Origin of the sequence: Paenibacillus phytohabitans (genome assembly GCF_013141775.1) — a bacterium.
GTDB classification, from domain to species: Bacteria; Bacillota; Bacilli; order Paenibacillales; family Paenibacillaceae; genus Paenibacillus_AQ; species Paenibacillus_AQ phytohabitans.
In genome coordinates this window covers 230,686-288,356 of record NZ_WHOB01000021.1, presented here as the reverse complement: position 1 = coordinate 288,356, position 57,671 = coordinate 230,686, and the positions used below count along the sequence as shown (strand labels likewise).

General features: G+C 51.8%; 50 protein-coding genes and 1 pseudogene (1 of these 51 running past the window's edge). 8 read left to right on the top strand and 43 right to left on the bottom strand.

The window, feature by feature from the left end:
• Nucleotides 1-85: 85 nt before the first annotated feature.
• The 6 genes from GC101_RS09345 to GC101_RS09320 all read right to left on the bottom strand — a co-directional run bounded on the left by GC101_RS09345 (nt 86) and on the right by GC101_RS09320 (nt 7,311).
• The gene (locus GC101_RS09345; protein WP_343049635.1) at nt 86-1,807 is read right to left on the bottom strand and encodes a hypothetical protein; all 1,722 of its coding nucleotides are present in this window, start codon (nt 1,805-1,807) and stop codon (nt 86-88) included.
• A 25-nt stretch (nt 1,808-1,832) separates the two neighbouring features.
• Nucleotides 1,833-2,705: a carbohydrate ABC transporter permease gene (locus tag GC101_RS09340; protein ID WP_171717011.1), complete on the bottom strand. Its 873-nt coding sequence runs from the start codon at nt 2,703-2,705 to the stop codon at nt 1,833-1,835.
• Nucleotides 2,706-2,741: 36 nt separating this feature from the next.
• Nucleotides 2,742-3,644 carry an ABC transporter permease subunit gene (locus GC101_RS09335; protein WP_171717010.1) on the bottom strand — a complete coding sequence of 301 codons (903 nt, stop codon included), beginning with the start codon at nt 3,642-3,644 and terminating at the stop codon, nt 2,742-2,744.
• Between the two features lie 100 nt (nt 3,645-3,744).
• On the bottom strand, nt 3,745-5,352 hold the full coding sequence (locus GC101_RS09330) for an extracellular solute-binding protein (protein ID WP_171717009.1): 1,608 nt from the start codon (nt 5,350-5,352) through the stop codon (nt 3,745-3,747).
• A 447-nt stretch (nt 5,353-5,799) separates the two neighbouring features.
• Entirely contained in the window at nt 5,800-6,561 is a 762-nt protein-coding gene (locus tag GC101_RS09325) for a metallophosphoesterase (RefSeq protein WP_216626527.1), read from the bottom strand.
• Between the two features lie 168 nt (nt 6,562-6,729).
• Nucleotides 6,730-7,311: a TetR/AcrR family transcriptional regulator gene (locus tag GC101_RS09320; RefSeq protein WP_171717007.1), complete on the bottom strand. Its 582-nt coding sequence runs from the start codon at nt 7,309-7,311 to the stop codon at nt 6,730-6,732.
• Between the two features lie 234 nt (nt 7,312-7,545).
• Here GC101_RS09320 and GC101_RS09315 point away from each other — a divergent pair, with 234 nt between their 5' ends.
• Nucleotides 7,546-9,036, top strand: a complete 1,491-nt coding sequence (locus GC101_RS09315) for a DHA2 family efflux MFS transporter permease subunit (RefSeq protein WP_425497138.1) — start codon at nt 7,546-7,548, stop codon at nt 9,034-9,036.
• Nucleotides 9,037-9,169: 133 nt separating this feature from the next.
• Nucleotides 9,170-9,460 carry a hypothetical protein gene (locus GC101_RS09310; RefSeq protein WP_171717006.1) on the top strand — a complete coding sequence of 97 codons (291 nt, stop codon included), beginning with the start codon at nt 9,170-9,172 and terminating at the stop codon, nt 9,458-9,460.
• A gap of 40 nt (nt 9,461-9,500) precedes the next feature.
• On the opposite strand, the gene GC101_RS09305 is transcribed toward GC101_RS09310, so the two are convergent.
• The 4 genes from GC101_RS09305 to GC101_RS09290 form a co-directional block, all read right to left on the bottom strand.
• Nucleotides 9,501-9,848: a hypothetical protein gene (locus GC101_RS09305; protein WP_171717005.1), complete on the bottom strand. Its 348-nt coding sequence runs from the start codon at nt 9,846-9,848 to the stop codon at nt 9,501-9,503.
• Entirely contained in the window at nt 9,845-10,999 is a 1,155-nt protein-coding gene (locus tag GC101_RS09300; protein WP_171717004.1) for an ABC transporter permease, read from the bottom strand. The genes GC101_RS09305 and GC101_RS09300 overlap by 4 nt, the downstream gene beginning before the upstream one ends.
• Nucleotides 10,996-11,922: an ABC transporter ATP-binding protein gene (locus GC101_RS09295; protein WP_171717003.1), complete on the bottom strand. Its 927-nt coding sequence runs from the start codon at nt 11,920-11,922 to the stop codon at nt 10,996-10,998. Before GC101_RS09295 ends, GC101_RS09300 begins: the two co-directional genes overlap by 4 nt.
• 178 nt (nt 11,923-12,100) lie before the next feature.
• A complete protein-coding gene (locus GC101_RS09290; RefSeq protein ID WP_171717002.1) occupies nt 12,101-14,479 on the bottom strand; it encodes an ABC transporter ATP-binding protein/permease in 2,379 nt (792 codons plus the stop codon).
• A 249-nt stretch (nt 14,480-14,728) separates the two neighbouring features.
• Between GC101_RS09290 and GC101_RS09285 the strand changes: the two genes are divergently transcribed.
• Together GC101_RS09285 and GC101_RS09280 are read left to right on the top strand one after the other, a co-directional pair.
• Nucleotides 14,729-15,403 (top strand): response regulator transcription factor, encoded by a 675-nt coding sequence (locus tag GC101_RS09285; RefSeq protein ID WP_171717001.1) that lies wholly within the window; start codon nt 14,729-14,731, stop codon nt 15,401-15,403.
• Nucleotides 15,400-16,443: a HAMP domain-containing sensor histidine kinase gene (locus GC101_RS09280; RefSeq protein ID WP_171717000.1), complete on the top strand. Its 1,044-nt coding sequence runs from the start codon at nt 15,400-15,402 to the stop codon at nt 16,441-16,443. Before GC101_RS09285 ends, GC101_RS09280 begins: the two co-directional genes overlap by 4 nt.
• A gap of 615 nt (nt 16,444-17,058) precedes the next feature.
• Here GC101_RS09280 and GC101_RS09275 read toward each other — a convergent pair.
• The 14 genes and pseudogenes from GC101_RS09275 to GC101_RS09215 form a co-directional block, all read right to left on the bottom strand.
• The gene (locus GC101_RS09275) at nt 17,059-17,739 is read right to left on the bottom strand and encodes a hypothetical protein (protein WP_171716999.1); all 681 of its coding nucleotides are present in this window, start codon (nt 17,737-17,739) and stop codon (nt 17,059-17,061) included.
• A gap of 176 nt (nt 17,740-17,915) precedes the next feature.
• On the bottom strand, nt 17,916-18,308 hold the full coding sequence (locus GC101_RS09270; RefSeq protein ID WP_171716998.1) for a DUF4073 domain-containing protein: 393 nt from the start codon (nt 18,306-18,308) through the stop codon (nt 17,916-17,918).
• Nucleotides 18,309-18,612: 304 nt separating this feature from the next.
• Nucleotides 18,613-19,695: a Gfo/Idh/MocA family protein gene (locus tag GC101_RS09265; protein ID WP_171716997.1), complete on the bottom strand. Its 1,083-nt coding sequence runs from the start codon at nt 19,693-19,695 to the stop codon at nt 18,613-18,615.
• A gap of 16 nt (nt 19,696-19,711) precedes the next feature.
• Nucleotides 19,712-20,494 carry a Gfo/Idh/MocA family protein gene (locus tag GC101_RS09260; protein ID WP_246354253.1) on the bottom strand — a complete coding sequence of 261 codons (783 nt, stop codon included), beginning with the start codon at nt 20,492-20,494 and terminating at the stop codon, nt 19,712-19,714.
• 18 nt (nt 20,495-20,512) lie between these two features.
• A pseudogene (locus tag GC101_RS36020) lies at nt 20,513-20,814 on the bottom strand (Gfo/Idh/MocA family protein); the annotation flags it as partial.
• A 46-nt stretch (nt 20,815-20,860) separates the two neighbouring features.
• Nucleotides 20,861-22,465, bottom strand: coding sequence for a response regulator (locus tag GC101_RS09255; protein WP_171716996.1), 1,605 nt, complete (start codon nt 22,463-22,465; stop codon nt 20,861-20,863).
• A 96-nt stretch (nt 22,466-22,561) separates the two neighbouring features.
• Complete coding sequence (locus GC101_RS09250; protein WP_171716995.1) at nt 22,562-24,316, bottom strand: sensor histidine kinase; 1,755 nt, start codon at nt 24,314-24,316, stop codon at nt 22,562-22,564.
• A gap of 101 nt (nt 24,317-24,417) precedes the next feature.
• Nucleotides 24,418-25,263, bottom strand: a complete 846-nt coding sequence (locus tag GC101_RS09245) for a carbohydrate ABC transporter permease (RefSeq protein ID WP_171716994.1) — start codon at nt 25,261-25,263, stop codon at nt 24,418-24,420.
• Entirely contained in the window at nt 25,260-26,222 is a 963-nt protein-coding gene (locus GC101_RS09240; protein WP_171716993.1) for a carbohydrate ABC transporter permease, read from the bottom strand. The genes GC101_RS09245 and GC101_RS09240 overlap by 4 nt, the downstream gene beginning before the upstream one ends.
• Nucleotides 26,223-26,429: 207 nt before the next feature.
• Entirely contained in the window at nt 26,430-27,767 is a 1,338-nt protein-coding gene (locus GC101_RS09235; protein ID WP_171716992.1) for an ABC transporter substrate-binding protein, read from the bottom strand.
• 200 nt (nt 27,768-27,967) lie between these two features.
• On the bottom strand, nt 27,968-29,131 hold the full coding sequence (locus GC101_RS09230; RefSeq protein WP_171716991.1) for a hypothetical protein: 1,164 nt from the start codon (nt 29,129-29,131) through the stop codon (nt 27,968-27,970).
• The gene (locus GC101_RS09225) at nt 29,113-29,670 is read right to left on the bottom strand and encodes an RNA polymerase sigma factor (protein ID WP_342423934.1); all 558 of its coding nucleotides are present in this window, start codon (nt 29,668-29,670) and stop codon (nt 29,113-29,115) included. The genes GC101_RS09230 and GC101_RS09225 overlap by 19 nt, the downstream gene beginning before the upstream one ends.
• 617 nt (nt 29,671-30,287) lie before the next feature.
• Nucleotides 30,288-30,995 carry a DNA alkylation repair protein gene (locus tag GC101_RS09220; protein ID WP_171716989.1) on the bottom strand — a complete coding sequence of 236 codons (708 nt, stop codon included), beginning with the start codon at nt 30,993-30,995 and terminating at the stop codon, nt 30,288-30,290.
• 107 nt (nt 30,996-31,102) lie between these two features.
• The gene (locus GC101_RS09215; protein WP_171717060.1) at nt 31,103-32,008 is read right to left on the bottom strand and encodes an ArsR/SmtB family transcription factor; all 906 of its coding nucleotides are present in this window, start codon (nt 32,006-32,008) and stop codon (nt 31,103-31,105) included.
• A 166-nt stretch (nt 32,009-32,174) separates the two neighbouring features.
• Between GC101_RS09215 and GC101_RS09210 the strand changes: the two genes are divergently transcribed.
• The gene (locus tag GC101_RS09210; RefSeq protein WP_171716988.1) at nt 32,175-33,665 is read left to right on the top strand and encodes a glycoside hydrolase family 43 protein; all 1,491 of its coding nucleotides are present in this window, start codon (nt 32,175-32,177) and stop codon (nt 33,663-33,665) included.
• A 158-nt stretch (nt 33,666-33,823) separates the two neighbouring features.
• On the opposite strand, the gene GC101_RS09205 is transcribed toward GC101_RS09210, so the two are convergent.
• From GC101_RS09205 to mobB, 3 genes are read right to left on the bottom strand one after another with little or no spacing between them, the layout of a single operon-like run.
• Entirely contained in the window at nt 33,824-34,309 is a 486-nt protein-coding gene (locus tag GC101_RS09205) for a molybdenum cofactor biosynthesis protein MoaE (RefSeq protein ID WP_042134724.1), read from the bottom strand.
• A 4-nt stretch (nt 34,310-34,313) separates the two neighbouring features.
• Nucleotides 34,314-34,928, bottom strand: coding sequence for a molybdenum cofactor guanylyltransferase (gene mobA, locus GC101_RS09200; protein ID WP_171716987.1), 615 nt, complete (start codon nt 34,926-34,928; stop codon nt 34,314-34,316).
• Between the two features lie 38 nt (nt 34,929-34,966).
• Nucleotides 34,967-35,521, bottom strand: a complete 555-nt coding sequence (mobB, locus tag GC101_RS09195; protein ID WP_246354251.1) for a molybdopterin-guanine dinucleotide biosynthesis protein B — start codon at nt 35,519-35,521, stop codon at nt 34,967-34,969.
• 169 nt (nt 35,522-35,690) lie between these two features.
• Between mobB and GC101_RS09190 the strand changes: the two genes are divergently transcribed.
• Entirely contained in the window at nt 35,691-36,404 is a 714-nt protein-coding gene (locus GC101_RS09190; RefSeq protein ID WP_171716985.1) for a YwiC-like family protein, read from the top strand.
• A gap of 86 nt (nt 36,405-36,490) precedes the next feature.
• Here GC101_RS09190 and ilvB read toward each other — a convergent pair whose 3' ends face one another.
• The 12 genes from ilvB to GC101_RS09130 all read right to left on the bottom strand — a co-directional run bounded on the left by ilvB (nt 36,491) and on the right by GC101_RS09130 (nt 51,913).
• Nucleotides 36,491-38,167, bottom strand: coding sequence for a biosynthetic-type acetolactate synthase large subunit (gene ilvB / locus GC101_RS09185; RefSeq protein ID WP_171716984.1), 1,677 nt, complete (start codon nt 38,165-38,167; stop codon nt 36,491-36,493).
• Between the two features lie 84 nt (nt 38,168-38,251).
• A complete protein-coding gene (moaA, locus tag GC101_RS09180) occupies nt 38,252-39,268 on the bottom strand; it encodes a GTP 3',8-cyclase MoaA (protein ID WP_171716983.1) in 1,017 nt (338 codons plus the stop codon).
• Nucleotides 39,269-39,292: 24 nt separating this feature from the next.
• The gene (locus tag GC101_RS09175) at nt 39,293-40,543 is read right to left on the bottom strand and encodes a molybdopterin molybdotransferase MoeA (protein WP_171716982.1); all 1,251 of its coding nucleotides are present in this window, start codon (nt 40,541-40,543) and stop codon (nt 39,293-39,295) included.
• Between the two features lie 94 nt (nt 40,544-40,637).
• Complete coding sequence (locus GC101_RS09170; RefSeq protein ID WP_171716981.1) at nt 40,638-42,128, bottom strand: MFS transporter; 1,491 nt, start codon at nt 42,126-42,128, stop codon at nt 40,638-40,640.
• 528 nt (nt 42,129-42,656) lie between these two features.
• Nucleotides 42,657-43,184 (bottom strand): hemerythrin domain-containing protein, encoded by a 528-nt coding sequence (locus GC101_RS09165; protein WP_171716980.1) that lies wholly within the window; start codon nt 43,182-43,184, stop codon nt 42,657-42,659.
• Between the two features lie 23 nt (nt 43,185-43,207).
• Nucleotides 43,208-43,855: a response regulator transcription factor gene (locus GC101_RS09160; protein WP_039308190.1), complete on the bottom strand. Its 648-nt coding sequence runs from the start codon at nt 43,853-43,855 to the stop codon at nt 43,208-43,210.
• Between the two features lie 28 nt (nt 43,856-43,883).
• Complete coding sequence (locus GC101_RS09155) at nt 43,884-44,927, bottom strand: PAS domain-containing sensor histidine kinase (RefSeq protein WP_246354250.1); 1,044 nt, start codon at nt 44,925-44,927, stop codon at nt 43,884-43,886.
• On the bottom strand, nt 44,927-45,385 hold the full coding sequence (locus GC101_RS09150) for a GAF domain-containing protein (RefSeq protein ID WP_042134708.1): 459 nt from the start codon (nt 45,383-45,385) through the stop codon (nt 44,927-44,929). Before GC101_RS09150 ends, GC101_RS09155 begins: the two co-directional genes overlap by 1 nt.
• Before the next feature lie 50 nt (nt 45,386-45,435).
• Nucleotides 45,436-46,122, bottom strand: coding sequence for a respiratory nitrate reductase subunit gamma (gene narI / locus GC101_RS09145; RefSeq protein ID WP_042134707.1), 687 nt, complete (start codon nt 46,120-46,122; stop codon nt 45,436-45,438).
• On the bottom strand, nt 46,119-46,685 hold the full coding sequence (gene narJ / locus GC101_RS09140) for a nitrate reductase molybdenum cofactor assembly chaperone (protein WP_039308160.1): 567 nt from the start codon (nt 46,683-46,685) through the stop codon (nt 46,119-46,121). Before narJ ends, narI begins: the two co-directional genes overlap by 4 nt.
• Nucleotides 46,678-48,249 carry a nitrate reductase subunit beta gene (gene narH / locus GC101_RS09135; protein WP_042233677.1) on the bottom strand — a complete coding sequence of 524 codons (1,572 nt, stop codon included), beginning with the start codon at nt 48,247-48,249 and terminating at the stop codon, nt 46,678-46,680. The genes narJ and narH overlap by 8 nt, the downstream gene beginning before the upstream one ends.
• Complete coding sequence (locus GC101_RS09130; RefSeq protein ID WP_171716979.1) at nt 48,239-51,913, bottom strand: nitrate reductase subunit alpha; 3,675 nt, start codon at nt 51,911-51,913, stop codon at nt 48,239-48,241. Before GC101_RS09130 ends, narH begins: the two co-directional genes overlap by 11 nt.
• Before the next feature lie 289 nt (nt 51,914-52,202).
• Between GC101_RS09130 and GC101_RS09125 the strand changes: the two genes are divergently transcribed.
• Complete coding sequence (locus GC101_RS09125) at nt 52,203-52,622, top strand: hypothetical protein (protein ID WP_171716978.1); 420 nt, start codon at nt 52,203-52,205, stop codon at nt 52,620-52,622.
• Between the two features lie 98 nt (nt 52,623-52,720).
• Here the strand turns inward: GC101_RS09125 and GC101_RS09120 are convergent, their stop codons facing one another.
• From GC101_RS09120 to GC101_RS09110, 3 genes are all read right to left on the bottom strand, one after another.
• Nucleotides 52,721-53,851 carry an alpha/beta hydrolase gene (locus tag GC101_RS09120; protein ID WP_171716977.1) on the bottom strand — a complete coding sequence of 377 codons (1,131 nt, stop codon included), beginning with the start codon at nt 53,849-53,851 and terminating at the stop codon, nt 52,721-52,723.
• 28 nt (nt 53,852-53,879) lie between these two features.
• Nucleotides 53,880-54,539 carry a TetR/AcrR family transcriptional regulator gene (locus tag GC101_RS09115; protein ID WP_171716976.1) on the bottom strand — a complete coding sequence of 220 codons (660 nt, stop codon included), beginning with the start codon at nt 54,537-54,539 and terminating at the stop codon, nt 53,880-53,882.
• A gap of 254 nt (nt 54,540-54,793) precedes the next feature.
• Nucleotides 54,794-55,192 (bottom strand): DUF488 domain-containing protein, encoded by a 399-nt coding sequence (locus GC101_RS09110; protein WP_171716975.1) that lies wholly within the window; start codon nt 55,190-55,192, stop codon nt 54,794-54,796.
• A 258-nt stretch (nt 55,193-55,450) separates the two neighbouring features.
• On the opposite strand from GC101_RS09110, the gene GC101_RS09105 reads away from it, so the two are divergent.
• Nucleotides 55,451-56,242: an AraC family transcriptional regulator gene (locus GC101_RS09105; RefSeq protein ID WP_171716974.1), complete on the top strand. Its 792-nt coding sequence runs from the start codon at nt 55,451-55,453 to the stop codon at nt 56,240-56,242.
• A 79-nt stretch (nt 56,243-56,321) separates the two neighbouring features.
• Here the strand turns inward: GC101_RS09105 and GC101_RS09100 are convergent, their stop codons facing one another.
• On the bottom strand, nt 56,322-57,671 hold the 3' portion of the coding sequence (locus GC101_RS09100; protein ID WP_171716973.1) for a beta-galactosidase. It continues 669 nt past the right edge of the window; 1,350 of the gene's 2,019 nt are visible here — the last part of the coding sequence; its start codon lies off the right edge, out of view — the gene reads right to left on this strand; it ends in the stop codon at nt 56,322-56,324.

The following is a 57,671-nucleotide window of genomic DNA, read 5'->3' as shown; positions in this document are numbered from 1 at the left end:
TCAGGCTCTCCGCTTCAGCGGATGCCCCATTGTAGACAAAGATAGACCTCACCATTTGCTTGAGGTCTATCTTCACAGGCCTTAACTATTCAGAAGCCGGGTCCAGCCGGAGCGTGAAGGCCATCTCCTGCACACCGTCTTCGGGACGGTGCAGATAGATAATCTCCAGCTTCTCACCCTGCTCATCCAGTTGAATGGACGGGGACGGTGCAGCTGCTGATACACTGCAGCCAAGACCCGGCAATGTCCAGCGCTCTGGCGTTATCCGGGCAGCGGCCAGCCCCGGTCCGGTAATTTCAAACAACACTTCAATTGGAACCTCTGTATCCAGCCGGACTGTGGCTGTCAGCAGATCCTTCTCTACCTCAGCTTCGAAGATCATGCCCCGCAGATGGCTGTTCCAGCTCTTGCCCTGCTCCCTGCGAATGAGGCGCAGGTAATAGCGGGAACTGCCGGCGGCATCCTTCCAGTTGGTATCCATCCAGTGAATGGTGGCCGGATGCATCTGGCCGTTCGTATTGCGGCTTCCCGACATCGCGCCGATCATCCGGCGCTCTTCAATCCAGGCCGCTGCGGTGCACAGATTGCGGTTCTCTCCCGGCTTGTCCCGTTCACACAGCTCGCGGAACTGCTTCTCCACTCTGCGGCTCCCGCCAAAGCTTACGAATTGCGGCAGCAGTTCAGCCGGAATAGCTGCACCAGCCAGCGCGATCAGCGGATCATGTGTTGTCTCGCAGTTCGGCGCAGCCAGATGCTCATAGCCTGCCCCCAGTGCCAGATAGAGGAACACTCCGATGGAGCTGTGTCCGGTCATCTCCATCTCGTAAGCCCGGGAGAACGGTCCCGACAGGTTCTCCAATACCGGATTATAGAACAAAGCGATATTACTCCACATCCCCCGCTCCAGTGTCTTCCCGATTTCCCTGAAAGCGGCAGAACATCCATAGGTTCTCCATAAGCCCAGCACCGTAAGGTCGACGCCGTAATAGGTCGTTGTATTGAACTCGGCTATTGAGCCAAATTCGGCATATGCCGCGAGGAATGCAGCGGCTTCTTGGCCAGCATGGCGGATCCAGTCCTCACGGGCGAACCTGTGCCCGTAATAATGGACGATAAAGATGTGCATCAGCTCAATATTTGAGTTCATCGGCACGGCATCGGATAGACGCCGGTCAATGGACGCTGAAACCGCCCTCTTCATAGACTCGTCCATGCGTGAGACAAGCTCCGCCGGCAGGACATCCGCGAACTCCTCCAGAATCACCGCGAACGTACTTGCGATGAATTCACGCCAGTTCGGGTCATAGCTCTTCCATACCGGAGGCAGAACCTCATCCACTGCGGACTGCAGATATCCCCTAACCGTCAGCTCATCACAATCCGGCAGAACCTGACTTATTTCCCGGGAAAGTGCGGCGCCGAGCCGCTTACCGATTTTGTCAGTAGTTTCACTGAGAAAGTACGCAAAACCCGGCGCGAATTCCTTCCAATTGTAGTTCCCGGCCGGTGGCAGCGCGGCCTGGGGCGACACGCGGAAGGTGCCGTGATAAATTTCGTCAGGGACATTGAATTGCAGATCCATGACCTTATTCAGCAATCCCGCTGCCCGTTCCTGATCACCTTCGCCGCTGCGGATCAGCAGTCCCAGCGCATAGTGCGCACTGCTGCGCGTATTATGCCGGTCACTTTGCTCCTCATCAATCAGCAGTTCCATCTCTGCGTCATAGAATGAATCCATCAGCGCCATCGCCTGGTCCACCAGATGGCGCTGTTTTTCCGTAAGCCTGTTGATCATCGCCTGTGTCACGGTATTTCCCTCCTCTTCATCTTCATTAGCCTTTAACCGCGCCTGCCATCATGCCGCTGATGAAATAACGCTGCAGGAATGGATATACGATCAGAATCGGCACCGTGGAGAAGACTACGCTTGCCGCCTTCAAGCTCTCCGGCATCAGCTGTGCCATACCCAGACCCTCCTGCTGCATCAGCTCGCTGACCTGATTATTCTGGATCATCTGATACAGCTTCAGCTGCAGCGGATAGAGATCCGGACGGTTGATATACATCAGCGCATCCTGGAATCCATTCCAGCGGCCTACGGCATAGAATAAGCTTAATGTGGCCAATGACGGCAGTGACAACGGAAGTATAACGCGGAACAAGGTGCCCAGATGCGTTGTCCCGTCAATCTCCGCTGCCTCTTCCAGGCTCTTCGGAATGCTGTTGAAGAAGGAAATAAGGATAATCATATAGAAAGGGCTGATTAAACCGGGCAGCACCAGCGCCCAGACGGTATCCAGCAGGTGGAGGTTCCGGATCAGGATATAATCCGGAATAATGCCTCCGCTGAAGAACATCGTAACGACAATAATCAGCATGAACCATTTTCGTCCGCGCAGCTCCTTCTTGGACAAGGAGTAAGCAACGGCTATTGTCATGGCCATCGACAGCACGGTAGCCAGAATAGTCAGCATAATCGTGAAGCCCAGTGAACGGATCATCGACATATCGGAGAAGACCTTGGTGTAGGCCTCAAAAGTGAATTCCCGCGGGAAAAAGGTCACCAGGCCCGACATGATCGGACGGCTGGAGCTGAGCGAGATCGCAATAATATGAACAAAGGGCAGCAGACACACAAGAATTACGACAATAATGATCAGGACATTAAGGATATCAAATATCCGGTTAGATGCGCGTTCGCTCATAGTTGTTCCCCCTCGTCTCTATTTGCTTTGGACTGGCTAGAGTATACTCTCATCCGCCAGCTTCTTGGATGCATAGTTCGCACCGAGCAGGAAGATCAGGCCTACCAGCGCCTGGAACAACCCGACTGCAGTCGCCAGAGAGATTTGTCCGGATTCAATGCCTACACGGTATACGAAGGTACTGAGCACCTCGGAGTAATCGCGGACGGCTACATTGCCGACGATGAACGGCCGGTCAAAGCCGATGGAGATCATATTGCCCAGGTTAATAATGAGCAGGGTAGCAATCGTTGTTTTGATGCCCGGCAGAGAAATATGGAAGATTTTTTTGAAGCGGCCAGCGCCATCCACCTCTGCAGCCTCGAACAGCTCTTTGTTGATGCCGGTTAATGCTGCCAGGTACAGAATCGTTCCCCAGCCAGCACTTTGCCACACTCCGACCAGCAAATACGTGATCAGCCAATAATGCTTATTGGAGAGAAACGGAATAGCATCCAGCCCCATACCGGTCAGCAGGTTGTTAATGAAGCCTGACTCTGTGCCGAATACCTGCAGCACGATGCCGCCGATAATGACCCAAGAGATGAAATGCGGAACATACAGAATGGTCTGGGCGAATTTCTTGAACCAGATGATCCGCAGCTCATAGAGCATAATTGCCAGAATCAGCGGTGCGGGAAAAGAAATAATCAGATCCAGCAGATTGAGCAGCAGCGTATTACGCAGCGCTTTGAAAAAATCATTATTCTGAAAGACCTCGCGGAAAATATCCAGCCCGACCCATTCACTGCCGGCGATACCTTCAAAGAAGTTAAATTCTTTGAACGCAATCTGTACCCCGTACATCGGCCCGTATTTAAAAATCAGGAAGTAAATGACCGGCAGCATAAGCAAAGCGTACAACTGCCAGTTTCTGCGTAAGTAAGTCGTGTTCTTCACTGCCTTCACTCTCCTCTCCTGCCCTTTGTATACGGCAGCGGCTGGAGGCCGTGACCGGCCTCCACTTGCGCATACCGTCCTCTTTCTACGCTCCGTCCGTTTATTTGGACGTCATTTCCTTATAAGCTGCCGTACGTTCATCGAGAATCGCCTGACCGCCGCTCGCCATATAATCTTTGATCATCGAATCATAAGTGCTCTCGAACTGCTCCGGCTTAATCATGGTCATCTTCACGATGATTTCCTGGAACTTGTCGGCCAGTGCCGTTCCGTATTTCGCTTCAGCCTCGATCGGATGGCCGAACCGTACCGGCTGAATGGTATCGACATTCGAGATTTCAACCGATTTCTTCATATCTGCCTGGAACTTCTCGGGAGTCTGGGCAATATAAGCCGCTTCATTCTTGGCATCATCACCGGCGAATTTACCGTTAACAATTACCGCAATATCCCCAAAGTTATACAGGCGGTCGGTAATTTCAGAGGTCGCGTCCGGTTTAACAACCGGAACTCCGTTCTCCAGAGTATAGTTCTCATTCTCCACACCGAACTGAATATCGAACAGGTTCGTATCCGAAGCCATCCAGTCGAGATATTTCAGCGCTGCTACAGCATTGCTGCTCGATTTCGGGATCATGACATACATTGCATTGGGTGCATAGGCCGGTTTGGCATGCTCACCCGCCGCATTCGTGAAGGTATCCACCGGAGTAATCGAGGCACCCGGCACATTGGTCTGCAGATTCTCATAGAAGTCATTCCAGGTGAAGTACGGCTCACCGGCATCCTCTGTATAGAAGCCTACCAGACCATTCTGCAGACTCTGCCATAGCTGCTTTTTGTCTTTATCCAGACCGAAGTCCTTGCTCATCAGCCCTTCATTATAGAGCTTATTCATGAATTTCAGCGCATCCTCGAAGCCCGGCAGCAGCGCCGGGTAATCGCTTGAGCCCAGCTGCTGGGTCAGCGTATACCGCTGCTCATCGGTAAGCGGCTTAATGAACGACCAGATCAGCGGTTCATACTGCGCAGCTGCCAGACTTACTCCGAACGGAATCACCTTGCCGCCAGTGTTGCCAGGATCTTGTTCCTTAAAGGCCTTAAGTGTAGTGTAGAGCTCTTCCGTATTCGTCGGTGCCGGCAGTCCCAGCTTATCCAGCCAATCCTGACGGACATATCCGGCGTATTTGCCAAGTACAAGCCTTCTGCCCGGAAGCGCGAACTGCTTGCCGTTGTATTGTCCGTAAGCCAGCGTGTCCTCGCCGAGGAACTTCTTCAGGTTCGGGGCATATTCATCAATTAGCTCTGTAAGATCGGTAAGCCCGCCCTGCTCGGCATACCGGTTGAACGTTCCCGAATCATAGGTGAACACGATGTCAGGCACTTCGCTTTTGCTGGCCATCAGCACATTCAGCTTCTGAATTTCCTCTGAGCGGGGAACAGGAACGAACTCTACATCAATGTTGTTCGGCTTACCGAACCGCTCCTGCACAAGCCGGGTCAGGTAACTGTCAGAGATCGTATAACCGGAAGGCGTATTCCCGCGGTCGAACACCTCTACCTTTAATGTAGCAGGCTCAGGAGACCCGGAACCGGCATTGCCGCTCGCCGTATCCTCCTTCGAAGAACACGCGGATAACAGCATTGTGGAGGCCATCAGCACCGCTATTGCCGGGCTTGCCCATTTCTTAGACCCTCTTGTTGTCATTCTCTCATCACCTTTCCCCTTATCAATGTCAGAAAACTTATCTTCAGTTGCCGATTAACTTGTTGTCAGCGCCTTTGATGTCACCTAGTATTACATGAGTTAAGCTAAGCGCACAATAAACCATTTTCCACCCTAAAACACACGTTATATATGTAAGAAAACCTTATAAACAAACAATTATCGTCCAAACAAACTGCTTTCAACTTGCTTATCTGCCCCATTACACAGCAAATCCCGCTTATTTTGGCCTTAGTGTATGTCAGCTATGCCTACCAGATAGCGAGTAGAAACGGCTTTGCCGTCCTTATAAAGGACGGTACCGTTTCAGCGAGAAATAGAATGATAATTTATAACGTGAAACATATAAATTCTTATATTTGCAAAAAAAGAATGCTCCCGCAGGAACACTCTTTCCTCTACTAAATATAACCCGGAGCCTGAGCAGACTCAGTGTGCAATATACGCGTCCACTTTATATCCGGAGCCGCTGCTGGTTAATTTGGCATTATAGTAACCCATGTTTCCATCCGGCTTGCATTTATAATCCCCGGAGCAGCCGCACACGAAGAATTTCGTCCGTGGGTATCCCGGATTAATATTGCTAAGCTTCCGGTAGAATTTATGTCCATGATGTGTGAAGATAGCCAGGACCTTGTCTCTGGCTTTTACCGGAATTGCCGAGAAGAACCTGGATGTCTCCGCAGCGCTGAGCACATGGCTGGATTCAACCGTGATCCCCTGCACTCTTAGCGGCCAGTGAAAATCAATAATATAGAAATAACGGTCATCCAGATTGCGCAGCAGATTGATACTCGCCGGAGTGAATTGTCCCAGAGCACAATCAAGCCATACATATTTCACCTTACCCTGTGTGCCCGGGAAATTCATCTGTCCGGTAACCGCCCCCAAGTATTGCGTAAATAGGGACCGGGTGCTTGCCTCCCAATTTCCTATAGAGGCCTTATACGGGATGCTTCCGAGCGTGCTTGTTACTGTATCCTTGAAGTCTTTGTAATAAGCGTTCGCATTATTCCCGTGATCCGCTCCTGCCTGTGCATTATCTCCGCCAAAGATGAAAAAGCGCTTATTGCCGCTGCCCACTGCTTTGGGCAAAAGACTTTTAAAAATACTCAAGCTGTTTCCGTATCCCACATGGCTGTCGCCAAACACCGCAAATTCTACGGTCTGAGCCTTTATTCTGCGTTTCACCCCGGGCACAGCCTGGCGCCTTGCAGGAAGCACCCTTTTCCGCTTTGGACCTGCCTGCCTCTTCACCTGAACCACCTCATATCAATAGATTCGCAATGCACAGTGATATCTACTATATATATGCGGAATGAATTGGCGGTTCTTGGACCTATGGATATGGACCCTCCCTTAGCTCGAACGCAGCGAAGTGATCTGTTTGGCCAGATACTGCGGCGAATACGGCATATCCTCCCGGAGCCAGGCGATAATCGTACCTATGAGGGCCGCAGAGCCGTACCACACGGCAATGTCCTTCTGAACCGTAACTTCCGAAGCGTTGCGGGTAGCCAATCTTCTCTCCACCCGGGTGGAAATGATATCAGCCATCAGCCTGAACAGACGATCGGTGAATATCGTACTCTTCCGCGACGTTAGCACAATTTTATAGAATTTCGCGTTCTCCGCAATATGCGTCAGCAGGCGCTCCAGCATCGGCCATTGCTCTCCTTCAGCCGCTTCAGCATTCCCCATATAACCGCTTACCACTTGAAGCACGTCCTCGGCCATATCATCCGCCATCTTCTCCATCATATCGGGGATATCCCGGTAATGCAGATAGAAGGTCACCCGGTTAATTTTGGCCCGTTCCGCGATGCGGTTGACCGTAATTTTCTCAATGCTCATTTCTTCCATCAGATCAATTACAGCCTCTCTCAGCAGTTGGCGTGTACGCAGGACACGCGGGTCCGTGTGCGGGGGAGTTTTCGTCATTTTAACCACTCCATTCTTCAACGTTCAAATCGCAGACTACACTTTTCGTTAAAATGTCGTTTATCACCTATATAAACTACAGTTATAGCTTAATCGTAAACTAATATACAGTTTTTCAGAAATCGTTGCTTGATTACATGAAAATTTCATCTATAATCTACTTTATACATTGTAAACTATACAACACACTGTAAATTTAGTCCATGATTCGGCGATTTGAAAGGATGGAGAATAGTGAGTAACAAGACAGACATTAAAGACAGTTCCATCAAAAAGGGACCTATTCTTTTCGTAATGATTCTCGGTGCCTTTCTGGCCACACTGAATCAGACGATAATGAGCGTTGCCACACCGGAGTTAATGCATGACTTCAATATCACGGCTGCAACGGCCCAGTGGCTGACCACCGGCTATATGCTGGTTAACGGTGTACTGATTCCAATCACAGCTTATCTGATGCAGCGTTTCACTACGCGCGAGCTGTTCCAGGCATCAATGTTTATCTTCTTCGCAGGAACGGTCGTCTCCGCTATGGCGACAAGCTTCCCGATACTGCTTACCGGACGTATGATTCAGGCAGCTGGTGCCGGTATTATTATGCCGCTGCTGACCAATGTCATCTTAACCCTGTTCCCGCGTGAGAAAAGAGGCGCCGCCATGGGGATGGTCGGACTCGCCATTATCTTCGCCCCGGCGATTGGCCCTACTCTGGCCGGATATATTATGGAACACTACTCTTGGGAGACTATGTTCTACGGCATGCTTCCACTCACAGTCATCGTAATCGTATGCGGATTTATTTATCTGAGAAATGTTGCAGAGCGTTCTTATCCAAAAGTCGACTTAACCAGCGTAGCCTTGTCCACCATTGGATTCGGAACCTTGCTGTATGGCTTCAGCCGAGCCGCCAGCGCAGGCTGGTCTAGCGCAGAGGTGCTGTTGTCGCTGGCTGCAGGTGTGATTTCCCTCGGCTTGTTCGTATGGAGACAGCTGGCTTCGGATAGCCCGCTGCTGGATCTGCGGGCCTTCAAATATAATATGTTCTCCCTGACCACTGTTATCAGCGTCATGGTTACGATTGTAATGTATGCAGATATGATGCTGCTGCCGCTCTACCTGCAGAACGCACGCGGCTTCACGGCGATGGAATCCGGCCTGCTGCTGCTTCCCGGCGCAGTTATTATGGGCTTGCTCATGCCGGTTACCGGCAAGCTGTTTGACCGCTTCGGTGCGAAATGGCTGGCCATTATCGGCCTGCTGATCACGATCCTCGCTACCCTGAGCTTCGTGAATCTGACCGACTCGACAAGCTATGCCTTTCTGATGCTCATGTCCACCGGACGCCGGATCGGAATGGCGCTGCTGCTCATGCCGATTCAGACCCTCGGGCTGAACCAGCTGCCATCCAAGCTTAATTCGCATGGTACAGCCATTTCGAATACTGTAAGACAAGTGGCCGGCGCTGTGGGTACTTCCCTGTTGGTTACCGTAATGACCAGCCGTACCACTACCCACATGAAGGATATGATGGTAAGTGGTGTACAAGACACCAAGGAACATATGATTACAGCAGCTTCCATCCAGGGTATCAATGATGCGTATCTGGTCATCGTGGGGATCGGCATCATCGGCCTGCTGCTCTCCTTCTTCATCAAGAAGGTAGGCCATGCATCGGAGAAAGAACCAGAAATGAAGCTTAAGACGGTTGTAGCCAAGGAAGTCTAATATCAAATAGCATGCTCAAGAGATCAGCGGGATTACACCTGCTGATCTCTTTGTATTCCTCGCATAAACCAAACGCTTGTAGTACAATGATATCTTGGCTGTACATTATAGAAGAAGAGTAAGAGGTGCCCGGATGGCTATTAGCTTCACGAAATCTATGCTTAACCGTTTAAATCAGGAAATCACAGAGATGGAATCGGGTATAGCAGAGCTACAGAAGAAGACCCACAAGACCCGGCTCAAAATTAACCAGATCGAAAAAGACTGCAAATTAAGCACTTCCCCCAGCGCACTTAGCAGCAAAATGAGCCGGATCACTAAATTACAGGCAGAACTCAAAAAAATCTCCCAGCAGCATTTAGAGCTGTCCAAGGAGATTAACAAAAAGAAGTCCACGCGCGCCCAGCTGCCTTCTGCGGAATAATCCGCTGTTGCCGGCTATGTCCGTGAAGCCATGCCAGATATTATTTTTGCGGGCCATAGCGGACACGCAGCCAGGCCAGCAAATAGATCACGCATAAGAAACCCCAAAAGTAATTAGCAAATATACTCTGTCCTAAGGCTACAGATAGCAGGATATGATATACACAGGTAAATACAAAGAAAGCAATTAATAACCGGGTTATCGCTCTGTAGGATGACGGCTCCTGGATGGTACTTCTTGAAATGATGTAGGCAAAGACAATGGCTAGCGCCAAAGATAATACGATCCTCAGATTGTAAATGGTGAATACATCCTGCAATGTAATCACAGCCGCCAGCACAAGAAAGTACGCCGTCATAGTGACGCTATTTCTGGTTTTGGTTTTCATTTTACCCCTCCTGAGTGCATAATTTTACGACTAAACAAATACCTTCCCATTAAGAAATAGCCCGCAGATAACAACACAAGCACAATAATTTCTGGAAGAATCTCGCGGAAACCGGCGTTGTTAATCAGGATCTTGTTCATCGCACTTACAGCATCAAGTGTCGGCACGAATGTCAACAGCTCAATCTCTTTGCCCATAACCGTGAATAACTTAACCGGCGGAACTTTGAAAAAAATCCCGGCCAGGAACATCATGGGCGTCACCACCACATTGCCGATGATGAAGGCCTCCAGCGAAGTTCTGCAAAAAGCCGCAATGATCAGACCGATGCCAATGGCTGAGAAGGTTGCGATCAGACTGACCAGGTAGGCCAGTGCATAGGAGCCGGAAGATGAGAAGCCCAGCAGTAGGCTGGAAGCAAAAACAAGGGGCAGCATGATCGCTGCGAGCACCATCTGCGACAAGCTAACACCTGCGCAGAATTCAAACGCTCTGACTTTGGACAGAATAATCCGCTGAATCGTCCGGTTCTCCAACTCCCTCGTCACCACCATCGAGCTTAGAATCAACAGGAAAAAGACCGAAAATACCATGAGTCCCGGAGCCATATTCTCAAATTCCGATTGGACCTTCACTTCACCGGTTTTCTCATATACAATCTGCACCGGATTCTCCGCCATGCCGTTCGTCCACACAAAATTGTGGATATAGTTCTCCACGAAGCTGCTGATGAAGCTGTATGTCAGATTGGCGGGATTACCGAGCAGCTTCAACTGTACCTGTGAGGACTGGCCGTAAGGCTTGTTGCTGAGCAGCGACTCACTGAAGCCAGCCGGAATGTACAAATGCGCATCATATGTTCCTTTTCTAATCCCCTCCAGTAACTCCTGCTTGTCATAATCCGCCTGAATGGTCTTAAACATCGTATTTCCGTTCGGATACTCGCTGCTTACGATTTGCTGCACCAGACTGCCGCCAAGCTCCCCCTGATCTTCATTTGATATCGCAAGCGAATAAGTATAGAATCCCTGCCCGAAGGCCAGTCCAAAGATGACGATAAAGACGATGGGGGAAAGAATGGTTAGCAGGACCGCCTTGTAATCCCGAAACTGCTCCACTAAGCTTTTTTTGAACACAGCCCATACTCTCATTCCCGCAAGCTCCTTCCCGTGAGCTTAATGAATACATCCTCCAGCGTACTTTGCCTTAGAGTGAAAGTTAACGGATTACCGTATATGGAGGTCAGCCGGCCAAGAATACGCGGAACAGCCTCAGTCAGGCGGGCTCCAGTGAACCGGATGCTTGCATCCTTAAAGTGCACGGTATACTCCGGTGAATCCAGCTGCGATGTCCTCTGCACCGGTTCCTGATAATAGATCTCCAGCGTCTCTTCAGGAGCAATCTTCTGCTGAAGCACAGCGGGTGTGTCACATACCAGCACTCTTCCCCGATCCATCACAGCTACTCTGGAAGACAGGCGCTGTGCCTCATCCATATTATGCGTAGTAAGCAGTACCGCACCGGAACGCGACAGCGATATGATGAAATCTCTAACCAGTACCCTGCTCTGCGGATCAAGCCCGGCTTCGGGTTCATCCAGGATGATCAGCTCGGGATCATGAATGACCGACAAAATGATATGCAGCCTTCTCTGCATGCCCCCGGATAAATTCTTCGCCAGCACCTTACGCTTATCCGCGAGCCCGACGCTTTCCAGCAGCATAGCTGTACGTTGTTTAATCCATTGCCTGTCCATTCGATTCAAATCCCCTACAAAATGAAGCTGTTCTTCGCAGGTTAATAACGGCCATAGCTGTAATTCCTGACTGCAGACTCCCACCCGCTTGTTCAAAGCACGGTTGCTCCGGGACGGGATACCGCCAATGGCGATGCAGCCTGTGTCCGGTTCCAGTGTACCGGAAATCAATTGAATAGCCGTTGTTTTGCCGGCGCCATTTGGACCCAGCAGACTGAAAATCTCACCCCGCCTCACCGTGAAGGACAAGCGGTCAACTGCCTTGAAGCTGCCAAAGCTTTTATCCACTTCCTTCAATTCCAACAGCATCTCGTTCATTCTTCTCACACTCTCCTGAACAGTTCTGATACGGGCCTCATACCGAAAGCAACTCTCATTTCTGTTATTTTATCCCACACTTCTCTATTCGTCTGTGATCAATGACAAAAAAACCCAAAGGGATTGGCTCCCTTTAGGTTTCTTGAAATTTTGTCCGGCTTGTCAGGACTACGGTCAATTATTCACTGCGCAGTGCAGCAACCGGGTCCTTCTTCGCTGCCATCTTGGCCGGAATCGCACCGCCGAGCATAGTCAGCAGGACGCTGATCACGCCTAGAATGAGCGCATGCAGCGGGTTAAGCTGAGCCACATTCTTCAGCTCGGTCAGGTTATACAGAATCGCGTTAACCGGAATGGTCAGCAGATAGGTAATGCCGATCCCCAGAATCCCCGAGCAAGCCCCGATAATGAAGGTCTCGGCATTGAAGACCCGTGTAATATCCTTCTTGCGGGCCCCCAGCGCACGCAGTACGCCGATCTCCTTCGTCCGTTCCATAACGGAAATGTAAGTGATGATCGCAATCATAATCAGTGACACCACGAGGGAAATTGCTGCAAAAGCAATCAGCACCATCGTAATTCCGTCCATAATCCCGCCGGAAATGTTGGTGACAATAGCCGCCAGATCGGTATACTGCACCTGATCCTCCGTTGCCTTCCCTTCATTCCATTTGTCCAGATAGGCTGTAACGGATTCTTTGGCACTGAAATCAATCGGGTACAGCGAGACTGCGCTTGGAATTTCAGTTGCCCCCAGAGCGGCAAGTGCATCGTCTTTAGTCAAGGAAGCCATACTGCCTGCTGCTGCCATACCAGCGTTCATGAGGGGAGAACCGCCCATTGCACCACTCGAAGCCATGCCGGCTACCCCTTCTGACAAGGCCTGCCCTGTCAACACATTGATATCTGCGGCTTCCTGTGCAAGTACAATCTCAGATTTCTGTGCATCGGCAATGAACGTTGCGGCTAGCTCATCGGAATAGACAATGCCGGGAGACAGCGTAGAAATGCTGGAACCTTCCTGCCCGCGGAGAACACCAACAATGTTCAGCGTCACGGCATTAGGACTGTTGTAGAGACCGGTCAAATCAGCAGCTGTTCCATTGACAACAAACTGCTCGCCATTTTTCTTATAATAATCATTGTTCATTACCAGCTTCAATTGAGTTCCGACAAGATCGCTCAGATTGATGCTCTTAGCTTTATAATCCAGACCCAGAGCATCCACTGCTGCATCGGTCAGACGGTTGTATTCATCCACGATGAGCACAAGATCGGTCTTCTCTGTAGGGAATGATCCTTCCAGCAGGTCATAGTACTGCTCCAGGTAGCTTCCCGAGGCACTGCCCTGTTTGCTTGGATATGGGGCTACAGTGATATTGCTTTTATCCAGCGTGGTTGCCTTGTCCCCATCCATAACCAGCCAGTTCATATTCACGGTACGGGTATAAGAGACGCCGTCAATCAGCTTAGGATCGATTCCATCCAGATACTCGATATACTCCTTGGTCAATACATTCGTATGCATGGCTGAGTTTACGGTCGGGTCATACGGATAGAGCTTTTTATCTGCCGGATATGAGGTAAGTTCCGTTGACTCTTGACCCGGAGGGCCTGCATTCTGCAAATTAATCGCCGTCTGGTTGATCGAGACCGGGAAGTTGGAGAGTGCCCCGGTTTCGTACGAGCTGATCTGTTTATCGAAGCCGTTGGACAAGGACAGGATCAGCGCGATGCCAATAATTCCGATACTTGAGGCAAAAGCGGTCAACCCCGTACGCCATTTCTTGGTGGCGATATTTTTACCGGATAATTTCAGTGCTGTGAAAAAGCTCATGCTCGTTTGTTTCAGCTTATAAGCACTTGAGGCCTTCTGCGTGGGCAGCGGATTGCTGTCCGAGATCGCATGACCGTCCGAGAAGCGGATGACGCGGTCGGCATAGCTCTCTGCCAGCTCCGGATTATGGGTAACCATGATCACCAGCTTATCCTCCGCAATGGTCTTGATCAGCTCCATGATCTGCTCACTGGTCTCTGAATCCAAGGCGCCTGTAGGCTCATCCGCAAGGATAATGTCCGGATTGTTCGCCAGCGCACGGGCAATCGCTACACGCTGCATCTGTCCGCCTGACAGCTGATTCGGCTTTTTGTGCACATGATCCTTCAGTCCAACCTTCTCCAGTACTTCAAGCGCCTTGCGGTGCTTCTCGGCTGAAGCTATCCCGCTGAGCGTCATCCCCATCTCCACGTTGTCTGTAATGCTCAGATGTGAGATCAGATTATAGCTTTGAAAAATAAAGCCGACACTATTATTACGGTACGCATCCCACTCGCTGTCTTTGAAGCGCTCTGTCGATTGGCCGTTGATGATCAGCTCTCCGCTGTCATACTGATCCAGCCCGCCGACGATATTCAGCAGCGTGGTCTTGCCCGAGCCGCTTTGGCCCAGAATCGCAACGAATTCGCTTTCCCTGAAATTGAGATTCACTTTATCCAGTGCAACCTGTGTAAATTCGCCGGTCTTGTAGCTCTTGGTGATGTTTTTTAATTGCAGCATTGTCCGATCTCCCTTTCCATCCCTGTAATCATTAGTCTCTCTGAAATCTTCTAGTCTTACTGTACCCCAGTATAGCCGCCCAATATAAACTAAACCTAAACTCCCAGTTGAGACTGGCTTGATCTTGATGAGGTATACTAAAACAAGTACTTTGGCTTCGAGGGTTACTCCGGTACTTTGCGGGGAACCCATAACCATATAAACAAGCTATACGTTGAATTACATGGAACCGTTCCAGGAGGAGACCTTATGTTTAATATTCTTGTGGTTGAGGATGATGCCAAGTTACGCCAGCTCTTCTGTACCGTACTCACCAGAAATGGATACCAGGCCTTGCCGGCCGTGAATGGCGAGGATGCGCTGGACGTGCTGGATAAGGAATATATTGATCTGATTATCTGCGATATTATGATGCCCCGGATGGATGGCTTCGAGCTGACGCGGACGCTTAGGGACAACAATCAGCAGCTTCCCATTCTTATGGTGACCGCACGGGAGAATTTTGCCGATAAGCAGCAGGGCTTCCTCGTCGGAATCGATGATTATATGGTCAAGCCGATCAATGTGAATGAGATGATCCTGCGTGTCGGGGCGCTGCTGCGCCGGGCCAAAATCATCAGCGAACGCAAAATTGAATGGGGAGAAACCGTGCTGGATTATGATACGTTAACTGTAATTCAGGGCCATGAGAGTATCCTGCTTCCGCAGAAGGAATTCTATCTCCTCTACAAAATGATCTCTTATCCCAATAAAATCTTCACCAAGCAGCAGCTGATGGATGAAATATGGGGGATGGATTCCGAATCCGATGAGCATACGGTGGTGGTTCATATTAACCGCCTGCGTGAGCGATTCAGGGATAGCGCTGATTTTGAAATCGTCACCGTCAGGGGACTAGGCTATAAGGCGGTGAAACGGGGATGAGGAGCGGCAAAAACAGCGGCCTGTGGTGGTATTTTGTATCCATGGTATTTATCATCATTCTGTCGTTTGTCTTCATTATGGCCGTGCTGGCCTTCCTGTATTTCCGGGTAGAAAATAACACCTGGGAGCACGGAAACCCCTTCCCGCCTATTCTGACTATGGTGTTATTCAGTCTGGTCATCGGGACTACCATCAGCATTATGGTAGGCCGCAAAATATTGTCCCCGATTACGGACTTCAGCAAAGCGGCCAAGGAGATCGCAGGCGGCAACTTCGACATCTATTTGAATGAGTCGCACCGCGTCAATGAGATCAGTGAGGTGGCACATCACTTCAATCTCATGGTCCAGGAGCTGCGCAGCATCGAGACCCTGCGGAATGACTTCGTTGTCAATGTATCTCACGAATTCAAGACCCCTATTGCGGCTATCGAAGGGTACGCCATGCTTCTGCAGGAAGAAAACCTGAGCAAAGAGGAGCATGACGAATACACCGGAATGATCATCGAAAGCTCACGGCAGCTGTCCAATCTGTCCGGCAATATCCTCAAAATATCCAAGCTCGAAAATCAGGAAATGCTTACCGAGCTGGCTGAATACCCTCTGGATGAGCAGCTCCGCCAGGCGCTGTTGCTGCTGGAGTCCCTCTGGTCTGCCAAGCAGCTTAATCTTAATCTCGACCTGGAGGAGCAGCGCTATTATGGAAATGAAGAGCTGATGATGCAGGTGTGGCTCAATGTGCTTGGCAATGCGATCAAATTCACACCGGAGGGCGGGGAAATTTCGGTCTCCATTCAAGCTGACAGCTCCTGGATCTCCGTAATGATCTCCGACACCGGGATCGGGATGGCTCCGAAGGTGCGTAAGCATATCTTCGAGAAATTCTACCAGGGCGACCCCGCCCGCGCCGCCGGAGGCAACGGCCTCGGCCTGCCGCTGGCCGCGCGCATCATCAGCTTAAGCAAGGGAACCATTGAGGTGCGCAGCGAGCCGGGACAAGGCTCGGCGTTTACGATCAAGCTGCCGGTTGCGGGGGAGTGAGCGGGAGCGGCAGACGAAGAGGAGGGGAGAGCGGGGGAAGAGGAGGGCAGCGGCGGAGCAGTTGCCCCTCAGTGTCACCTGACGCCCGCTTTTGGCGGAATTAGTGGGATTTATCCCTCTAATTTCGGCGTGCCAACTGAATGTGGCGGAATTAGCGGGATTTATCCCTCTAATTCCAGCATTCCGCCCGTTTGGGGCGGCATTAGCGGGATTTATCCCTCTAATTCCAGCCTTTCGCCCACTTGGGGCGGCATTAGTGGGATTTATCCCTCTAATTCCAGCCTTTCGCCTCGTTGGAGCGGCATTAGTGGGATTTATCCCTCTAATTCCAGCCTTTCGCCCAGTCGGGGCGGCATTAGTGGGATTTATCCCTCTAATTCCAGCATTTCGTCCCGTTGGAGCGGCATTAGTGGGATTTATCCCTCTAATTCCAGCATTTCACCCGTTTGGGGCGGCATTAGCGGGATTTATCCCTCTAATTCCAGCCTTTCGCCCACTTGGAGCGGCATTAGTGGGATTTATCCCTCTAATTCCAGCATTTCACCCGGCTAGGGCGGCATTAGTGGGATTTATCCCTCTAATTCCAGCATTCCGCCCGTTTTGGCGGCATTAGCTCTACCATAACTCTATGTCCATAAAAGATGGAATAAGCTCATACCGGCACACTCTGTTGCCCCCCTGCACCAACACAGGTTTAAACTTACCTTTTTCACATAGAGAATTCATATATTTCTTTACTGTACGTTGATCAATCGCAAGTTCGTTCACCACCTCCACTGGCCGGAGGAACCCGTTCTTACGGCTGGCAATCCGCAGAATATCCAACTCTATCCTCGTATATTGCCGGCTTCCTTCATCCGTATTTTTCAACAAACATGGAGTAAGTAAGGCTTTCAGCAGAGAAATTGTCAGCTCCGGCGATGATTCCAAATCATCATAAGGGATCGCAACCACACGGTACCCGGCAATTTGCAGATACGTTTCCCTGTTAAGTTCCTGGCGGTATCTGGTCCGGTCTATATTCTGAACATGCGGCCCGTACCCTTTCACCTCGATAGCTACCTTAACCTGACCCGGCTTCCATACAAAGTCAACAAAATAGGGTCTTCCCCGCCAATCCGCAACCTCATACTCCGGGTGAAGATCGTCCATATTCCCGAAAATCGGCCACCACACCCGCTCCACAAACATTTGCTCGCCATGCCGGTGTCCCCGTTCCAGACGGTCCAGACGTTCCCCGGTTCTCCGTTTCTTGTGATACTCCAGCCATTGGTGATGCTCTTCAGCGAACCCCATTCCTGCCTCCTTCTCTGCACAAAAAAATCCCGCACCCAAAGATCCATGAGTACGGGATGTGCTTCATCCTTTTTATAGATTATAGTTCGTGCTGCTCACCAGCGTCAATGATATCGTTGGCCTCCGGCAACTGGCGCGGGACCAATACCCCTGCTGTTCTATAATGGAGCTGATAATTAATCCGGCGTAAAGGTCAGTGTTGTGATGAACCCGGCCGGAATGTAATTCACGCTGTCTCCCGCTATCCGCACCAGCACCGTTACCGCACCGCAGAAGACCGGCGGGTTGACTGGATCATAGGCAGTCCAATTCAAGCCCCCATCGCTGGAATACTCCATCTTCTCGTTCGCACCTGTAATGGTGTTGGCAACATCATCTGCAGTTACATTGGGCGGCCATGGCGGCTGAGCGAACAGAGTCACGGACAAGGCAGAGTTATTCCCTGCTGCCAAGGTGAAGTTATCTGCTGCATAGGCCTTCGTAGTACTTACACCCAGACTGGCTGCACCCGCAACAAGGATTCCGATTAAAGAGAGACGGATGCATTTATCGACAGTTCTCCTCATCATTTCAACCTCCACATCTTATTAAATGAGAAATATAACACAGATCATATTATATCTTATTCTGGATAATTATTCCTTTAAAATTGTAAATTTAATATAAAATTTTGGATTAACCGCAGATTCACTCTATAGTCTTAATCATTTTGCTAAGAAAGAAGCATCTTACCAGTGTCAAAAACACAAATAAATAGGCCAACCAGAAGTTTCTGGCTGACCTAATACTACGAAAGAGATTCCCGCAGGGCGGAAATTGCTACCACACCCGCGCAAGGAAATCTCTTATTGGGTTGAATCAAGTTAACCCGTGCTACTTCTCAACCGCCCAGCACTGCCGCTCAGTTCTCACGGTATCACCGGTCTGTATTGCCTGCTCAATCATCAATCCGAGGTACACGTCCTGTGAGGCCTGCTCCAGTCCGTAGAATCCGGGGCCGCCGGCGGCATAGGCGGACATCTTGTCCAGGCAAGCCGCAATCGCGATCTCATCATCATATAATCTGGCAGGGGTGAACGGATTGTTGTAGAGCCATTGTTCGCCGCAGATTATCCCTTGAAGATAATAGCCTTCGGCATTCTCCTGTTCCCCCTTGTTGATGCGCTTCAGCTCCAGCTGAAGCGGCACCAGGTTGTCCTGCTGAATCAGCACACGGTTATCGAAGATTTCTCCCCGTTCTCCGCGCACGGAGAGGTGATTCGAACGGGTCCAGGAACGGTGCTGATCCTTGGTGAAGTCGTAAATCCCCAGCCGGTCTCCGAAATCCAGCCAGGCCAGATCCCTTTGCAGAGGAATCAGCTTATCCTTGGCCGGAGGGCCGCTGCGGGTAGGGCCGTTAACCCAGCGGGACCCGAACCGCATAGCCCTAATATTGGCCTCCTCGAACTCAATGCCGAGCATCCTGCGGATCAGGCTTGCTCCATGATACATTTGCGAAACGGACACCGTTGTTTCCGTGATCCGTCCGAGCCTGCCCGAGCGGATCAGCGACAGCCGCGCCTCTTGCACCGGATGATACGGATACTGCTCGGCAACCTGAATCCGCGCTCCGTGCATAGTCAGTTCCTTGTGCAGCTGCTCAAGCTCCGCCAGACTTGGGGCTGGCGGCGTCTCCGTCAGCGCCGGTATACCGCGCTCTGCCAGGCGGTACAAATAATCCAGAGAGTCCCGGCCGCTGACCGAGACCAGTACGAAATCGGGGGTTTCGCTAGTAAGCAGTTCTTCAAGAGAACGGTAAGTCTGAACCCCCCATGCTTCTTCCATGGCTCTGCCTTTGGCGGCATCCCTTACTACAAGCCCGCTAATCTGAAAGCGGTCCGGCATGGAACGGGCGATTCTGAGGAAATATTGGGCGCGGAAGCCCGCACCGCCGATAATACTGAACTTAACTGTCATATTCTTACCTCCCTTATCAACTGCCAACAGGAAATCGTGGAGCATGGGCGAGAATACCGTCCCTCGTGTACAGCATACTGTCCTTAGTTATTGGAAGAGTTACCGGCCGCCCGGTAATCGAGGCTTCATAGATGGCGGTGACCAGCTCCAGCGTCTTCCTTCCTTCATGCCCGTCAATCAGAACACGCTGCGCCGGGTCCCCGATCGCTTTCAGCATATCGTCAATTTGTCCGGCATGTCCCGTATATTGCAGGGGGGCTATGCTGCTGCAATACCGCTCGATCTCTTCCTCCAGCCCGGTATTCCGCTCCGGGAATCCATTGTCACGCGAAGAAGAAGCATACACCTTCCAGGGTGCTGAGATACGCGCCTTCTCCCCCTGGAACACCAGCTGCTGTTCTTCTCCGTGATGAACGATGGAGCTGGTAACCTGGGCCAAGCCGCCTCCCGGATAAGACAGAATGGCGATTGACAGATCCTCCAGCTGCGACTTGTCATGCGAGGTATTCCGGATGACTGCCTGAACGGTCTCCGGCATGCCGATCATCCACAGCAGCAGATCCATTTGATGTACTCCATGGCCCAGCGTAGAGCCTCCCCCTTCTGCCTCCCAGGTTCCCCTCCACCATACATCATAGTAGCTCTGCCCTCTCCACCAGAAGGAATCCGCCTGGGCATGTACAATCCTGCCCAATAATCCGGAGTCCAGTGTAGCCTTCAATCTCCTGTTGGAATCCAGGAAACGGTTCTGTCCGACGACGGACAGGATACGGCCCGATTCAGCCGCCGCAGCCAGCATGCGGTCGCACTCTTCAAGCGACAGTGCCATAGGCTTCTCCACCAGCACATGCTTGCCAGCCCGCAGGAAGTCGGCAGCAATCTGCGCATGGGAATGAGGGGGGGGCAGATGGACACCATATCCACTTCCTCATCGTTAAGCAATTCGCGGTAATCCTGTACAAACCTGCTCTCCAGCCGGAATCGGTCCCGGAGCGCATCAGCCCGCTCTTTCCGGTTGTCTGCCAGCGCAACTACTGTGCAGCGGTCTGCAAACAAGGCGAAGGCCTGCAGATGAACAGCCGCTATTGAACCCGTACCGATTATAGCTATGCGAATCATAATCTCTCACGCTCCCGAATTTCCGAATGTTACATTTACGCTTTACTTAGTTGATCAGCTCTGTAGGGTTCATACCGGTAATTTTCTTGAACAGCGTGCTGAAGTAAGGGATGTTTTTGTAGCCGACCCGTTCCGCCACTTCGTAGACCAGCATCTTCCGTTCCATTAACAGCTCTCTTGCTTTCTCAATCCGCACCCGGGTCAGGTAATTGTTGAAGGTCTCCCCGGTAATATTCTTGAATATAATGGACAGATGATTCCGCGAGATATATACCTTGTCTGACAGATCCGCCAGCGTAAGCTCTTCCGCATAATGCTCATGAATGTAACTGGTCATGAAATCAACAACCTGCCTGTGTTTGCTGCTGCCTTTCCATTGCCGGCTGGCGCAGATCGTGGTTATTTTGGCGGACAACCAGCCTGCCAGCTGGTCGGGCACTGCCAGATTGCCGATTTCTTTGGCAATCTGGTCATTGGTGAACAGATCATCCAGCACCAGTCCCGATTCATACAGCGAGTAGGTTATGATCCCCCACAGTTCACTGCCAAGCATCTGCACGTAGCCGGCGGAGACCCCTTGCTGTTTCTGCAGCTCGGTGACATATTCGCTTACAAGCTGCTGCGCTTCGGCTTCCTGTGTAGCCTTCATCGCAGCAGCCAGCTTATAGGAGAACTTGACCGGAAACAACGCCCCCCTCTCCTGCCTGCCGCTGTTGCTCTCCCGGTACTGATACACTTCATAAGCCGGATTCATCCGCAAGGCTCCCTGATCCATCGCGCGGAAGGCCTCTTCTGTCGATTCGGGGATCTTCATCCACGTATCCTTTAGGCTCCCGATTCCGATACGTATTACCAGCCTCAGGTATGAGCTGATGCTGTCGATCAGCCGGGTTCCAAGCTCTTCCAGCTGCTCCGCACATTCTTCCCCGGGATGAATAATTAATAATGCCCTATAGCTGTTCAGCTCTGTATATTCCATGTCCGTGAAAAACCTGCGCGCAACCTCACAGGCAATATTGCTGACGGCGAAGCGAAACAGATTCCAGTCGGAGACAGAGAAGGAGCTGGCCCGCTCATCGCGGATCAGCTCAATACCGATGGTGGCATGCTTGCGTTCCAGCCAATACTGATAAGAAGGCGGCAGGTGGGTATTGTTCCGGTAAGAGGGGTCCAAGGTGCCGACTGCTGCGGAACGAACCCATTCTTTCTCGACAAAGGGCTCATACAGCATCATCTTCAGCTCAAGCTCCCCCTGTCTGATCCGCTCCTCCTCCTCCTTGATCAGCTCCTCAATGATCTTGCCCAGTATCGACTTAAGCGTCGGCAGACTGATCGGCTTGGAGACATAGTCACTTACTTGAAGCCTGAGTGCTTGCCTGGCATGCTCAAAGTCTGAATATCCGCTCAAAATAATAATTTTCCCCTTGAAGCCTTCCTTCCTTAGATGCTCCATCATCGTTAGACCGCTCATCACCGGCATATAGATATCGGTGATCACAATATCCGGACAGGCTGCGCGGATCATCTCCAGGCCATCCTCCCCGTTAAGTGCTTCCCCGGCCCATTCTGCATCCAGCTCATCCCATGGGATCGCCCGCTTCATCCCCTGGAGGACCTGGCGCTCATCATCAATAATGGCGATTTTCCACATCGTCTCTGCCTCCTTAAGCTTCCTTGCTATCACTATCCGCTGCAACGTTATCTGCCCTGCACGGTGAGGGAAGCGCTTACCATTTGTGCCTTCCACTTAGCTCTTTCTATGCTCGCTTAGCCGCTGCCCCGGGGCCTCTGTAAGCAGAGGCAGACTCACCTCTACTCTGGTTCCGCCTTCTTCACGTTCCTTCAATGTAACCCCATAGTCATTGCCGAAATATCCGGCAATTCTCTCCCGCACATTGCGAATGCCATAGCCGCCGGTATGGCGGTTACGCGGCCGCTCCTCCGGCTGCTTCAAGCCTGCTCCGTTATCATCAATAATAATCTGCAGCGCCTCCTCCGCTCTGCCTATATAGACAGATACAACACCGCTGCTCTGCTTATTGAAGCCGTGCACGATTGAATTCTCCACGAACGGCTGCAGGGTAAGCTTCGGGATGTACACATCCTGCAGCTCCGGGGCTGCCTCTATCTTGTATTCCAGCCCTCCCCCCCAGCGGAGCTGCTGGATTTCGAGATAACACCGGATGTGCAGCAGCTCTTCAGAGAGCTTAATGAAGCTCGCCCCGTTGGATAAGCCGATCCGGAACATCTGTCCCATCAGCTCCAGAATCCGGCTGAGCTCCTCCTGCCCGGCATCGATTGCCATCCAGTTCAGCTGATCCAGCATATTATAGAGGAAATGGGGATTGATATTGGCCTGCAGCGCTTCAATCTCAGCTTTCCGCTGCTGCTCATAACGCCGTTCCAGCGAGAGATACAGCTCCTCAATCCGCTCATTCTGCTTGCGGTATCCGGAGAATAAATAACCGAATTCGTTCTCATAATCTGTGGGCAGCTCCTCTTTATGCCCTCCAACAGAGTACATCTTCATAGCGCTTACAAGCTGTTTGATCGGCTTGGTAAACTGCTTGCTCAGATAGTGAGTCAGCAGCAGCACCAGCAGGATCGCTGCAATACCAATCAGGCCAATCCACTCTGCGAGCTTCAGACTGCTTGCCGTAATCTGCTTCCATGACGTGAATTCGATCAGCGTCCAGATGGAGTTATCCATTCGGGAATAGACCAGCAGAGTGTTGCCGGAACCTGCTTTGCCCAGAATATGCACATACCCCGACTTCTTACTCTTGAGATCGATCCACTTAGACCACTCGTTCTGTTCGAGCGTCTCCCCGATCCTCAGAATCTGCTTCCCTTCGCTGTCGGCCATGATACGGTTTGACCCGGAGGAATTGCCGGTCAGCAGCTGCCGGATTTCCTTGGCTTTAATGTGGACGACGAGCACGCCCAGATAGTCATTCTCATACATGATTTTCCGGGCGAAGCTAAGCACCGGGACGTCCCCCTGAAAGCTGGGAATGGTATATTCCCCGGACCAGGCGAAATCGCTTTTCACCAGACGCTTGGACCATTCCTGCTTATCCAGATCAACAATATTCCGGAACTGGATGTAGCTTTGGCTCTCACTCGGCATAGGCTCATCCATATACAGATCAATTCCCTGAATTAAAGGAATGGCATAGGTCAGATTGGCGAGCGCACTTTCTACGCCTACACGCCTGCGGTAGCGCTCGAAATCATCCTGCCTGTTCCGGAGAAAAGTGGTCAGCTCGTTGTCACGTGAGCTGGACAGTGAAATCTGCTCAATCATATCCAGCCGCGTTGTAATTTCATTATTCAGTTCGTCCAGCAGCCGCTGCTGGTAATGGGAGGTCGTCTGCACGAGGGCTTTGGATGAATTGCTGTAGCTTGTCCATGCCGTAACTGCGATTACTAGAATGAGCACAATAGCAAAGCTGTGGAAAAACAGGCGGTCGATTCTGAATTTTTTAAAAGGATTGGTCAAGTCCGTACCTTCCTTCACTTCCGGTTCACACGAAAGAAACGGTAAAGCTGCGAATGAGGCTCGGGCGCTTTACCGTTATGTGACGGATGTTTTTTTACATCTTATCCCTTTATCCCTGTTGTCGCAATCCCGTCTACGAAATACTTCTGCAGGAACATGAAGACAACAGTAGCCGGAAGAATGGATACAAGCGACATAGCAAGCAGCTGGCCCCACTCCGCCGCAGATTGGGAATCGTTGATCATGCGCAGCGCAAGGCCGACTGTATACTTATCCACCGTGTTGATGTAGAGGAGATGGCCCAGGAAATCATCCCAGTTCCACAGGAAGCAGAAGATGGTCACCGTAACGATCGCCGGGAAAGCCAATGGCATAACAACTCTCCAGAAGATGCCGAACCAGGAGCATCCGTCGATTTTGGCTGATTCATCAAGCTCTCTTGGAACCCCGCGGATGAACTGGATCAGCAGGAAGACGAAGAAGCTCCCGCCCGCCCCGCCTGCCAGCAGATGGGGAATGATAAACGGTAAATACGTATTGACCCAGCCCAGCTGATAAAATAAAGCATATTGCGGGATGATCAGCACCTGTCCGGGCATCATCAGGGTCAGCATCAGAATCGAAAACCAGAAATTCTTCAGCGGAAAATCCAGTCTCGCGAAACCAAAGGCAACCAGCGTACAGGATAACAGGGTTGCAATAATGACAGCAATTTCAAGCCCGAAGGTGTTGAGATAGAAATCTGTAAAAGTGTGGCCGGGAACCGAATTCCAGCCCTTGGTGAAATTGTCCCAATGCGGGACCGCCGGGAAGATTCCCGGTGAGCTAAGCTCGGTGCTGTCTTTCAGGGAAGCTCCAATCCACCAGACAATCGGATAGACCATGACGAAGCTGAAGAGAATCATGAACAGATGACGGATTGCCGGCTTCCATTTCAATGTTGTCATTTACGTTGTTTCCCTCCAGTGTCTGTTTCATAGAATACCCAATACTTCGAGGTGTAAGAGATCAGGACGGTTGCAGCAACGATGGCGACCAGCATAATCCAGGCGAGTGCGGAAGCGTAACCCAACTCGTAACGGCTGAAGGCCCTCTCATACAGATACATTGCATAGACATAGGTGGAATTCATCGGCCCTCCGTTCGTAATCACAAAAGCGGAAGTGAACATCTGAAAGGCGCCAATGACAGCCATGATCAGGTTGAAGTAGAGGATCGGTGACAGCATCGGCAGGGTGATTCTGAAGAATTGCGTTCTCTTGCTGGCCCCGTCAACCGAGGATGCCTCGTAGAGATCATTCGGGATCTGCTTCAGTCCTGCGAGAAAGATTACCATGGTGGAGCCGAATTGCCAGACGGTCAGCAGAATCAATGTGCCAAGAGCTGTGTCCGGATTGGTAATCCAGCTTTTCCCCTCTATTCCAAACACAGCAATCAGCTTGTTGAAAATCCCTTCTACTCCGAAAATGTTACGCCAGAGCAGGGAGACCCCGATGCTGCCGCCGATAAGCGACGGGAAATAGATCGCCGTACGGTAAGAACTAATTCCTCTCACCGCTTTGCTGAGAATCATGGCAACGAATAGAGCGGCTGCCAGCTTCAGGGGCACGGATGCAAGCACATACATGACGGTTACTTTGGCAGATTGAATAAATTTCGGGTCCGCCGTAAAAATCCGTTCATAATTGCGGGACCCGATCCATTGCATCGGCTGCATCAAAGTGTAGTCGGTAAACGAATAGTACAGCGATAAGAATAACGGATACGCCGTCAGCGCCAGAAACCCGATCAGCCAGGGCGCAATAAATAAATAGCCCGCAAGCGGAGCGTTCCATCTGCTGCGAAAGTAGGAGCTTTTTCTCGGCAATGGAGCCGCTTCGGCTAAAGTCGTTGTGGAACGGTTCATCTGTAGGTCACCTCTTGTGGTCAATTTGGATAACTCAAGTATATAATTGGCCCACACCCGGCTAAATGAGGGGAATGCTCGAATTCTTTCAAAATATAACGGTAATTCCAGGGAACCAAATAGTCCGGAATAAAGCCCGGGACATGGCTGTCCCGGGCTTTTCGTTCAACTATAGAATATATATGCCTTACGCTATAAATAATCCTTCTATTTCTCGTAGGATTGCGCTGCTTCCTTAAGCTGCTTATAAGCTTCTTCAGGCGTGGATTTCCCGAAGCTCAGCTGGTCACGGACAAGCACCCAGTCTTTATCCACGAAGTTCGTCCAGCCTCCGGCTCCGGCCGACCAGGTCTGGCCATCCGGCTCAGTAGCACGAAGGAGCCCTAATCCTACTTTATCCAGTTCACTCATGTTAGCTTCCAGAAGGGCGGCATTGTCCTTATTGGCCGGCAGGCCGCGGAAGGTTTGGGTGACTTGAGCTGCCTCCGGATCATTCACGAACCAGTTGATGAATTTCTTGGCTTCTTCGGCATGCTTGGAATTCTTGGAAACGGCCAGGAACATGGACGGCTTCAGCCAGCCTCCGGCTTCTTCGGCACGCGGCATCGTTACAAGGGCGTAAGCTCCCGGTTTAATACTGTCCCAGGTTCCCAGGTTGTTGGAGAAGCTGTACCGGAACAGGACTTTGCCTGCTGCCAGCAGGTCCATTTGCGGATCATTCTCCTTATCGGAGGCATTCACATCCGCCGGAGGAACCAGGCCTTCTGTACGCAGCTCCTCAAATTTCCGGGTCCATTCCAGGTACATGGCTTCATCCACATTGAAATGACCGTCATCCGTGATAACCTGCCCTTTCCCCCTGGCGTATTGGTAAGCCGAATACATGAAGTAGTTCCCCGCATAGTCCAGGGTGAAATACTGGCCGTCCGGCAGCTTTGCTTGGGATTCCTTGGCTAAGGCGAAGAAATCATCCCAGGTCCAGCCATTGGCCGGATTGGCAATCCCCAGCTTATCCATAGCGGCTTTATCATAAACCATACCAAAGGCTACTGAGCCCAGCGGAACGGCATACTGTTTGCCGTCCAGCTGGCCGCCGGCCAGCAGCTTCTCATCGAATTTGCTGACATCCACCTCTGGCGCCAATTCAGTGAGTTGCTTGCGGGCCATCCAGTCCGGCATCCAGCCCGGATCGAGCTGCACGATATCCGGAGCGTTATTGGCCGCAGCCTGGGTAGATAATTTGTCCAGATATCCGTCCATCCCGGAATACTCCGGCTCAAACGTTACATTCGGATGATTCTTCGTGTACAAGTCCAGCGCAGCCAAGGTTGCCTCGTGGCGCGGCTGGGAGCCCCACCACATAATCCGGAGTTTGACAGGTTCACCGCTGCTAGGAGCTGTAGTTGCCGCAGCATCAGTACTGGCAGGTGCCGCAGTTGCAGCACCTGCATTGTTTGCTCCATTCCCTCCGCCGCCGCAGGCAGCCAGTGTACCCAATATAGCTGTCATGGCTAACAGCGAAAGAGAACGCTTCCATTTCAACATCTTTAACCCTCCTGTATACATCTGACTTCTCTTACTACATTGTTATAGTAACAATTAGGATTTGAAGTTCATATAAGAGCAATGCACGAATTATTATAAAATCTCCCGGAAATGAAGTCTACGTGCATGCCAAAAACGCTCAAGGGCTGTTCCGCTATCATAGATAGCGGGGCAGCCCTGAGCGCCCCATCTGCATTCGTCTAATTCATCATACTGGCGGCAATGCGGATGATATCATCCTTGGTTAACTCCGAATTCTCCTGGCCAACCGCCACGGAATAGATGATCTGCGCTTCTGGGTCAGACCAGACCAGTTTATACTTATACCCCAAGTCGAGCTCCGTGTTGCTGGAGTCATCAAGATAAATGAGCTGCTTGCCGCCTATCTCAACATTCTCCACCTTTGTCTTTTCGCTCCACGGCAGCGGATATGCCGGTCCTGAATTGTCATCAACACGTGAGACACCGATTCTTACCTGAGTCTCCCCCTTCTTGTATATCAGCGAGGAATACTGGTAGACAAGGTTCTCCGCCTTCTCTACTCTCCAGGTCAGCCGGAAGTTGTCCCCCAGGTCTCTCGCGTTTCCGCCCTCAAGCTGCTTCTCATCTGGAACCTTTAGGAAAGAAGGCTTGATGATTGCCTCGTCCAAGACATACCCTTCCGGCATATACGCCGGTTGCTTCACTATCGGAGTGTTGTGCTTCTCTACGCTGGTCTTATAAGCTGCATACTCCTTGAACGTGAGCGGTGGAAGGTACATGTTAAGACTCCCCTCTTCCTGCCGGTCTTCACGCGCAATTACATAGGTGGCATACTCTCCGGGAAGCAGCAACTCCTTCATGAGTTCGTGCCCTTTTGAATATTTCTGGCTGTAGAGCTTACTCTCCTGGTAGGCTTCATCCTCTATACCCGGCTGTGCCTCAGGAGTATAGGGCATCAAGGGTTCTTTCGCCTTCTCTATCATGCCGCCCGATGCCGTCGCCGGAAGCGGCTTATAGGGCAGCACCTTGTACTGAGCCCCGGCCCCCTGCCGTTCGGCCCCTTGCCGGACTTCACCGGAATACTGGGCATAACCGCCGCCCAGCAACACTACTACAAGGAGTGCCGCCACCCAGCCCTGCACCCGAATCCGCTTCCGTCTCTGCCCTGTTCCGGCTTCTGTCTCAACCCTGCGCATAGTGTTAGGAGCATCTTCGTTTGGCGGAAGCGTCTGCACCGTTGTCTGCTCTTCATCAGCAGATAAAGTCCCGCCAAGCCCGAGCGCTTTCATTACCGGGTCATGAACATCCACGGGGAGATAATTAGCAGACCGGTCTCCATCCTTCAGGAACCGTTCCTCCGAAGTCAATTCACTCTTGCCCATAATTGTTTCTCCTTTCTCTCAATCGCTTTTTTTAGCTTGTCTCTGGTCCGTCCATATCTTTTGCGTACGGTAGCCGTACTAACACCCAGAATTTCGCCGATTTCCGCAAACGATTTATCTTCATAAATACGCAGAATCAACAAGTTCCGGTCTTCCACATCAAGCTTCCCCAGGGCGGCCGAGACCGGCTCGCTGAACAGGCGGTTCTCAACCATTTGTTCGGCGCTGTTCACCATAACGTCCTGCCGGAGCAGCTTGCGCAGTTGAAGCTGGAATTTCTGCCGCCGCAACAGATTCAGACAATGGTGGTAGGCGATCTTGTAGAGCCATGAGACAAAATCCGCCTGCGGCTTGAACTGGCCGATGTTCTGATAAGCCTTGATGAGGACATCCTGCACCGCATCCTCCGCCTCTTCCTTGCTGTTCAGTAGCCGGAAGCAGTAGAAGTATATCCGCTGCTGGTACAGCCTGATCACATCGGAGTACAGGTGGGCCTCTCCGGCCTGTATTCTCCCAATCTTCTCTTCAATAGAATTCACGGTGGTCTCCTTTCTTCTATTTCTTCTGTTTCTATAGATATAACACTTGAGCAGTCTCAAGCGTGACAATTATTTATGCCGGGCTCCATAGCAAAAGAGACCAACAGATATGATTCTGTTGATCTCGTTATGTAAAAACCATGTGTTACAGCTAGCGTTACAGCCATAGCAGCACACGGGCGAGCGGCCGCCGAAGCTTAGCACGGAAATGTTGTACGTTCTACAACTCGGACGCCCAAATACCGGGGAGTTCGGGAGAATTGTTGTACGAAATACAAGAATTTTCCTGACAAGCGGCTTGGAGAAGGAGAAATGCTGCATTTAATACAACAATTCACAATTATGGCCGGGATTAAGAGGATAATGTTGTATTCTGTGCAGGATTACAAAGGCAACCGGATTCCAGCTGCGCAAAAAACAGGTTAAACGTGGGTTGAGCAGGTGCTGAACAGGATTGACGTGGGTGGAACAGGATTGACGTGGTGGAACGTTAGTTAAACATTAGTGGAACGTTTTTTGCAGACAGCATTCAATCGTTAACTCAGCCCCAACAAAAAACACCTGCCCACGTTAAGAGGCAGATGTTAATTAAAACACCAGATTCAGCGGATACCCGCCTAGCACCGCACATGCTTGCGTTTAAATCCGACGCGGCCTTTTTCGACGGCCTTTTGAATATTGTCGTAGGCATTAATGGATTTGCCTGCAGGCTTGTCCTTGCCCACCTCTACCGGACCTACTTTCTTCGCTGTCTCACTCGCCAAGTCATGCAGCGGCGAATAGGATACGGCTACTGTGTAGAGGAAATTGTTCATTGAATATTTGGTACGCTCCGGCGCCTCATGAATACTCTTGCTCACCAGCTCCAGCATACCCGCCAGCTTGCTCTCAGAGAATTCCTTATCCGGGCGGCTTCCCAGCAGCCAGCAGTAACAGCTCCAGCCCGCCGACATTCTCAGGTCCTCGCCGCTCGCGATCCATTTATCGGCAACCTGCTGGGCGATATCCGCCTCCGCCAGAGTTACGGCCACCACGAAATCAGACAGCATATAGAAATAAGCCCCGTCCATCCACCGGTCATAATCGGCTTCCGTCATCCCGTTAGGGTCAGCAATGATTCCGGCAAAATACATCGCGTCATAATTCCCCGTCGCATATAGCTTTTCAGCCAGCGGCTGATTGATTTTAGTTTTTTTGAAAATCGGCTTCATCGCCCCGGTAGCTACACCAAAAAGCGGTTCCTGCGCGCCATTCGAGCTATATATTTTCTTGGTTCGTTCCTTGCCGAGCTCTTCCAGCTCCTGCATGACCATTTCTGCATTCATTATATAACACTCCCTTTATCCGAAGTATTCTCTTCAAAGTGATCCCTTAAGCCTGACCGGCATAACCGGTTACTGAAATTGTACTGTACGGTTCGCGCAGCCGCAACCTACCGGAGATACACCCGAACCACAATATCCTGGTCATGATTGCCGAAGCCTGCCCCATACAGCGTCAATCCGCCTACATGTTCTGCCTGCTCGTCCACCGTGAACCGAAGCGTCCAGAACGGCTCCTGCAGCTTCACCTCGTGAATGGTCACCTCCGACATCTGCACTCCATCTATAAAAGTACCCGAAGCGTCAATGCGGATCGTCTTGAGCAGCCCGTACTGGTTCACATTCCGGTGCCACCATTCGGGCGTGTATCTGCCGCGTGCCGCTCTGCCGAAATCCGCGGGACTCGTCCAGGCTCCAAGGAACACACCATTAAACGTGAAGCCGATATCCGACGGCCATTCGTCCCTTAAGCCGGGCGCTTCCGAAGCCAGCTCCATGGACATTTCAAGGAAGTCCGCCGTCTGTCCGGCGGCCAGATAGTTGGGCATTTTATACTCCACGTATCCTCTGCCAAACCATAGAATCGCAGCATTAACCCGCTCGGGATCCAGAAAATAACGTGGATCATCCCACACCCCAATCTCCATCTCATGTGTACCCAGCCCGCAGGTTGGATGGACTTCAAACGCCGTATAATGACCCACAGAAATGCTCTGCTCGAGCATCTTCGCGTCCTTGCGGGCAGACGGCAGCTGGATATCAATGCTTGCTGCTTTGAGGAAGCACAGCTTATGCGTCCCCCCGTTCAGCCGGACCCTGCGGCTTCCGGTCAGCCCGGCTGCTTCGAGCTTCCGGATGTGCAGGGTGACGATGGATGGGCTAAGCGCAAGCTTATCCGCGATATCCTTCACATTCATTTCGTGCTCGGCAATGAGGCTCATAATTCTCCACCTGACTTCACTGGCCAGCGCCTCGTATAAAGGCATGAACTCCGGTTTCCCGTCTGCTTTTATCATCATGATTATCTCCTGATCACTGAATTCATATTTCTATTAATTTAACCGATTTAAATCCCGCAGACAAGCTTAATCTATTGCTATGAATCTCAAGTTGGTGTTTAATTTCCTTAGAAGTGATCATATTGAATTTATATATATATGAATTTATAGAAGAGGTGTATGTATGAAATACAACAATCCGGTAATCAAAGGCTTCTACCCTGACCCCAGCGTATGCAAAGTGGACGGCATCTATTATATGGTCTGCAGTTCCTTTCAGTATTTCCCTGGAGTGCCTATCTTCGAGAGCGCGGACCTGCTTAACTGGAAGCAAATCGGCCATTGCCTGACCCGCGGGAGCCAGATTCAGCTGGGTACGGTGAGCAGCTCCGGCGGCGTGTTCGCCCCTACCATCCGCCACAATAACGGCCGTTTCTACATGGTGACTACCAATGACACGACCCGCCAGAACTTCTATGTCTGGACGGACGATATTTACGGCGAATGGTCGGAACCGGTCTATGTCGATCAGGGCGGAATCGATCCGGATTTGTATTTTGAAGACGGCAAGACTTTGTTTATGAGCAACGGGTTGGACGATAACGGTACTCCAGGTGTGATTCAGTGTGAAATTAACATTGAAACGGGCAGCAAGCTGTCGCCGAGCCAGTCTATCTGGCAGGGAACGGGCGGACGTTATCTGGAAAGCCCTCATCTCTATAAAATCAACGGGTATTACTACCTGCTCGCAGCCGAAGGAGGTACCGAATATGGTCATATGGCGACTTATGCGCGGGGGACTTCCCCTTCCGGTCCGTTCGAGGCCTATGCGAATAATCCTGTCCTGACCAACCGCAATCTGGGCGGCTATGAGCTGCAGGGTGTCGGACACAGCGATCTGATCCAGGATGAGCTGGGGAACTGGTGGCTCCTGCATCTGGGGTTCCGGCAAACCGGACGCTGGCTCACTTACCACCATCTGGGCCGCGAAGTGTTCCTGACTCCGGTGACCTTCGGCGAAGACGGCTGGTTCACAGCCGGGCATAACGGAACGGTGCTTCTGAGCTTCGAGACGGACCGCATTCCGGATACGGTGGTTCAGCAGGAGAAGAAAAGCTATACTTTTGCGAATACCGGCTGGAATCTGGACTGGGCTTATCTCCGACATCCGGCCACAGAGAATTATCTGCTGGGACAAGACAAGCTGACGTTACAAGGCACAGCGGTGACGCTGGATGTTCCGGCATCCCCGACCTTTATCGGCCTCCGCCAACGGGATTTCGACGCGGTGATTACCTGCAATATAACGCTCACAGGCGGAGAAGCCGGCATCACGCTCTATATGGACGAGAATCATCATTATGATCTGGCAATCCGCAAGGAGGAATCGGGGTACCGGGTAGTCGAACGCCTCAATATTGGAGATGTCAAATCCATCCAGCATGAAGTGGATCTGGGCAGTGACAATCAGGCTACGCTGTTGATCAAATCCGGTAAGGAGCAATACAGCTTCTTCATTAGCAGTGAACACGGTGAAATCCCCCTCGGCACGGCCCAGACCAGATACCTCTCTTCCGAGGTGGCCGGAGGATTTACAGGGGTACTCATCGGACTGTACGCCTGCGGGGAAGATGCTTCGGCGGAGTTCACGGAGTTTAAGTGCGAGTATGTGTAACAAGCAGAAGCAGAGCCTGCGGGTATCCGCGCTTTAGCTCTGCACCGCTTTGCGTATATCCGGGATACCAAAAAACAGGGAGCCCCCGTTACGGGAGCTCCCTTAATGCATTCTTATCAGCGATCCGGTAGTTTATCAGATCGCGAATTGCCGCTTCTTTACTTCCTGTCTTCCACAGGAATATCCGGTAAGAGGGGCCGGCCTTCCGGATAAGCACATTGATTCAGCTGATCGCCAATCCATGCTTTGCCGTCTTCGCCCGTTTCTTTTTTCCAGATCGGTACAATCTGTTTAATCCGGTCTATCACATATTCATTCGCCTCGTAAGCAGCCTTACGGTGCGGCGAAGATACAGCGATCACCACAGCGATATCCATAATTTCAAGCTTTCCTACCCGATGTGTCACAGCAACCCTGGTATCCGGCCAGCGTTCTCTGACCTCCTGCCCGATGCGTTCCAATTGCGTGAGCGCCATAAGCGGATACGCTTCATATTCAAGATATAATGTCCGCTTACCCTGCGTGAGCTCCCTTACCGTACCTATGAATAAAGTGACCGCTCCCGCTTCTCTCCGCAGAACTTTATCAGATACCGCCTGCGGCTGAATCGGGTTGTCTGTAATTTCGAATAATGCACTGCCCAAGTGATCACTCCCTTTCCATATCTGCGTGCAGCAGATCCTTATATTGCTCAGGTGTATCAATATCTGCAGTGAAATCCTCATGTATACCCGCACCAGCTAGATCGTCCTTGTCTACCCCTAACCAGTGCATGGAATCTAATAATCCGGATAGCCGGTACTGCCGTGTATCCAGTCTTTCATTAATATCAGCCAGAATCCGCTGCGGCCGGTATACCCCATGGAGCATCTGATGTTTGCCATTCATTACGGGAAGAACAGCCTCATAGTCCCCTTCCATGAGCCGGGTAAGCATCCACGAAGCGGCGGGAGCGGAGATGTTAGGGATATCACAGCCCACAACCCAGGCATATTCCGTCTCCACCCCGGCAAAAGCAGCATGAAACCCGCTCATCGGTCCATGCCCCGCATAGATGTCCGGAAGATACCGGATATCTCCTTGCGGAGGGTAATCCATGTACGGAGAAGCATCGTTCGTAACAACAATTATTTTAGAGCAGACGGTTCGCATTTCCTTCAGCTGTCTATCCACGAAACGCTCCCCTTGATAGGTCAGGAGCGCTTTATTCTGGCCCTTCATCCGGGAATTCTGTCCGCCTGCCAGTATGATTCCAGTCAGCAAATTAAGCACCTCCCGTAAAATATTCCCGCTCCATTTGATTAGAGAAGTGACAGAGCCAGAGAAAGAACTTCTTCATCAATAAGCGCTTGATCCTGCAGAGGCAGTACAGGGATAGTATTCGGGCTGACCGGAGAGGCTGCCCTGTGCTTAACCTCGTTCTCCTCCCAGCTCAGCCATAGGCATATATTCGCAGTCTGGTTTCGCAGCAGGCTCATCTCGTCTGCATTGCGGATCAATGCGATTTTGGGATAATCCGCAGACTTGAAGCCTTCTGCAATCAGCAGATCAACCTTACCGTACATAGATGCTGCGATGTCTTCCAATGAGGTTTCGGACTTCCGCATGATTCTTGTAGCCTCTGACGAGGTCAGTACAGCTTCAACTGCACCGTGCAGCAGATGCTTGCTGCTGTCTGTGCCCGGATCATCCAGTTGAAAGTGGTGGGCATCATGTTTGGCCGACCCGACACGCAGCCCACGGGCGGATAAGGCGCGGATTAAGCGGCAGGCCAGGGTTGTTTTTCCGCTATTCTTATAACCGACAATTTGCAGTACAGGAACTGGTCCCCGTACTGCTGCATGTTGAGATTCCATAGTCACGTTGCAGCCTCTCCTTCATCATAATAACGTTCAGTGATAACCCTGGGGAGCAGCGCATATCTTGTGCTTCAAATCACCCGCGTCCCCCATCAAAAAAAGTATAGTTAAGGAGTCTGGCATCCTCACAGGCCATGATAGTTCAGGGTAGGAGGTCATGTTTAGTATGAAGAAATATATCCCTAACCAGCACGGCGCCTGGGCGATGCTCGTTCTGCCCTTTCTGTTCGGGGTAGCCGCATCCCGGGGGCAGCTTATACATATTCCGCTGTTTGTCTGCTGGCTGCTGATCTATTTGTTCAGCTTTCCTTTGCTGCAGGGGGTGAAGACAAGGAGATTCAAGCGTTATGCCCAGCCCTTGAAGCTGTATGGCATTCTGCTGCTCCCTTTGATCATCTATCTGGTGGCAGCTGAGCCTGTGCTGTTATGGTTTGTTCTGCCGCTCGTGCCTTTGTTCGCTGTGAATCTCTATTATGCTAGAACCAAAAATGAACGGGCCCTGCTCAATGACATCTCGGCCATAGTGGCCTTCTGCCTGATCATCTATCCGGTCTTCTATGTCGGTCAGGGCGGGAGCTGGCAGACTGTGACCGAGCTGTTCGTGCTGGCCGTGCTGTACTTCACCGGAACCGCATTATATGTCAAAACCGTCATCCGTGAACGGAACAATATCCGCTTCTATTACGGCTCGGTGCTCTATCATCTGCTGGTTGCAGCAGCCGGACTCTTCCTGTTTCCGTCTCTGCTGGTTCCGCTGCTGATCCTGCTCCTGCGGGCGGCCATCCTGCCTAAGACGGGCATCACTGCCAAACGTACCGGAATCATCGAGATCGGCTTCTCCGTTATGTTATATGTGTCTGTGCTTGTGCTCTACTTCTAGCGTATAAAATAACCCCAAACGTATAAAATCAGGAAGCTCTTCTGCCGGTAATCACGGTAGAGGAGCTTCCTTATTGCTGCGTAATGCTATTCCACAATCATATCCTGATTGCTCGATCCCGGCGGCACAATGGGGTATACATTGCTCTCCTCGGTAATATCGAACTCCATAACAACAAGCCCCTCCGTATGCAGCGCAAGTTCAATAATCTGCTCCGCTTCAGCAAGCGTGCGTGCCCGGAACCCGTGGGCGCCGAAGGACGCCGCCAAGGCGACAAAATCCGGCGAGCTGATCCGCACCGAGGAATACCGCCGGCCCAGAAACAGCTGCTGCCACTGTCTTACCATCCCCAGATACCCGTTCTTAAAGATCGCAACCTTGACGTTCAGCCCATGGTCAACAGCCGTCATAATCTCCTGCATATTCATCTGAAAGCTTCCGTCCCCTGTAATGCAAACCACATGGCGGTCAGGAAAAGCAACAGCGGCGCCGATTGCAGCAGGCAAGCCGTACCCCATGGTGCCCAGTCCGCCGGAGGTCAGGAACGACCGTGCTTCCGAGAACTCGTAGTGCGTAGCCGTCCATATCTGATGCTGGCCGACATCTGTGGCTATAATCGCATCGCCCGCTGTAGCCTTTTGAATGCATCCGATAACCTCCTGGGGAGTCATCTTAGCATCCTGGCCCTTGCTCGATTTCACCGGACGCTTCAGCCAGGCCATGACCTGCTGATCCCAGGCGGAATGCTCCGCTGCCTGTACTTGTCCCCGTAATCCGCTAAGGAAATCTGCACAAGAACCGGTGACCGCAAGATCTATGGGAATGTTCTTGTTCAGCTCGGAGGTATCCAGATCCACTTGAATTTTATAGGAACCCGGCGAGAACGCCTTCCGGTTGCCCGTTACCCGGTCACTGAACCGCACACCGAGACACAGCACAACGTCAGCACCCTGGAGTGCACGGTTGGCAGCCACTGTTCCATGCATCCCGACCATGCCCAGATGCAGGGAGTGTCCGGACGGGAAAGCTCCGAGGCCCATCAGCGTGCTGGCTACAGGAAGTCCCAACTGCTCGGCGAATTCCTTCAGGAGTGCCGGGGTCTCCCCTTGAATACAGCCTCCGCCAATAAGCACAAGCGGCCGCTGCGCACGGTTCAGCCGCTCTGCCGCCAGCTGAATATCCGCAGGATCTATGAAATAATCGGTCTGGTACCCCCGGATAACCGGCGGGGAGGACTGAACGGAGAAGTCACCTGCTGCAGTGAATTCCGCATTCATGACATTTTTCGGCAGATCGATCAGAACCGGACCGGGCCGTCCTGTTGTCGCCACATGGAACGCCTCATGTATAATTCTTGGAAGCTCCTTGATCTCCCTTACGATATAATTGTGTTTCGTAACCGGCATCGTCATTCCGTAAATATCCACTTCCTGAAAGCTGTCCAGACCAATAAGCTCGGTGGATACCTGGCCGGTAAGGACAATTAACGGAACCGAATCCATGAAGGCGGTAGCAATTCCGGTGACGGCATTGGTTGCTCCAGGACCGCTGGTAACAAGGGCTACCCCCGGGCGTCCCGTCGCTCTTGCGTATCCGTCCGCAGCATGGACCGCAGCCTGCTCGTGTCTGACCAGCACATGCTGAATCCGGTCACAATCATAGAGCGCGTCATATAAAGGCAATACGGCACCGCCGGGGTAGCCGAACAGGGTCTCAATCTTTTTCTCGATCAGCATCTCAATCAGCAGCTGTGCTCCGTTCATAAGTTCAGTTCGTCTCCCGTCATATACAATGTAGTTTCAGGCTGCATTCCTGCCCGCTCAACCGCTGAATAATGCGTTCTGTGCTTAACCTCCAATATAGGACATGCCGATCTTGGTTCTGTTCCCCGCGGTCTGTTCTGTCCGCTCATCGGAATAGCGGTCAGCGCGATTCTCCCAGACGTCTCTAATGGCAGCCAGCAGATGTTGATCATCCGCGCCGCTGCGGAGCATTGCCCTGAGATCCAAGCCGTCCGATGCGAACAGGCAGGTATACAGCTTGCCGTCGGAAGACAGCCGGGCCCGCGTGCAGGAGGGGCAGAAGGATTCGGATACGGAAGTGATAAAGCCGATCTGCGCCTGACTGCCTTTGTAGCCATAACGCTGCGCCACCTCGCCGAAATAATCGTGCTCCAGGGCTTCCAGCACAAATGTACCCTGGAGGCGCTCCAGAATTTCTTGTTTGGTAACAACCTTCTCATAGCTCCAGCCGTTGTCGTTGCCGGCATCCATGAATTCGATGAAGCGCAGCGTTATATTTCTATCCTTGAAGTAGGCCGCCATCGGCACAATCTCCGATTCGTTCACCCCTCTTTGTACCACCATGTTTACTTTGACCTCAAAGCCGGCTGCTATGGCATAATCAATATGTCTCAAAATCGCTCCAGGCTTGTAACCCCGCCCGTTCATTCTGCCGAACAGCTCAGGCTCCAGAGCATCCAGGCTGACATTCAGCCTGCGGAGTCCCGCAGCATAGAGCGGCATTGCCTGCCCGCCCAGCAGTACCCCGTTCGTCGTCAGCCCCATATCTTCGACACCACGGATAGCACGGATTCCGGCAACAAGCTCGGGCAGGCTCCGCCGCATGAGCGGCTCGCCTCCGGTAAGCCTGATTTTGCTTACGCCAAGGGAGACGAAGAGCTTCGTCAGCCGGAGAATTTCTGCAAAGGTAAGCAGCCCGCTTGCCGGGAGGAAGGCATGATCCTCTCCGAACACTTCCTTCGGCATGCAGTAGGAACAGCGGAAATCACACCGGTCTGTTACCGAAATCCGCAAATCATGGATCGGCCGCCGCAGCTGGTCCTGCAATGGATGAGCAGTCATATGTCTATCTCCCTTCCGGTAAGCTTACAGCACCCATTCGTCCGTACCTTCCTCAACGCCGAGGAGCAGTACATCCACAGGATCGCCTGCAGCATAACCTCTTGTCCCGCCCGGCAGCACAATCAGCGAATTCCCGCGTGCGATGGAGGATACCGCATTCGATTTATTGAAGCCGGCAGGACGCACCGAGGTCCGGTCATGAACAGCCCGGATAAACCGAGTGAACGGATTGGCCTTCAGGAAATCCTCTCCCAGTACGGCTGTCGTACGCGGCAGATAGACTTTATCTGCCCCCATCATCGTGAGCAGGGCGGGCCTGACAAACAGCTCGAAGCCTATGAAGCACGCCGACGGATTGCCGGACAATCCGAATAGGCACTTCTCCCCGGCAACCGCGACTGTAGTCACGCTGCCCGGACGCATCGCCACCTTGTTGAACAGCACATCGGCCCCGAGGCGCTTGTATATTTCCGGCAAGTAGTCATAGTCGCCGACGGATACGCCGCCTGTGGTGATCAGGCAGTCTGTTTCTGTCATCGCCTGCCGGACCGTCAGCAGGCATTCTTCCAGCTGGTCCGCTGCCGTATCGTACATCCGGTAGGGTATACCCATCCGGGCGAGCTGGGCAGCGATCATCGGCCCGTTGCTGTTGCGGATTCTACCGGGTTCAAGCGGAGCCGTCACCTCCAGCAGCTCGGTTCCCGTTGACAATATGCCTACAACCGGCCGCTTGCCGACCCGCACCTCCCCATACCCGAAGGTAGCCAGCAGCGCCACAGTTCCGGGATGAATGAAGCTGCCTGCCGGAACGATCCTTTCGCCTGAGCGCATATCTTCACCCTGCAGGGACAGATTCTCCTGCGGGGCAAAGGATTTGCGGATGGTAAACGTCCGGCCGGCCTCCGAGGCCTGTTCGAACATGACTACCGCATCTGCACCCACCGGCAGCGCGGCTCCCGTCATCAGACGGACGGCTTCGAATGCCCCAAGCGTAACCTGAGATATCTCCCCTGCGCCGATATGATCTACAACCGTGAAGCTGATCCGGCTGTTGCCGGAAGCACCAACTGAATCTGCCGAAGCAATTGCATACCCGTCATAGGGTGACCGCGTAAAATGCGGAACATCATGGGTTGCCGTCAGCGGCTCCGCCAGGATGCGTCCATAGCTTGCGGCAAGCGGCACTCTTTCTGTACCTGTGCAGCACACTCTTTCGGTTACCCGGAATACAGCTTCCGCCACGGTAACCGGATTTCTGGTCTTTTCCACCTTCATCTGCTCCTAACTTGATGCCGGACCCAGTAGAATCGGCTATGCCGTCCTGTATGGAAAGGGATGGGCTGCAGCGGTTCAACGCCACTTCCTCCGGTTATTTCTGCGTAATATCGCTGAATGTACCTACATACCGGACATCCTCGCCGGTGTCATCCTTCACAGCGTTGATGTTCAGCCACTGCAGATACTCTTCCCCGTTCTTGCGCCTGTTCCAGATTTCGCCCTGCCACATTCCCGTCTCCCTGACCTCCCCCCACATGACGCGGTAGAATTCTTTGGATTGGCGGCCTGACTTGAGAATGCTGGGCTGTCTGCCGAGAACCTCGTCCTCCGTATAGCCGGTGAGCTTCGTGAAGGCCGGATTGACGGTCTTAATCAAACCGGAAACATCGGTGACCAGAATCCCCTGTCCGGTAGAATTGAACACTTCAGAGGTAAGCGCAAGCCGGTCCTGGAAATAGAGCCACACGACCAGCACCAGACTGGCCAGCGCCACCTGGGAGAGCAGCATGAACCCGATGGAATATTGCCCGGTCACCGAATAAATCACCGACAGCATGATCGGAGGGAAAAAGCCGCCCAGGCCGCCCATCATCGATACAATTCCGTTCGCGACACCCGCCTGCTTATTGAAATACAGCGGAACTAATTTGAAAATGACTCCGTTACCGATTCCTGCACTGAACGCAATCGCAAGGCATCCGGCTGTATATAATCTCATGTCTGGCATAAAGGCCAGGATAATAGCGGCAATTGTATAGATACTGAATGTGCCGGTGAGCAGGAACAACGGCTGGAACTTGTCGGCAAGCCAGCCGCCTACCGGACGGAAGAAGGTCGCAACGGCAATGAAGCCGGCTGTGCGCATCCCGGCATCCACCTTGTCCAGACCGAAATTCGATACCAGAAAGTTAGGCAGATAAATCGTGAAGGCCACAAAGGAGCCAAAGGTAATGAAATAGAACAAGGAGAACAGCCAGAGCTTCTCATTTCGGGATACGCCTTTGATTTGTTCGATAATCGGGGTTTTGAGCTTAGGCTCATGACGGTCCCCGAAGAAGAAATTCAAGGCGATGAACACCAGCAGCAGAATCAGATACATTTTCACCGCAGGGGCCCAGCCTATCTGTGCCGCCACCATCGGAGCAGAGAAGGTTGTGACCGCCGTGCCGATGTTCCCGATCCCGTAGATTCCGTTGATCAGACCATGCTTATCTTTGGGAAAATATTTCGGCAGAGAGGTCACCCCCACTGAGAATACAGCCCCGCCGATTCCAAGGAACAGGCCTCCGATAATCAAGTGAGTAACCGTGGACGCTTCACTGATGAAGTAGACCGGAAACAACAGCAGGATAAAGCTGGACATAAAAATAATGCGTGCTCCCAGAATGTTCGCATAATAGCCCAAAGGAATTCTTAGAATTGAGCCAAGCACCACCGGAATCGCTGTGACCATCGCAAGTCTTCCCGGAGGGATGCTAATGTCCTCGGAAATAAAGGGCATCAGGGAAGAGATGATCACCCACACCATGAATCCGGTAATCAGGTTTAAGGTTTGTAGCGGCAATTGCACTTTTTTAATCATTCGACTCACCTTTTCGCCGTTTATTCTCTTGATTATTCGCATGAATACTTCCTGTACTCATTGTATCCGCCGGTCCCCCGGCTCAGATATAGGGGAGTCCCCTTTCCCTGACAGGGGAAACCCTAAAAAAAATAACCCCGCACAGCGGGGCATTGCTCCAGACCTTATTCACTCCTGCAACTCCTGCCACAAACGAAACATCTCACAATTTCTCTTATCGCCTACTTCGGGCTTCGGCCTCTGTTACATTAGTTGGATAAACGTCACTTAATTTTATTTCTTTCCTCTAATCTGACTGTTTGCAGCATATTAAGTGCTGTTTTTCCCACTGCTGTTTGACAGGGGAGGCTTTGTTCACTGACAAGTGGAGAAAATCCAATTATTTTCGGAAGACGCTGCATTTAAACCTAACCCATGCTGTTGCAAGTGACTTAATCTGCCTCCCCCGATTTATCCAGATTTCTTGTTGTCTAATTTGCTGTGCACAAAAAAAGCCGCCCCACATAGGAGCAGCTTGTTCATGCATTCTCACGTAATAAGCGTATTCAGCTGTTGGCTTAACCGCTCTTTGTTCTTCGCGCTAAGCTGATGCTCAGCCATCGGAAAGATAACCGTCTCTTCTTTGACAAAGTGTACCGTCAGCACCTCAAAGGCTTCCCCTGCATCCTTCACCGCAGCACGGATATCCTCAAGCGTCATCAGTTCGGCATTGCCCTCTGTGTGATGCAGGAAATGTCCAATATACCCTTCAATCTCGCGGTGCTCCTCCTGGATGCCTACCAGCGGCCCTTGTTCAAAACCGATGTAACGGCCCAGCAGCGGAAAAAAATGCGTTTCTTCCTTCACGGTATGCTTCTTCAGCGGGCCCGTAAACTCCAGAACCGCCTTACGCAGCTTATGAAGCTGAGCTCTGGCTTCTTCCGGAGCGGGCTGCTCCCTCTCAAACCAAAGTACGATATCATGCCATTCTTCCATCAGAAAGGATAAATAGCGGTGTTCATTCTCAAGAATGCGCATGGCGGGCACCGTAAACTTGAGCCCTGCATGTTCCGGCATCAAGGCTTACCTCCATTCGCCGGTCAGAAATCCAGCATTTTTTTCCTCAAAGCATACTCGACCAGCTCCGGCCGGCTCTTAAGGTTTAATTTCTCCATAATTTTCGCCTTGTGGGCCTCCACTGTTTTCACTGAAATGAACAGCTTCTCGGCGATTTCCTTGTTCCCGTATCCCTTGGCAATGAGCGGCAGGATCTCGAGCTCCCGCTTGGATAACAGCTCGAACAGATCCTCTGTGCCTGCCGTTTTATCCTGCTTGATGAACTCACGGACCAGCGAGGTTGCCATCTTGGGATGAATATAGGTGCCGCCTTCATAAATGGTCCGGATGGCCAGCAGCAACTCCTCGTCCGGCGCACTCTTGAGCACATAACCGGAGGCCCCGTTCTTCAGCACATGGAAGAGATATTCATCATCGTCATGCATCGTCAGAATCAGGATTTTGGTATCGGGGTAATCCTCTTTAATCTTGCCGGTAGCGGTCAGCCCGCTCTCTCCCGGGGGCATGCTTAAATCCATAATCAGAATGTCCGGCCGGAATTTGGCGACCATGGTGTAAGCTTCCCTGCCGTCTGCCGCCGCTCCGATCACTTCAATGTCATTCTGAAAATTGAGAATCATGGAGAATCCGCTGCGTACGATCGCATGGTCGTCTGCAATGACGATCTTCATCAAAAGCTCATTCCTTTCCTCGCGCAAATCATACAGGCACCTGTAAAATAATCACCGTACCCCTGCCTATCTCTGAATCTACGCTGAAGGTGCCGCCCACCAGCTCCGCCCGCTCCTGCATGCCAAACAGGCCAAGTCCGGTTCCATCCGGCTCGTCACCCTGATTAAAGCCGGTTCCCTTATCCTCTACCCGAAGCAGCAGCACGCCGTCCTTTTCGGTAAGTGAAACTTTAACACTGTCAACCTGCGCATACTTCAGGGCGTTCAGCACAGCTTCCTGGCACACACGGTACATGACGGTTTCGATCTCACTCCCATACCGTTTCTCGGAGAGCCGGGACTCATAATCAATCACCAGGCCATAGGTTTGCTCCACCCGCTTGAAGTGTGACCGGAATGCGGCTTCCAGGCCGAAATCATCCAGAGCAGCCGGCCTAAGCTCTACCGAAAGGTTGCGGATATCATTCAGAAGCCGGGTCATGGAGACCTCGGTCTGCTTCATCTTCTTCAGCAGCTGCTCATCCGCTGTCATATATTTCAGCACACGCAGATCAATCACGGCACTCATCAGCTCCTGGGCCACGCTGTCATGCAGTTCCCGGGAGATCCGCTTGCGTTCATTCTCCTGCGCCTCAATGATATGCTTCATCATTTTGTTCTGGTAGAACTTCTCTTGCGTCTTGAACTGTCTGGTCAGATCCCTAAGCATAAATACTCTGATGCCCTTCTCGTCATCTATGGTGTGGAAGGTGGCGGCATAAGGGACAACCCCCTTATCCTTCGTCTCCAGATATACCTGGTATGAGGTGAACTCCTCGGAGTCCGGTGTATGAAAATAACAATTGAGGCAGGTACGGAGCTCCGTCTCACTCGTGTATCCCCGGCAGGTCCCGCAAAGCGCCTCAGGATTCCCCTGATACAGCTGCTTCAGAATATCCTTGTCCACGATGTTCTCGGCAGCCGGATTCATGGCCAGGGCTTTCCCTTGCCGGTCAAAAAAGAACATCGCCTCCGAGCTGTTCTCAAACAGCTTTGTCATGAGCAGACTCTGCAGATCCGTTCCGGGTGTCATCAACTGAGCAACAATTCCTTTCCGTTCAAGTCTCCAATCCCCTTACGCGCTGCCCTGTCCAGGTCCCCCAGCATGTCAGGGCTTACCTGCCGTTCGCCCCTGAAACCGCCAAGAAGCACGCCTGCGACACGGGCATCATTCCACACCGGCACAGCCCCGATGCTGCTCAGATTCTCCATCTTGGTAATGGGATAGTTAAACAAGGTATCCGGCTGCACATCTGTCTGCACAGACGGGATTAAGAAAGGCTTGCCGGTCTTGAACACGATGCCGGCAATCCCTCTGCCGGATTGAAGGACAATCCGTTTGTAACGGTCCGTTGTGTTCCCTGAGGCGTATTTCCACCGGATGACATAGTCATATTCCGCCGGTTCAGCAAAAGCCAGCGACATGAAGTCATATCCCAAAGCTATGCGCATCCGGTCAAGCTCGATTTGGTAATCCACCTTATTGTTCATCGTTTCTCTCCTCATTTGAACAGGGAAAGAAATTCACCCGGCTCTTTCCGTTAATTCGATTTATTTCTTCTGTATAGGATATAACTTCTGCCTACATAATTCAACGGAACACTCCATACATGGACGAGCCGGGTGAACGGCCAGAAGGCAAAGATCGCAAACCCTGACAGAATGTGAAGCTTGAAGGAAAACGGCACCTCACCCATCAGCGACGGGTCCGGCCGGAACATGAATAAACCGCGGAACCAGACAGAAATCGTATCACGGTAATCAAACTCAGGCTGTACGGCATTCGTTACAATCGTGGAGTACATCCCCATAAACACGATGAACAGGAGGAGGGAGTTGACGATCAGGTCCGATGCGCTGCTGAGCCGGCGGACGTTCTTCAGCGTAAAGCGCCGCGAGGTCAGGATCAGCATTCCGAGCAGGGTAGCTGCGCCGAAGATCCCCCCGATATATACCGCGCCGATGTGGTAGAGATGATCACTCACACCGACAGCCTCCAGCCAAGATTTCGGAACAGCGAGCCCGCCGATATGGCCCAGAATAACCGGCATAATGCCGAGATGGAACAGAATGCTGCCGAATTTCAGCTGTTTCTTTTCAATAAATTCACTCGATTTGGCTGTCCAGTTGAATTGGTCCTTACGGTAACGGAAGATATGGCCGCCGATAAAGACCACCAGACACATATAGGGGAAAATGACCCATAAAAACTGACCTGACATATTCATTGACTCAGGGCCTCCTGTTCAACACAAGCTTTGAAGGTTTCACGTAATCCCTTAACCAGATGGTAATAGGGACTTTCATTCCGCTCCAGCGCCTTGAGCAGATGGTAGGTGCCATCCTCAAGAATCGCCATCAGCATCCGGAAATTCTCCGGCGCTCCCGGGACCTCCAGCCACTGCGCGGCATATATAAATTCACACATCAGCGGTAAATAATCAGGCAGCTCCCCCTCCGGCATGGCAAGGCCGAACATTTCGTACAGAAGCTTCAGCTTGGCGAGCATCTGCCCCCGTTCCTTGGCCTCCTCGAATTTGAAATAGGTCATATACAGCGCGCAGTCCTTCTGAAAATCAAAGGTGGCCGCATAGCTCTCCTGAATCTCATCCAGGCTGAAGCTCTGCATTTGCTTCCAATAGGCATGCACGTGGGCATAACCCGGATGAGTGCTGTCAAACGCCTCTTCCAGAAAAGCCGGATGAAAGTCCAGCTTCTCCGGATACATCAGCTGCAGGGCGAAATAACCGAAGGATTCCTTGTAATCATGCAGTTTGATCAGATCAATCACGCCAAATCCCCCCGTAGAAATTCTCTTCATACATTTCCTTGCCGGTCTTCATGGTGTCGCCGGAAGGGCTGGCCGGTCCGCAGCCGTCACAGCCGGAGCCGGAGCCCATGTCTCCCATCCCGCTTCCATAACCTGCCGAGCCTTGGGCACGGTAAGGATTCATGTGCTGCTCCTTGTGGGAGGTCGGGATGACGAAACGGTCTTCATATTTGGCAATCGCGAGCAGCCGGTACATTTCCTCAGTCTGCTGTGCGGTCATGCCGACACGGTCCAGACGGGTAAGATCAAATTCCCGGCCGGTGGACTGGGCGCGCATATAGGAGCGCATCATCGCCATCCGCTGCAGGGCTTCCTTCACAGTCTCCGTGTCGCCGGCCGTCAGCATGTTCGCCAGATACTGGATCGGCGTACGCATCTCTTCGATGGCCGGGAAGATCATATCGGGATTCTTCAGCGAATCCTTGCCTTCGAAATAATTCATAATCGGGCTAAGCGGCGGTACATACCACACCATAGGCAGTGTGCGGTATTCCGGGTGAAGCGGGAAGGCCAGCTTGTGCTCAATCGCCAGCTTATAGACCGGCGAGTTCTGGGCGGCTTCCAGCCAGTCCTCGGAAATGCCGTCTTTTCTCGCCTGCGCCATAATCTCCGGATCATGCGGGTTCAGGAACAAATCACATTGCGCCTTGTATAAATCCTTCTCGTCCGGCGTGGATGCCGCCTCCAGAACCTTGTCGGCGTCGTACAGCAGCACCCCGAGATAGCGGATCCGGCCGGTACAGGTCTCGGAGCATACTGTAGGCAGCCCGGCTTCCACGCGCGGGAAGCAGAAGGTGCACTTCTCTGCTTTGTTGGTCTGCCAGTTGAAGTACACTTTCTTATACGGACAGCCGGTCATGCAGTATCTCCAGCCCCGGCAGGCTTCCTGATCCACGAGGACAATGCCGTCCTCATCCCGCTTGTACATCGCACCGGAAGGACAGGAGGCGACACAGCTTGGATTCAGGCAGTGCTCACAGAGGCGCGGCAGATAGATCATGAACGATTTCTCGAAGTTGAATTTGATTTCTTCTTCGATCTTCTGGATATTCGGGTCCAGCGGGCCGGTTACATGGGCTCCCGCCAGATCATCCTCCCAGTTCGGTCCCCATTCCAGATCCATCTTCTCGCCGGTTACAGCGGAATGGGCCCGCGCCACCGGGGAATGCTTTTGTTCCCCCGCATTCGTCAGATGCTCGTAGTTGTACGTCCAGGGCTCATAATAATCCTTCATCTCCGGCATGTCGGGGTTGTAGAAGATTTTGCCGAGTGCGATCTTGGACAGCTTATTGCCGGACTTCAGCTCAAGCTTCCCCTTGCGCAGCTGCCAGCCGCCCTTGTAGAGCTCCTGGTCCTCCCAGCGTTTCGGATAACCGATACCGGGCTTCGTTTCCACGTTATTGAACCACATATATTCCGCACCCTTGCGGTTCGTCCAGGTCGTCTTGCAGGTCACGCTGCAGGTGTGGCAGCCGATGCATTTATCCAGGTTCATTACCATTGCCACTTGCGCTTTAATTTTCAAGCCAGTTGACCTCCTTCATTTTGCGGACGGCTACGTAGACATCACGCTGGTTGCCGATCGGACCATAGTAGTTGAAGCCGTAGCTGAGCTGTGCATATCCGCCGACCATCTGGGTAGGCTTCAGATGAATCCGGGTAGGCGCATTGTGGCTTCCGCCGCGCGTATCCGTAATTTCAGAACCCGGCACCTGAATGTGCTTGTCCTGGGCATGGTACATGAACATGGTGCCTCTGGGCATCCGGTGGCTGACTACCGCACGTGCCGTTACGACACCGTTGCGGTTATAGACCTCGAGCCAGTCATTATCGGCAATCTGATGGGCCGCGGCATCCTCATTATTGATCCACACCGTTGGACCGCCCCGGAACAATGTCAGCATGTGCTGGTTATCCTGATAAGTCGAGTGGATATTCCATTTCCCGTGCGGTGTCAGATATCTCAGAACCAGGGCATCCTGCCCGCCCTTCACTGCCTTGTCGCGCGGTCCGAACACCATCGGAGGCAGCGTCGGCTTGTAGACCGGCAGTGCTTCGCCGAACTGCTGGAAGATTTCATGGTCAATGTAGAAATGCTGTCTTCCCGTCAGGGTCCGGAACGGAACGAGACGTTCAATATTCGTGGTGAACGGGGAATAACGCCGTCCCTGCTTGTTCGAGCCGCTGAATACCGGGGTCGGAATCACTTCGCGCGGCTGTGCGGTAATGCTCTGGAACGTAATTTTCTCAGCTGCCCGGTCTGCCGAGATATCCTTCAGCTCTACACCTGAATCCTTCTCCGCTGCAGCATAAGCCTTCTGGGATACGCGGCCATTGGTGGCTGATGACAGATGAAGAATGGTATCTGCGGCCTGACGGGCGGTTAGCAGCTTCGGCAGTCCGTTCTTAATCGATTCATCGTAATGCACGCCGCTGATCTTCTTGAGCTCCTCATATTCTTCAGCGACAGAGAAGCTGATGCCATGCGCGCCTGCTTTGCCGGTTGCCAGATTCGGTCCGAGTGAGGTGTATTTGTCATGAATCTGGGTGTAATCCCGCTCCACAATGGTGAAGTTCGGCATAGTTTTACCCGGAATGGCCGGCACTTCGCCCTTGGCCCAGTCTTTGACCAGACCCATCGGCTGCGAAATTTCGCTGATGGAGTCATGGCCCAGCGGTGACATCACAACATCCTTATAGACGCCGGGCAGCTGCGACTTCGCCATCTCGGAGAATACCTCTGACAATTGGCGGTAGATATCCCAGTCGGAACGGGATTCCCATAGCGGATTCACGGCCGGATTGAAGGGATGCACAAACGGATGCATGTCAGTGGAGGACAGGTCAGTCTTCTCATACCACGTTGCGGCCGGCAGCACGACATCCGCATAGAGCGGTGTGGTGGTCATCCGGAAATCCAGGGCTACCATCAGGTCGAGCTTGCCCTCCACATCCCCGCGCCAGACAATCTCCTCCGGCTTCTGCTCTTCATTCGGCTCGGCCAGGAGACCGTCGGAGGCTCCAAGCAGATGCTTCATGAAATATTCCTGCCCTTTGGCAGAGCTGGAGATCAGGTTCGAGCGCCAGATGAACAGGGAGCGGGGGAAGTTCTCCGGTGCGCCGGGATCTTCCACGGCAAACCGTGTTTTCCGCGAGGTGATCTCTTCCACGGTGTGGCTGATAATCTCACTGTTCGTCTTCTTGCCCTGCTGCGCAGCCTCCTCGGCAAACAGCAGACTGTTCTTGTTAAATTGCGGGAAGGAAGGCAGCCAGCCGAGACGTGCAGCCAGCACGTTATAGTCCGCCGGATGCTGGTAAGCTACCTCCCCGCCCGTCGGCGATTTCAGCGAATCAGTGCCGCTCTCTTCATAACGCCATTGCTCTGTGGCAAAGTAGAAGAAGGATGTCGCGTTCTGCTGGCGTGCCGGACCCTGCCAGTCCTTGGCAAAGGCAACCGTTGACCAGCCTTCAATCGGGCGGCATTTCTCCTGGCCGACATAATGCGCCCAGCCGCCGCCGTTGACACCCTGGGAGGCGGTCAGCACCACCAGATTCAGAATGGAACGGTAGATGGTATCACTGTTGAACCAGTGGTTGATCCCTGCGCCCATGATGATCATGGAGCGCCCGCCCGTATCCAGCGAATTCTGGGCGAATTCGCGGGCGATCTGCACGACGACACTCGCCTTCACTGTCGTAATCTTCTCTTGCCAGGCCGGAGTGTAATGAGATCCGGCGTCCTCATACCCCTTGGCATTCAGCGGACTCTCTCTGCGCGCCACGCCATACTGGCTCATCATCAGATCGTAGACTGTGGCGGCGTAACGTTCTGTGCCGTCGGCGAGCCGTATGGTCCGGGCCGGAATCATCCGTCTGAACGTGCCGTTGCCCGCATTATCGAAGAACGGGAACACGATTTCCGTCCACTCTTCCCCGTGCCCTTCGATGGTCAGCGCGGGCTGCACTTTACGGCCGTCCTCCCGCTCGAGAATCAGGTTCCACTTCTTGCCCTCTTCCCAGCGCTGCCCCATCGTACCGTTCGGAACCATCATCTCACCCGCTGCTTCGTCGAAGATGACCGGCTTCCACTCCGAGTGCGGGGAGGTATCTCCAAGATCACTCGCCCGCAGGAAACGTCCGCCCTTCAGGGCATCCTCATGAGGGTCAAGCAGAATCAGGAACGGCATATCTGTATATTGCTTCGCATAATTCAGGAACATCGGCTCCTGTCGTTCCTGGTAGAACTCCTGCAGGATGACATGCGTCATGGCCTGGGCAAGCGCAGCGTCCGAGCCTGGATTCGGAGCCAGCCAGTTGTCGGCGAATTTGACGTTCTCGGCGAGATCCGGCGCGACCGACACGACTTTGGTTCCCTTATAGCGTACTTCCGTCATAAAGTGGGCATCCGGCGTCCGGGTTAGCGGTACATTAGAGCCCCACATCATCAGGTAACCGGCGTTGTACCAATCCGAAGATTCCGGCACATCCGTCTGCTCCCCCCAGATCTGCGGCGAAGCCGGAGGAAGATCGGCATACCAGTCATAGAAGCTCAGCATTTGACCGCCGAGGAGGGAGATGAACCGCGCCCCCGAGGCGTAGCTGACCATCGACATAGCCGGAATCGGGGTGAAGCCGGCGATCCGGTCGGGGCCGTATTTACGGATTGTATAGATCAGCTGTGCGGAGATCAGCCGCAGCGCGTCGTCCCAGGCCACACGGATATGGCCGCCTTTCCCGCGCGCCTTCTTGTACTGGCTTGCCTTCTCAGGGTCTTCAACAATGCTGGCCCAGGCATCAACATAATTGTCATGCTCCTGCAGCGCCGTCTGCCACAGCCGCCACAGCTTCCCCCTGATGTAAGGGTATTTCACGCGCAGCGGGCTGTATTCGTACCAGGAGAAGGTAGCTCCGCGGGGACAGCCGCGCGGCTCAAATTCCGGCATGTCCGGCCCGCAGGAAGGATAGTCAATCTGCTGGTTCTCCCAGGTGATGATTCCGTTCTTCACGAACACTTTCCAGCTGCAGGAGCCTGTACAGTTGACTCCGTGAGTGGTACGCACTACTTTATCGTGAGACCAGCGCTGGCGGTACATATTCTCCCAATCCCTGTTTTTCTCTTCAAGAATGGACCAGTTCCCGGAATAGCTCTCCACCGGTTTAAAAAAGTTAAGGCCGAATTTCTTCTTCATCGCTCAGGAACACTCCCTTCAAAATCTATTCAGTTAAATCCATTATGGATCTCCCCGGCCCGGCTTCCCATTAGGGAAACACCTATTGAACCTCGGGAATTCCCTTGATCTGAATCCAATGCAAATAAGCCTTTCCCGCTGAGGAAAAAAGCTTTGTTCTGGCCGTTTATTGTACCCGTCAAGGGGCCTGTTAGGGACTTCCCTCTTTCTTGTCCGGGGAATGCCTTAGCGGGAATTACACTACAAATCTCTGTGTTATACTGACACAAAAACGGGAGGATGAAGCAACATGCCAGGACCCTCACTGCGCCAATTGCACGCTCACCATGCTATTCATCAGGGCGGGCTCTCCGGCGCTATAGCCAAGACGGAAGAAATGGAGGAACTGCTGGAAGCGAAGGAATTCGAAGTGGCGCACCAGGCCGCCGAGCATTTAATCGAGTACTGGGAGACGCGGATCATCAGCCACGCCGATGCGGAGGAAGACGGATTCTATCAGGAGATGGCCGGGAAGCATCCCGGCCTGCAAGACGCAGTTCTGCGGCTTGCACGTGATCATGACTTACTGCGGATTATAGTTCAGGATGTCAAAGTAATGCTGGCAGAAGAAGGTCTCACTCCCGGTGTGCTTCACCAGTTCCACGCGCTGCTGGTAGTGAACGCGGTTCATAGCCGTGATGAGGAACGTCTTCTGTTCGGGGAGGCGTGATTACCTGTTAACCTGATACGGATTGATACGAACTTGATAGGGGATGTCTGTACGGTCAGCTCTTTGACATGCGTATAATCAGCAACTTCTCGGCTAAGTCACTTGTTGCTGGTCTTCTTGATTAAGTCCACGCCATCGTAAGTCAGACTTTCCACACTTGCAGCCTTCTGCAGGATGTAATGATCGAAAAAGTTCTTGGTATAGTCTGTAACAAGATTTCGCATCTCCATAGCATCCCGTTCGCCTCTAAGTTTCTCATTAACACTGGTAAACACGATGTCGCAGTAATCTAAATGGCCCACACGGTCAACAGAGAAATAATACGTTTCCATGCTGTTGTTAGCGCCAATGATCGCATTCATATTATAGTTAGGTTCATTATACAGCAGCAGGAAGGGTTTCTTAAGGTCACTGCCCAGAAGGCCGAACGCACCGCTATCCAAGCCAATGCCGCAGGCGAACCGCTCGTCGTCCCGGCATACCATCGCCGTCGTAAGCCCTCCATAAGAATGTCCGGCTATGCCCATGCCGATGTGAAGCAGCAATCTGTCCTTAAAGATGGAATTCTGCTCTCCAGAGTCCAGCTGGTAGAGATAATCGGCTACATACCTTACATCCTCTGCCTGTAATTCACTATACTCTGTTAACTTGGCAAGTACCGGCAGGGTAAGCACGTCACGGCACATTGCAATGGCCGTCTCGTCGTCAGGACGCATCTCCATCTTACCAGCCAGCTCCAGCATCTCGGGATCTTCAGAGAACGCTATAAGGACATCCGAAAAATCCTTGGATACATTAAACAGGCGTCCGTCTTCACGCTTATACATCGTGCTATTCGGATGGCCGATGCTTACCACAACATATCCCATGCTTGCCAAGTCTGTACAGAGCACTGTACCCCATTCCGGAGAACCGCCCCCGCCGCAAACATAGAATAACACCGGATAGCGCTTTTCCTTCCCGGAGAGAGCAAGATCGTCGTAACACCGGGTCTTGATATCTATAGAGAAAATATCCTCAGTGACAAGCGGCTGCTCATTAAGCAACTCGTAGACCTCAGGAAACATGTACGTTGATGTAGTCTTACCTTCACTACTGTCAGAAGGATAGTATACAAATGCCGTCAGTTCTCTCGTTGAGTGATCTGATGCCGTGTACTCCAAATCCATCTGGATCCGGCCGACAGTAAAGCCGCCAATTGGTTCTGGAAATGCGTTATAAGTTCTCATATTCTTGTTCCCCTCCAGTGAATGATATCTACTCCCTGGCTTTCTTGAGCTCGTTAACAATTTCAGAATATTTATGATCTTCAAGCAGTCCATGACCCATAAAATCAGCAAAATACTTGTTAATCTTATGTTGCAGCGTAGAGTCCTTAATAGCGAATCCCCTGAAAAACATGACTAAATTAAACTGCATCGACTCAAACATAAAAGCAATCAGGTCATCATCAATATCAGGCCGGAGATATCCGTCAACCCTCATCCGGCGTAACATGTCCTTGATTAAGGGGAATGACTCGCCCTTTAGCACATCCAGATATACTTTAAGCAATATGTTCTCGGGAATGGTTAAAAATGTTTCAGTGAGTTTGATTTCCAGCTCATTCAGTGGCTCGGTCAGGGTGCCATTCACGTTACCAAATAATCCCGAAAGGAAAAACGGGAAAAGGGAATCCTCCTTATGGTTATTAAAATACGCAGCTCTTTTCTGGGTCACATTACGTATTAAGAGACAATAAAGGTCATCTTTGTCTTCAAAATACCGGTAAAAGGTTCCGGGGTGCATGGACAAACGATCCAAAACCATCTTCATAGTTATATCCTCGTAAAGATGATCAACAAAAAGCTGCATAGCACTATTAGATATTTCCTCGCGCCTTGCTTCATCTAAACGAAAGAAAGTATTTTTTGGCATAGATTCCTCCTTAAGTGCGGTGTGAATTGATTCACACTATACTGACAATTAATTCACATGTCAAATCCCGGAATACACCCCCGGCCCGTCCAACTCTGTACGTGTACTGATTCCTGGAGAGAAGTATACGATGATCCGCCCATACAGCCTGTCTCCAGCGCCCAAGCCGGATGAATTCCGCATTTCCGTGAAACGTCAAAAAAAGCACACGGACCGCCTTCCAAATCATTAACGATTTGGGGCGGTCCGTGTGCTTATTGACGGGAAAGCAGCCATTTATATAGTACCTGCGCATGATTGTGTATAGGGGCCTTCGCGGCATATACCAGTGTAACGTCCTGCGCCAGCGCCAATTCTGCGATCTCCGCAGCAAGTCTTCCCCGTGCCGGATCTTCCTCCAGCTCCCGGATATAGCTGTCACTGAATGCCGCAAACCGCTCTGGTATATGGCCGAACCATCGGCGCAGCCCGGGGCTTGGAGCAAGCTCCTTCATCCACTCGTCTATGGCAGCCTGCTGCTTCGTAATTCCCCGCGGCCATAGCCTGTCCACCAGTATCCGGTACCCGTCCTCCGGAGCCGCCGGCTCATAAATCCGCTTCAGATATATAGAGTAAGGAAGGTCAGTTGACTTCCGGCAGGAATGTTCCAACATCTATTCTCCCTCCTGTTATCCATACTGGAACGGACCGTTGTTTAGTACACCCAATATACCATGGAGCAAATTGCCCTGCCAGTGACAGGCTGTTTAATAGTACGACTTCTTCTACAACCTCTGCATGCTCAACACGGGTATGCTCAAGAGTGCTATATACAACATTGTGCTATAATCATTCCATATTACGATGTCAAAAAGTACGGGAGTATAACCGTGGACCACTTGAACATATTCCATGAGCTTTCGGAGCACGTCTTGATTCGGATCAATATCTGCTTAGAGACCGCTCATTTAAATGCTTGGGCAGAGAGCAAACAGCATCAGGATTACGCCTTCTGGTACATCCACGAAGGTCAAATTGAAATTCGCATTTTCGATCAGATCCACATCGCCAGGGAAGGTGATCTAATTCTCTTCAGTCCTAAAGTGGCATACACCGCTACAAATATAGGGGCTAGCTGCAGATTCACTTTTACACACTTTAATTTCAGCCTTGGGGATCAGCTTAGTATTCTCGATAACTTCCAGCTCCCTGGCGTGATCTCAAGCTCCCTTGCCCCGGAAGAAATCTGCCTGTTTATAGACAGCTGTGAACAGTATAAAAGTGGTGCTATGATGTCGACCATCCGCTTGCAGGGAGCGCTGACCATCCTGATCTCCAAGCTGTTAGAATGTTATGAGCTTGGCATTTACCGCGGAGGATTTACGAATAATATGTCTGAGCGTAAGCGGATCACCAGTTTTCAGAAGCTGCAGCCTGTATTCCAGTTTATCCGGGAACATCTGCATCAACCTATCCGTATTGAAGAACTGGCTGAACTGGCGGGCATGTCGGAGAAGTACTTCATTGTATATTTCAAACAAGCTGCCGGTTTTACACCAGGGCTGTACATCTATCAGATGAAGATGAACCGTGCACGGAAATTATTGTACAGCAAACGTTATTCGATCAAACAAATCGCCGGGATGCTCGGTTATCCTGATCCCTACAGCTTCTCAAAGGCCTTCAAGAAATATTACAATGTACCGCCGTCCCAGTTCGGGTAAATGAAAAGCGTTCAGTATCTCAGAATAGAAATACCGAACGCTTACAAAAGCTATTAGAAGTTACATTGAGATACATACACTACGTTGTGACTTTATAGACTTCTACCCCGTAAGGATCCAGTTTCAGAATGGTCTCGTACACTTGCCCCGTTATCAGGCCCTCTCCCGGTACCGTCAGGGAAATATGCTGTTCATCCGCTGTTGTATTCACATAGATTACGTGATCCCCCACCTGACGCGCACTTACACCTAGCGGGGTTTCCGGTCCCTTCTGCACTCCAAGCTGTGCATAGAAGTGGTTAAGCAGCACCTGCATAAGCTCTATCTCAGCAGGAACCGCAACATAAACGGCTTTTCCTTTTCCATACGTATTGATGCTAACCGCTGGAAGCTCCTGGTCCAGATTTGTAAAGGTAGCCAGAACCTCAGCAGTAGCAGGCTCCAGTATTTCATAATAGTCTACCGTATGATCCAAAATCCGGTCCTTAAACTTAATTTTCGGAGCTTCACGCCGGATGTTCAGCTTTTGCTTCTGCAGACCGCCTTCATTGCTGTCCGAATAGTGATAGGCAGTGTTCTCAAATGCATTCGCGCGAATACCAAATACATCGCTAAGCCTGCCGGGCATAGTCTCGCTGAAAACACGGTTGTGCTCATCAACTTTGGCTGAATAGGCAGTCATAATTACCGTTCCACCCTCTTGGGCAAATCTTCTGATCGTACCGGCGGAAGCTTCATCCATAATACATTGGCCAGGCACAAGCAGAATCTTATAGTGCTTCTCGATATTGCGGAGGTCCACTACATTGAAAGCGGCATTATCCTCGCTTAACGCAAGGAATGTCTGCATAATCTGCTCTAGATAAGGAGTCTTGTAGTAAGCCTTCATATTCTCGGAAACGATAAAGGATTCGAAGGAATAGGCCAGAGCAATCTCCGGTTGCGGGAGATAAGGCAGTCCGATCGACTTCAGCTGCTCCATCTCGAGTGCGAATTGGCGGAATTCGTCCAGTTTCCTTCCCGGCCGGCCGTCGTGATCAAGCAGCCCGAACAGGTACTGTTCTTCTCCGCCTAACATTGATCTCCATGTCCATGCACATATTGCTCCCGAGCGGAATAACAAGGATAAGTAGGCATACATCCGGAGAGCCCCCTTTGGAGGAGCATAGGCGCCAAAGGAACCTGTCTGGAATTCCACACACCAGATCGGTTCACTCTTCTCACCGATCCGGTGAGCCATAGTGAAACAAGCCCCAAATAACGCATTTCGGTCTTCAGGATTCACTCCAGGGTAGAATCCTACTCCAGGCAGATCAAAGATTTGCTTATAATCCTTCAAATAGTCAAAACCCAGTGTCGGATACTCCCCCCAATGGTTGGTCGTTTCCCGGGATTCGGGAGCATATTTGCGGACGGTATTGCTTAAGCC

What these genes read in the sequence shown, in the direction of transcription:
- GC101_RS09125 (WP_171716978.1), top strand. Translation starts at nt 52,203, where the DNA reads ATGCCAGGACCCTCACTGCGCCAATTGCACGCTCACCATGCTATTCAT.
- GC101_RS09270 (WP_171716998.1), bottom strand. Translation starts at nt 18,308, where the DNA reads ATGATGAGGAGAACTGTCGATAAATGCATCCGTCTCTCTTTAATCGGA.
- GC101_RS09120 (WP_171716977.1), bottom strand. Translation starts at nt 53,851, where the DNA reads ATGAGAACTTATAACGCATTTCCAGAACCAATTGGCGGCTTTACTGTC.
- mobB (WP_246354251.1), bottom strand. Translation starts at nt 35,521, where the DNA reads ATGGAATCTCAACATGCAGCAGTACGGGGACCAGTTCCTGTACTGCAA.
- GC101_RS09210 (WP_171716988.1), top strand. Translation starts at nt 32,175, where the DNA reads ATGAAATACAACAATCCGGTAATCAAAGGCTTCTACCCTGACCCCAGC.
- GC101_RS09255 (WP_171716996.1), bottom strand. Translation starts at nt 22,465, where the DNA reads ATGTGGAAAATCGCCATTATTGATGATGAGCGCCAGGTCCTCCAGGGG.
- GC101_RS09240 (WP_171716993.1), bottom strand. Translation starts at nt 26,222, where the DNA reads ATGAACCGTTCCACAACGACTTTAGCCGAAGCGGCTCCATTGCCGAGA.
- GC101_RS09295 (WP_171717003.1), bottom strand. Translation starts at nt 11,922, where the DNA reads ATGAACGAGATGCTGTTGGAATTGAAGGAAGTGGATAAAAGCTTTGGC.
- GC101_RS09275 (WP_171716999.1), bottom strand. Translation starts at nt 17,739, where the DNA reads ATGGGGTTCGCTGAAGAGCATCACCAATGGCTGGAGTATCACAAGAAA.
- GC101_RS09305 (WP_171717005.1), bottom strand. Translation starts at nt 9,848, where the DNA reads ATGAAAACCAAAACCAGAAATAGCGTCACTATGACGGCGTACTTTCTT.
- GC101_RS09150 (WP_042134708.1), bottom strand. Translation starts at nt 45,385, where the DNA reads ATGAACAATAAGGTGGATTACCAAATCGAGCTTGACCGGATGCGCATA.
- GC101_RS09300 (WP_171717004.1), bottom strand. Translation starts at nt 10,999, where the DNA reads ATGAGAGTATGGGCTGTGTTCAAAAAAAGCTTAGTGGAGCAGTTTCGG.
- moaA (WP_171716983.1), bottom strand. Translation starts at nt 39,268, where the DNA reads ATGACTGCTCATCCATTGCAGGACCAGCTGCGGCGGCCGATCCATGAT.
- GC101_RS09165 (WP_171716980.1), bottom strand. Translation starts at nt 43,184, where the DNA reads ATGCCGGAACATGCAGGGCTCAAGTTTACGGTGCCCGCCATGCGCATT.
- GC101_RS09285 (WP_171717001.1), top strand. Translation starts at nt 14,729, where the DNA reads ATGTTTAATATTCTTGTGGTTGAGGATGATGCCAAGTTACGCCAGCTC.
- GC101_RS09155 (WP_246354250.1), bottom strand. Translation starts at nt 44,927, where the DNA reads ATGACACCCGGAACGGATCTGCAGAGTCTGCTCATGACAAAGCTGTTT.
- GC101_RS09220 (WP_171716989.1), bottom strand. Translation starts at nt 30,995, where the DNA reads ATGAATGCAGAAATGGTCATGCAGGAGCTGGAAGAGCTCGGCAAGGAA.
- GC101_RS09215 (WP_171717060.1), bottom strand. Translation starts at nt 32,008, where the DNA reads ATGATAAAAGCAGACGGGAAACCGGAGTTCATGCCTTTATACGAGGCG.
- GC101_RS09245 (WP_171716994.1), bottom strand. Translation starts at nt 25,263, where the DNA reads ATGACAACATTGAAATGGAAGCCGGCAATCCGTCATCTGTTCATGATT.
- GC101_RS09290 (WP_171717002.1), bottom strand. Translation starts at nt 14,479, where the DNA reads ATGCTGCAATTAAAAAACATCACCAAGAGCTACAAGACCGGCGAATTT.
- GC101_RS09170 (WP_171716981.1), bottom strand. Translation starts at nt 42,128, where the DNA reads ATGATTAAAAAAGTGCAATTGCCGCTACAAACCTTAAACCTGATTACC.
- GC101_RS09235 (WP_171716992.1), bottom strand. Translation starts at nt 27,767, where the DNA reads ATGTTGAAATGGAAGCGTTCTCTTTCGCTGTTAGCCATGACAGCTATA.
- GC101_RS09260 (WP_246354253.1), bottom strand. Translation starts at nt 20,494, where the DNA reads ATGCTGGCTGCGGCGGCTGAATCGGGCCGTATCCTGTCCGTCGTCGGA.
- narI (WP_042134707.1), bottom strand. Translation starts at nt 46,122, where the DNA reads ATGAATATGTCAGGTCAGTTTTTATGGGTCATTTTCCCCTATATGTGT.
- GC101_RS09265 (WP_171716997.1), bottom strand. Translation starts at nt 19,695, where the DNA reads ATGACAGTTAAGTTCAGTATTATCGGCGGTGCGGGCTTCCGCGCCCAA.
- GC101_RS09115 (WP_171716976.1), bottom strand. Translation starts at nt 54,539, where the DNA reads ATGCCAAAAAATACTTTCTTTCGTTTAGATGAAGCAAGGCGCGAGGAA.
- GC101_RS09130 (WP_171716979.1), bottom strand. Translation starts at nt 51,913, where the DNA reads ATGAAGAAGAAATTCGGCCTTAACTTTTTTAAACCGGTGGAGAGCTAT.
- GC101_RS09110 (WP_171716975.1), bottom strand. Translation starts at nt 55,192, where the DNA reads ATGTTGGAACATTCCTGCCGGAAGTCAACTGACCTTCCTTACTCTATA.
- GC101_RS09280 (WP_171717000.1), top strand. Translation starts at nt 15,400, where the DNA reads ATGAGGAGCGGCAAAAACAGCGGCCTGTGGTGGTATTTTGTATCCATG.
- ilvB (WP_171716984.1), bottom strand. Translation starts at nt 38,167, where the DNA reads ATGAACGGAGCACAGCTGCTGATTGAGATGCTGATCGAGAAAAAGATT.
- GC101_RS09340 (WP_171717011.1), bottom strand. Translation starts at nt 2,705, where the DNA reads ATGAGCGAACGCGCATCTAACCGGATATTTGATATCCTTAATGTCCTG.
- GC101_RS09230 (WP_171716991.1), bottom strand. Translation starts at nt 29,131, where the DNA reads ATGGGCAAGAGTGAATTGACTTCGGAGGAACGGTTCCTGAAGGATGGA.
- GC101_RS09190 (WP_171716985.1), top strand. Translation starts at nt 35,691, where the DNA reads ATGAAGAAATATATCCCTAACCAGCACGGCGCCTGGGCGATGCTCGTT.
- GC101_RS09175 (WP_171716982.1), bottom strand. Translation starts at nt 40,543, where the DNA reads ATGAAGGTGGAAAAGACCAGAAATCCGGTTACCGTGGCGGAAGCTGTA.
- GC101_RS09310 (WP_171717006.1), top strand. Translation starts at nt 9,170, where the DNA reads ATGGCTATTAGCTTCACGAAATCTATGCTTAACCGTTTAAATCAGGAA.
- GC101_RS09160 (WP_039308190.1), bottom strand. Translation starts at nt 43,855, where the DNA reads ATGAAGATCGTCATTGCAGACGACCATGCGATCGTACGCAGCGGATTC.
- GC101_RS09320 (WP_171717007.1), bottom strand. Translation starts at nt 7,311, where the DNA reads ATGACGAAAACTCCCCCGCACACGGACCCGCGTGTCCTGCGTACACGC.
- GC101_RS09330 (WP_171717009.1), bottom strand. Translation starts at nt 5,352, where the DNA reads ATGACAACAAGAGGGTCTAAGAAATGGGCAAGCCCGGCAATAGCGGTG.